Below are 56,104 nucleotides of genomic sequence, written 5' to 3'. Positions count from 1 at the left end.
GCTGAAGCGCCTTCAGAAACCGGTCCGGTTGTATTCCCAGCAATCCAGCCACCACCTCTGGCCCCAGATCGGTTTCATCCAATTTGTCGCGCAAGACAGATCGCAAAGCAGCCACCACTGTGACTTCTTCATCTTGTCGAGGCGAAGCCGTGGGTTTGGCAGAACCCTTAGAGACATGGCGCAAAAACAACCATTCCACAGGAAAACTAATTTGCATTCCGGGATCAGTCCCAAGGCCAACCTCGATCCCTTTGTAGTCGACGGGCAGACCATTGATGTATCTGCTTTCCCATCGCACACGCGAAGAGTCCCAGGAATCCCCGACGACGGTCTGCAACAGGCGTACATAGATTGCGGCACCAAAACCGGTCACCTGAATGGGTGGGACAGTTGGTTCCTGTTGCCTCTCGATACGGTAAGTCGCTTTATCCGCTTCAATGACAAGGCAGTGCCGTACAGAATTGGACTCTTGCGGTACAAGCCCGACAAATCGGGTAAAAAACTCGAACAGCGTTTTTGTAGATTGCAAGGCCTGAGCGAACGGCGGCCACCCGTGCAGGTCAAACGTCTCGCCTACATTCAGTCCAAGGTATCGATCCCCCGACAAGTCTGAGAAAGCATTCAACAGGCCGTAGACCAGCTCTGAATGGACGTAGACAGATGGGTCAGACAATAGTTCAACTTTTAAACCAACCTGATCCAATGCTGGTTGCGGATTGATCTTTCGCTCGGTGAGATATTGTAGAAACGGAGCAGCTAAGGAGAGGCGAACAAAGCCCTCGCTGTGCTCTCGAGAGGTGGAGTTGAACGGCAATCTCGTCACCTTTTTAGGATCAAACGCTGTCGTCAGTGGCCATTTTAACAACCACATTCGAACATCCTAATTCAAAAGTGGCAACCAGGGCAAAGTTTTCCAGACTACAGTTGTCAAAACTTGAATATGAAGGGAGCGCTTATGTCCGGTCTACGAATGTCTCTTTGCTCGACGGCAATTGTCACTGCAGGTCTTTGTTTTTCAGCGTCCGCGCAGGCTCAGGATCAAGACGAGCCCCAAACGCTGTTTACCAACGTGCATGTATTCGATGGCGTTAATGAGCAACGTATCGAGAATGCCAGCGTATTGGTAGAAGGCAACCTGATTAAGGCCGTATCAACCGATGCGATTGATGCCCCCAATGCGATAGTCATTGACGGAGAGGGACGGACACTGACCCCCGGGTTTATTGAACTGCACGCGCACCTCATGCTGATGGGGCCGACCTTGCCCGCGATGGAGGCCAATACAACTTGGGAGGATTTTGCCATACACGGTGCGCGGATGGCCGAGATGTATCTGATGCAAGGCTTCACCACAGTCAGGGATGCGGGTGGGGCCAATGGCGGGTTGCGTCGGGCAATTGACTCAGGCCAAATTGAAGGCCCGCGCTACTTTCCATCTGGTGCATTTATCGGAACGCGAGGTGGTCACGCTGATTTCGCGAATTTCACTGCTCCGCCGGGCTCAGAGACCAACATGAGCCGGCTGAACATGGCGCAGGAAGTCAGTGGTGTGGACGACGTTTACAGGTTTGCACGCAACAATTTTCGCATGGGCGCGACACAGTTGAAATTCATGCAATCCGGGGGTGTGGTGTCGGCCTTTGACCCATGGCAATTGCTGGCTGGATCGCCCGAGGAAATCAGGGCAGCGGTGCAAGTGGCTAATGAATATGGCAGCTATGTCATGGCGCATTCCTATCGCAAGGAAGCCATCCTGAGTGCTCTCGACGCAGGTGTGATGTCGATCGAACATGGCTTTTCGTTTGACTGTGAGATTGCTCAGGTCATGAACGAAAAAGGGGCATACATTACCACGAACTTGACGGCCTTCGATCCCGGATTGCTCGATATTCCGGCAGTGGCGAACGTCCCATCGAGTCTTGCTAAAGCAAAGTCCGCCTCGGCCACATTTGCAGGCTACATCGACAATATGAAAGAATGCCCGGTGAAGCGAGGGTTCCAGACCGACTGCGTTGGTTCGGTCGAGGCTTGCAATATCCAGATTGCCTACGAGAAACACCTGAATAATGAATTTTTCGGACCCTATACGTCGATGGTCACCCTGACATCGACGGGTGGCGAAGTCGTCGCTTTGTCAGGTGATTTTATGAACCCGTACACCGCCGGAAAACTAGGCGTTATCGAGGAAGGGGCCTATGCGGATATCCTACTAATCGACGGTAACCCACTTGAAGACTTCTCGGTTGTCGGCACAGGTGATCAGTGGTTCGGTGCCGACCCGAGGCCCGAGAGCCCAGATACGATCCGCCTAATCATGAAGGACGGCGTCATCTACAAAAACACGCTGGATTGACCCATTAAAATAGCCGGAGAGCATTTATGCACTATTTGTTTCGCTCCGTAGTCTTTGCAGGGTTGGTTTGGTGTGGACATCCTGCGCTAGCGACGCCTGAAACCGCGTTGGACTGGACAGACCTTCCAGACCCATCCGCGCAAGTCTTCGAAGACCCCTACCGTGATCTCAGCCCCGAACAATTCGACGATATCCTGTACGTCGTACGACTACGCAGCAGGCTGCGGCAGGACAGTGGCAGCGAAGAAGAGAGACAAAAATGGCAAGCGCTTTTGATCGAAACTGAGGATGCGTTGGCGGCTGATGGAATTGATGTCGACTGGCTACTCGATCAGCGAGAGGTCGTAACGGAACGTCGAAGAAAGGCTGGAACGAACGGAAACCCGCAATTCGACGGTCAAACAATCACACTCGCGGGCTTTGCCATTCCTGCTCCGAGTGATCCGGACGGTCGACCTGTGGCTTACTTGGTGCCAGAACGAGGGATGTGCAGTCACATGCCTCCACCTCCGCCCAACCAAATGATCCGTGTGCGGTTGAATGGGGACTGGACGCCCAGCTATTTCCACGAACCCGTTCGGCTGACCGGTATGCTGACTATCGATACTTCTGTTCAGAATATGATGGTTGTGGATGGCCTCATGCCCATGAATGCGACATTCCAGTTAGAGACGGAACGTGTAGAAACTCTGGAAACTGAAGCAGACAGGCTGGAATGGAAGCAGCGTGCCGTTGATCGTATCCGAGCGGCGGGCAATCGCAAGACCGGCGGGGTAAAGGCGTCTGAATGATAAGACTTCTCGTTGTCGCACTGAGTATTGCATCCGCTTGCGCTGCCTCGGCGCAAGGGCTGTCCGGGCCTTCCTCGGTCGAAGCTGATCTGGAGCCCGGAGATGGACTCACTGATCCGCAATATCGTTCCGATTTTCCGCGCAATATCGCACCGGGCTGGTTTCAGTGGAAAGACCGGCTGGCCGAAGGCGGGTTTCGATTTAACGTGGACTACCTAGCGTTGGGCCAATCCACGAATGCTGATGTGGGAACTGGTGAAGCCGCAAGTGGAATCGCGCGCTTCTACGGCAGTTGGCAGGCAACTGAACGAGGGTCTCTGACATTCAAGATCGAGGATCGGCACAGTTACACCGATGTTGCTCCGCAATTCCTCGGGCTGGATGGTGGTGCCCTTTCAATTACAGGGACAGCCTTCAACGATAACGGGTTTCTATTAACTAACCTGTTCTGGACCCAAAGGGCAGAGAACGGCTCGTGGACGCTACAAATCGGCCAGATTGATGTAACGGACTTTGTGGATATCTACGGGTTGGTAAGTCCCTACAGTGGTTTCCAAAACCTGTCTTTCAATACCAACCCGACAATTAACACGCCCAACCAAGGTCTTGGCATTGCCGGTGGTATAAAGCTGAGCGAAAACTTCTACGCTGTTGCGAGCGTCTCAGACGCAAACGCCGACCCGTCTGATCCAAATTTTGATGTGTTTAGCGATGGCAATCTCTTTAAATCGCTCGAACTTGGTTACACTTCCGGCTTTGATCGCATCTATTTCGACAATATCCATTTAACCCTCTGGCATGCGGATGCGGCTGATGATGGCAGCCGTCCAGAAGACTATGGCGCAGCGTTTTCAGCCGCATGGTTTGTTAACAATAAATGGATGCCATTCTTTCGGGCTGGGGCTTCTAAAGGAACAGCAGCACTCTATGATCGGTCCGTTTCTGCCGGTCTTGGCTACTACGGTCGCAATACCGATCTAGCCGGGCTGGGCCTGAACTGGGCCGAGGCAAGAGGCATAGACGGTGACCAGTTCACGCTCGAAGCATTCTACCGTTTTTCAATCTCACCCGGATTGCAGATCACACCATCGGTACAGTTCATTTCCGACCCTCTTTTGAACCCCAATCAGGACCAGATTACTCTGTTCGGTCTTAGAACCCGGATCGTTTTCTAATGCGGGGTGAACGCTGTCAGTATGTGGTTGCATCAAAGGGCGATTGACGGAGATCAACAGGACTTTGCAAAGCCCGCTTTCTGCGCATCGCAGACCTTCGCGAGATTTTCAACAAAGTGACCACTTAGAACTCAAGGTTCCTTAAGGTAACCCATTGCAGATTTGGCGCTGCAAGAGTCCATAACCGCGACGACTACGCCAAAAACTGATTGACCCCATCGGTACCAGCGATTGGCTGTAGCTTGATGACGCTGCGGTCGAGAGCTGCCCGGGAAGATGATGTCACGCTCACGGAAGGCACCCTGTCGCCGCCCTAAGGTTCACAGAAGGCCCGCAACAATGTAGATTTCTTGTGAAGACGTAGCGGCAATAGGCGTGGATCAGAATGGCGCGAAAGCTCCCACTCGAAAGTGGCAAGACGTTTTTGGTCTATGCCGGTACTGGCACTGACCTGATATTCAATCATGGAGTTGAATTACCCGGTTTCGCATCGTTTCCGCTGCTGGAAGAACCTGGCACCAGGGTAATACTGGCCGGTCAAATGCAGGCACTTGTCGATCTCGCCCATGAAATGAGTGTCGGATGCATCCTTGATGCCCCCACATGGATGGCTAACGCCGACCGGGCAGCACCCTTGGGGTACGATGCAGAACGGCTTGTTGAAGTGAACAAAGATGCGGTCAGTCTAATGGAGGAAGTGCGCCAAGCTTCCGCTCGCAATGATGTACTGGTCTCGGCCTGCATCGGCCCGCGCTATGATCCTTACGCCGATATCCCGGCAGTACCCGTCGAAGATGCACGTCAATACCACGCCGCTCAAATGCAAAGCCTGAAAGATACAAGCGTAGATTTGGTCACCGCTTATACATTCAACCGTCCAAGCGAGGCAGCGGGATGCATCCTCGCCGCCCGAGACGCTGATCTGCCGATCATCATGTCTCTGGTTGTCGAGACAGAAGGTTGCCTGGCAGACGGGACCAAACTAGCGGACGGAATAGACCAAATCGACGCGGCCACGGACTCGGCGGCGCTGTTTTTTATGGTCAACTGCGCCCATCCATCCCATTTCGCCGGAGCGATTGGCAATCACCCCCGACTTAAAGGCATGGTAGCGAACGCTTCGAGTTGCTCACATACGGAACTTGACGAAGCCGATGAACTGGACGAAGGCGATCCAATTGAACTCGGAAAGCAGATCGCCGCGATTGCGCGGCAGAATCCGTCGATTCAAGTGTTTGGAGGGTGCTGCGGTACCGACATGCGCCACCTGAAATCGATAATCGGCGAATTGTCGTAGCCAACTTAGTTCAATCTGACCGTTAGCGCGGAGATCTAAGGTAATACACTGATTTCTTTCCACAACTTGTTCTCAGCGACCCTTTGCAGGTATTCGCCGCAATGAGCGCCGTCGCATTGCAGCGTCTTCTAAGCAGACATTAATTCTGTTGCACGTCATCAGCCGTGCTCAGAAAACCGATCACATGTGAAGCGCAAAACTCACCTCAACCCGAAGGTCGAAGACTGCAAGGCGCGCAAAGGGTTTTTTTACGAGCAACATTACCGCAAAATATCGGTAGGGAAGTTTTGAGGTTCAGCTCCCGCCTGTTCCTTTGGACAGCTCAACACTGCGACTATGAGCAGCCTTCGCAGTCCTGTGGAGGAGCGGAAACACCCCTTTCTCACGGGACATCAACTCCTGCAGCCCGGCTTCCGTAGTCCCATATGGGGACGTAACCTCCTTTCGAAGGTCGGCGGGAGAAAGGACGCTGGATCGCAGAAGATCGCCACTCCCCGAGATCATTGCACTTGCCAGTTTTGCTGCAACTTCTGGGGCCAAACCCAACTCTCTTCCCGCTTCTGTCAACGCCTCCGTCATCGCGAACACATAGGCCGGACCGCTACCGGAAATCGCGGTTACTGCATGAAGCATGTCCTCATCATCGAGGACCACGGTCTCTCCAACTGCCTGCATCAGTTGAATTGCAAGATCCAAATGCCTGCCGGTGGTACGTGCGTTACCGACAAGTGCAGTAATGCCGGAACCAACCGATGCTGGTGTATTTGGCATTGTGCGCACAATTGGTGCCTGCGAGCCCAACAATTCCTCATATGTCGAAATCAAGGTGCCTGCGGCAACCGTTACGAATAGAGTGCGCCCGCCTCCAAGGGAATTCAGGTCCGACAAGGCTGAGGTCATGACCTGAGGCTTCGTTGCAATCACCGCGACACTAGGCGGCTCTTCTGGCTGTTGGTTCAGGCGAAGGCCGCGTAGTGGAAGGCGCTGCAGCCAGTCAGATGGGCGCGGATCCAGGACGATGATCTGTTCGGGGTCCAGCCCTGCATTGAGCCAGCCGTTCAACAATGCGGAACCCATCTTGCCGCACCCCAATAGCAACAAGCCACGATCACCGACCTCTAATCGGCTCTGACCTTCTGGGCCCTCGACCTGTTCCATACAATCAGCTCGCAACCTTTAGGGTGCTTCGTTGCACAAGTTCTTTGTAGAGCTCGCGCAATCGGCGGGTCATCGGACCAGCACCTTCATGCTCTCCGATTTGTTTTCCATCTATGGACGCAACGGGGGTTTGCGCTCCGAAAGTGCCGGTCAGAAAGGCCTCGTCAGCTCCGTAGGCTTCATAGAGCGAATAGTTCTTCTCGAATACCGGGATGTCGTTTGCCCGGCAAAGGTCTATGACCTTCTGACGGGTCACCCCGTTCATGCAGTAGTCACCAGTAGAGGTCCAAACTTCACCACGGCGAACGATGAAGAAATTGCACGCATTCGTCGTGTTCACAAATCCATGTGGGTCCAGCATCAGGGCTTCGTCAGCGCCAGCCTGTTCCGCCTGCAAACATGCGATGACGCAGTTCAGCTTCGAGTGACTGTTGTACTTGGCGTCCTGACTCATCGGCAGACCGCGCACCTGAGGCACTGTGGCAAGGCGAATACCTTGGCTCATCAGGCTGTCCACTGGCTTCGAGTGTTCCACAATCGCAACCACCGTGGGTCCGGATCGAGACAATCCCGGGTGCTGAAACGGCTTATCCTTTGGTCCGCGAGTCACCATGAATCGGCAATGCGCGTCTGTCGTCATACCATTGGCTTTGGCCGTGTCATTCAGTGCTTGCAGGACTTCTTCCTTCGTCATGCCGACGTCAATGGAGACGGCTTTGCAGCTGTTGAAGAACCGCTCCATGTGTTCGTCAAAAAACGCCCAAGTACCGTTGTAGAGGCGCAGCCCCTCCCACATTCCATCGCCCAGCATGAAACCGGAATCGTAGACAGACACCATCGCTTCGCTGCGCGGGACGATCTTGCCATTAAGAAAGATCTTGATGTCTCGATTGCGCGCGTCTTCCTGCGCGTCATGTGTGGAATGGCTTAGAGTTTGCTCGCTCATGTCATGACTCTTGCGTGGGCGTTGCGTTGAAGAGGCGCAGAGGCGGCGACCACCGCCTCTGCTGTGCATTTAATTGATCAATCCGGCTTCGCGGAAATAACGCTCGGCGCCCGGATGCATTGGTGCGGACAATCCGTTAACCACCATTTCCTCTTTCTTGAGGTTGGCAAAGGCCGGGTGGAACGATTTGAAGGCATCAAAGTTGTCAAAGACTGCCTTCACCATCACATAGACGGTTTCTTCCGGTACGTTCGAGGATGTCACGAATGTGGACGGAAGGCCAAAGGATGGAACGTCACCATCCACACCGCGATACAGACCGCCCGGGATGGTCACATTGCCGTAGTAGGGCTTGCTTTCGACCAACGCCTGAACTGCATCACCTTCGACAGGAATGATGTTGATGTCGCACGTTGTGGCAGCTTCCAGCACGTTGGCAACTGGATTGCCAGCAACCATCAGAAAGGCCTCGATGGTGTTGTCGCATAGCGCTGCTGATTGTTCGGCCGACTTAAGCTCGGTCACCAAACCAAAGTGATCCATGTCCCAGCCCATCGCGTCTACGAGGACTTCAGCTGTGCCACGCGTTCCGGAACCAGGATTACCCAAATTGATGGTCCGACCACCCAGGTCGTCCAGAGACTCAATGCCGGTGTCTTTGCGTGCGGCGATGATGACCGTATCGGGGTGGAGCGAGAAAAGACTGCGGAGTTCACCATCCGGGCCATCCTCTTCAAACAGGCTTGTCCCGTTCAGAGCGTGGAACTGCCAGTCGGACTGAACAATTCCCATTTCCAGCTCGCCCTCTCGCATGGTGCGTAGGTTGTAAACTGAACCGCCCGTACTTTCGACCGAACATCGAATGCCATGTTCCTTGCGTTTCTGGTTGACCAGCCGACAGATGCCACCGCCGACGGCGTAGTAGATACCGGTTACACCGCCAGTGCCGATAGTCAGAAACTCTTCCGCTTTCGCCGGTGCACCAGCCAACAGCGCGGCTGCACTGAATGCTGCGAACCCGGTTTGGATTCTCTTTTTCAGGATGTCGTTCGACAACATGAATAACTCCCTTTTCACCTGTTGCGTCACCGCGGTTGCAAACCGGGTGATCATCTTTTGCCGATGGAGTGGGCAATCGCTGCCAAGGTTCGGAGCTTTTCGAATCCCCACTTGCCACAACGGTACAGCATGATTTCAAAATTGTCGACAATTTATAATATTGTCGACAATAACGATGTAACCGACTACCTTGAGACTGGTCTGCAGCAATCAATCACTGAACCGAAATTGGAAGTTTAGCTGCAATCATTTTTCTGGCTATCTTGGCCTAACGACGTAATCTCGCCTTCCATCAATTGGGAGTCCCATCAACAGGATCGAAATGACACAGCAAGCATCCTCATCAGAGAAATCCGGCGACACATTGAAAGACAGAACGCTGGAGCGACTCCAGAAGCTTATCTTGACCGGAGATCTGGAGCCTGGGGCAAAACTGCTTGAAACTCAGGTTGCTGCTCAGCTGGATGTCAGCCGCGCCACATTGCGCGAAGCGATGGTTCAATTGAGCGAGATCGGCCTTCTTGTTTACATCCCGTTCCGCGGAACCTTCCTTCGCACACTGGATCCAATTGATCTGGATGAAATCTATTCGTTCCGAACGGGGCTCGAAAAAATGGCGTTTCAGTTCTGCTGGGACAAACGCGACCTGATTAGCCTCGCCGACCTGCAAATGCGAAACAACAGGTTATGCGATTGCATCTCGGATAATGATCCCTACGGCGCGATCATGGCAGAAATGCACCTCCACTCATGGTGCTATGAACTTTCGGGACACACACTTCTGCTGCAAAGCTGGGAGCGCCTGAAACCCAACCTCCAGTTTTACTTTGCGATGCATCAGAAGGCGCATGGGCGGGGCGGGCCACTTCGGGAATCCCATGACAAATACATTGAGCTCGCCAACGGTGAGAGTTTGGATGACATGCTGGCTCACCTTGAAGATCACATGCGGCAAGGGTTGAAAAACACAATGAAGTTTCTGAATGAGCGAAATGCTGGATAGGTCGCATCTTTCACTCGCGGATAGAGAATGAAAAATCCTCACTCTTCGCATCTGCGCTTGCGCTTCTCAAATTGGTTCCAGTCGCGAACAGGTTAGGCAAATAGGAACGCTTGGATCGAGTCCTTTTCACTTGATGGGCAACATGTTGCAGTTGAACCGCTTGAAAGAAAGCACAGTGATGACCTCACCCGGGCCGCCGCCGATGGGGATCTGCATCGTCTCTGGTATACAATGGTCCCAACACCAGAGGGTGTACCGGAAGAGATCGAGCGCCGACTGACCTTGCGCGAAGCGGGTACAATGTTCCCATTCGCGGTCATCCAGAAATCGACGGGTCATGCTGTTGGCATGACCACCTATATGAACATCAGCGCACCAAATCGCCGCCTTGAAATCGGATCGACTTGGTATCGACAATCGGTTCAAAGGACGCCATTGAACACAGAGTGCAAGCTGTTGCTTCTACAGCACGCTATTGAAGAGCTCGAAAGCATCTGCGTCGAGTTCAGAACCCATTTCATAAACACACAAAGTCGCCGCGCGATTGAACGTCTAGGGGCGAAACTCGATGGTGTATTGAGGTCCAATATGATCATGGCAAACGGAACCGTTCGAGATACGGCGGTTTATTCGATCATCCAATCGGAGTGGCCAACCGTCAAAGCGAACCTAACCTGGCGACTGGAACAGCCAGCCTCCTGAAAACCGTAGAGCGTCAACGCGGAAGCGGAGCTCCTTTATGGATTTTTGATCGCTGCTCAGTGCTCCACGGAGAGAAGGCAGTTTGTTTTTAGAACAGCTATGAGGTTTTCAAGGTCCGACCTGTCCCGGGCGCCATGTTTAAGCCCCATCACCACCGTGACAAAGAAATGTGCTTGCTCAGGGACGGATAGTCCATGCTGTTCCATTGCGTCAGCATAGGGCTCCAGGATTTCTGCGATCAGCGCTTCGTGACGGTCATGTGACCGAGCGATTTCGTCTTTGCCGGCTGCGTTATGACCAGTGATCAGGTCTTCTGCATCGCCTGCGTTCTGCAGCATCTCAAAACTCTTGATCACCGTCTCTTCGAAGTAGGCGTCGAGCTTTTCCGACAAAGTGGCACATTCCGCCAACCGCTGCCTGACAAGCGCCAGGTTTTGATCGGTGATGCTTCGGATCGACGCCCGGATCACCTCATCCTTTCCACCAAAGAGATCATACAGCGTTTGGCGCGACACTCCGGCTTCGGCCGCAATGTCATTCATGGACGCCTTACGTGCACCGAAGCGGACAAAGCAGCGGATCGCCGCTGCGATCGTTTTTTCTTCGGTATCTGACAACGGTTTGGTCGTGATCTCGTTCATGTGGATCAAATAAATCCAACCTTACCACTTGACAAGAGGTGTCGTGATGTAAAATACAACTCGACAAGAACGATACACTTGTAAAGCAAGGTTTGCCAATGAACCAGACGAGAAGGCAATTCCTGACAACCAGCGCGACGGCCGTGGTCGCAAGCATTCTGCCTTGGACGACCTCGGCGGCGACATTGAAAGGGAAAACTATGGACAAGGCTCAAGAAGACACGCTGATCGACCAGATCGCGAAAGGGGTCAGCTATTCGTTCCGCACGCCAATTTTGAAGCGGCCTTCGGACCACGGTATGGCCTACGAAGATGTTTTCTTCCCAGCAATGGACGGTGTCATGCTGGACGGGTGGTTTATTCCATCCGAGGGCAGCAACAAACTGGTGATCGTGAACCACTTCATCGGGGCCAACCGATATGGATACCCCGGTCATCTGGAGCCGTGGACCTCGCAGGGCGGTTTCGAAGTGAACTTCCTTGACGCCTACAAGGCGCTGCACGATGCCGGCTACAACGTCCTGGCTTATGACCTGCGCGGGCACGGGCATTCGGCCGACGGAGCCGGTAATATCACCGGCGTCGGAGCGATCGAGTGGCGCGATGTAATCGGATCCGTCCGCTTCGCTCGGGAGAAGGTACCTGGCGCAAAGATTGCTCTGCATAGCCAGTGCATGGGCTGCAATTCCACCTTCCTGGCGATGGAAAAACACCCGGAAGAATTTGAAGACATCGTTTGCATGATCGCATTACAGCCGCTGTCTGCCGCACCGTTCATCGAACGAGCACTGATCGACAATGGGGTTGAAAACGCAGTCGAGCGGTTCAACGAGCGCTACAGCTTTTACTCAAGCTTCCGCCACACAGATTCCAATGCCATTGCCCGCGCCGACAAAGTGAAATGTCCGACGATGCTGGTGCAGGTGAAAGACGACGCGACAACCAAGCCGTCAGACGCCGAGGTCATTCATGCCAAGTTACCGAACCGCGACAAGAAGCTGTTTTGGATCGAAGGCACGCCGGTTCGCTACGAGGGCTATCGCTACTTCAGCCAAAACCCGGCGGAAATGATCGCCTGGTACGACGCACACATGTAAAGGGTGAATAAGTCATGAAACAGGTTGTTTTTGGCCTCGCCGCGCTGGCACTGACAAGCGCATCCGGTGCTGCATCTCAGGCGGACATGGTCGCTGCATGCACGCAGACTGCTCATGATTATGCGTGGTATCTCGACCATCCGGATCAGGATCTGAACGTTACCGCCGCTAAGTTCGCGGAATTGTTCACCGAGGACGCCACTCTGAAGCTGGCCAACATGCAAATGCAGCTAGTCGAACACAAGGGTCATGAAGAAATCGCGGCCCGTTACAAGCAAGGACGCGACACGTTCCGGTTTTTGCACATGCTGTCCAATCAAAGGATCATCCCAACTTCGGACACAACTGCAAAGGGTACCAGCTATGTGCAGTTCATCATCCATCCGATCAGCAAAGATATAACCCACGAGTTTGGCGTCAGAGGCGTTGCTGAGTACCGCTCCACCTTCGAGTTCACCGATGGAACATGCCGGTTTTCCCACCGTGAGGGGCTGGCACGCTTCATCAGCTTGAACCCCAAAATAGTCGACCCAATTCCAGAATAAGGACCGAAAAAATGTTTGGAACCATGATCTCTAACATGATGGTCAAGCCAGGCCAGTCACCTTTGTTCGATAGCCCTGAGGCACACGGGTTGGACTATGAAAACGTCGAGTTCAAAGCCGAGGATAGCGTCATTCTGCGCGGTTGGTTGATCAAGGGCGGCAGCGACAAAGTCATTGTGCAAACCCATTTCGGGGTGCAGTGCAACCGAGGTGGCTGGACGCCCAAAGGGCACGGTCCAATCACGCCCTGGAAGCAAGACATTCAATTCCTACGGCAAGCCAAGTACCTGGCGGATAAGGGGTACTCCGTGCTGATGTATGATATGCGGGGGCATGGCGAAAGCGATCTTGGATCCGTCCCCTGGGTAAGTTGGGGACCCGAGGAAGCGAAGGATGTGATCGCCGCAGTGGACTTTGCAACTGAGCATTTCCCGGATGCTTCCATCGGACTTTTGAGTATCTGCATGGGCGCCGCTTCAACCACCTATGCCTACGGTCGCGACAACGGGTTAAGCAAACGGGCAAACATCAAGGCAATCGTTGCCGTTCAACCCCTGCTTTACGCTTGCTTTGTTGAGGCGCTTGGGATGCCCGGCTTCATGACGCGAGCGGGCGAAAAAGTCAGCGAACAGCGCTTGGGGTTCGACATGAGCGCCCCCAACTTTGTCAATGAGGCTTACAGGATTAACGTACCGACGCTGGTGGTACAGAACAGCAACGACCCTTGGACGAAGATGGGGATGGTCGAAGACTATTGCGACGCCCTCACTGTCGAGAAAGAGCTGAAACTGCTTGATCTCGAGAAAAGCCGGTTTGCGGCCTACGACTATGTCGGCACCCATCCCGAAGACCTGATGGGATGGTTTGATCGGTTTATGTGATGCTGTGGGCCATCCTGAAATGGGGATTGCCTGTGCTTGCTATTGTGGCGATCGCAGGCGTCCTGACACGCAAGACTTTCCATGTTGAAACGTTCATCGCGGCCTCGCCGGAACAGGTCTGGAACGTGTTGATGGCGACGGAAGAGTATCCGGACTGGAACCCGGTGTTCGTCGAAGTCGACGGTGCCTATGTCGAAGGCGCAAAACTATCGAACAACGTGTTGGATCCTTCTGGCAAAACACTTGAGATGACCTCTACGGTCGTCGCGATGACACCTGAAAGAGAGCTCCGACAGAAGGGCGGTTTTCCAGGCATCCTAACCTTTGACCACAGCTGGTTCTTGGAGCCAGTGCCTGACGGCACCAAGGTCACTCAGTATGAAATCGACCGCGGGATTGGGCTTTGGTTCTGGAACTCTGATTGGATTGAGCCCGCATACGCGACCGTTGGTGAGGCACTGAAGGCGCGCGTCAAAGCACTTGATGGAGCGAACTGAAGCCACAGGCGATACGCGAACGGTAAATGGTCAGGTATCTCTGGTTCACACCGGAGCCTCATCGACCGTGTTTTTCTTTGCCTCGACAATTGTTTCTACAGACTGCGGACCCATAATGATCTAAGCAAACGGTTTTCGTCGAGGCGTGCTTTTCGATATCGCCCATGCGACGGCCCATTCCCATTGAGACGACGTTCACCAAACCGGACATTTGTTTGATCTGCCAAATCAAGCAGCGGGCTCATGCGTGCAAGAGAGCGTTTGAGTTGTTTCCCAGCGGCACTTTCGGAAGTCCAGGCAGCCATAAACGGCTACGCCAAACAAAACACGTCAACTATTCAGCGCTGTACCAAATCGGTGACGTGTAAGCACGGTCTTGGATTTCTGCTGGGACAGCCTCAGGCAACGGGATGTCATAGAAAGCTGCATCGATAGTCGTCCAACGTGGCTTGGGAATTTCGATCACTCTCACGTAGTAAAATGCGTTGTTATCTGAATTGAAATCCGGGTCTTGCCAAAAGCCGGCGAGTTCCACGGAACCGATTGAGTTGCTGTATGTCGCATTCTCAATGTCTACCGTCGAGCCCACTGGTTCGCGGGCGCGACCATCCTCTCCAATTTCTCGTCCATCGGAGACGGCCACGTCAAAAATCCGCTCATGAGTTTCGCCACTCTCATCAATCCAGCCTTTGATGACTTGGACACGGTCGAGGTTCGCGCCATCCGGATCGCGCAGAGCACGGATCAAGAAGCTGGGGGACACGCCATCAGGCGCGTTCTTCAGGTCTCCGCCCATTGGCACGCCGTTTTGATACCCGTTAGAAACAAAATCCGAGGCGTAAAGATCATCAGCATCGAAATCCCAGCCGCCAAAGACGCGGACTCGCATTCTCGGCCCTGTCGTAGCGTAGGCTTCCTTGCGTTGGATAGCGCCGTGGACTTCTTCACGCGTGTTTTCGCGGGCCCATACAGCGGTGAGGCCCGCTGCAGACTCCTGAGCCGTAATGATGCGCAGTGCCGGGTCTTCGGCCGGTATAACATCAAAGTTGTGGCGGTTCTCCGAGGGCTCTGTGTGCTGGTACTTCCCGAAATAGTTGTCTTCCCGCGTGGTCGGGAGCGCGGTATGCGTGTCCGTTGTACCGTAGAAACCGAACTTGAACGGGTTAACGCCTGTCTCCCGCTGTACTTCAAGCCCGACCTTCAAAGCAGAGCGTCCATACTCGTAGCGCAGCATTTCAGGGGTCTTTGCAACGGTGCCCGAAATGTTTGCAACGTCCCAAGTTTCAAAATCTGCGAACTCATCATCAGGTGACAGGTAGGGATGCGTTTCCTCATCCCCCTTGATCTGGGTGACTTCATGCATCGGCTCCCAACGAATGCGTTTGGCAGCGTATTCCGCGTCCATAGGTGAACCATCAAACTTGGTGGGTGCGAACATTATTCCGTTGGATATATTTCCATTATGCGGAACGGAAACGGCGCTTCCGCCGGTTTCTTCTTCATAGGCGGCCAAATAATCCCACAATGGCTCGGGGTCTTCGCTTTCAAAGAAGGTAAATGGGCGTGTGCGACTGGTCTTATCGGCGCCATCCCCAAAGATCACGACTCGGTGGAGGTTGTCGCCTCGCGGTGTCGACGTCCATTCGTACCCTGCCAGAGAGGTGAAAACACCGGGTTCGTAGTAATCGTCTACGGTTTCTACGATCTGTTGCCAGAGGTCGCCGCCTAAACCCAAGCCAGCCGTGGGGTCCCTACCCTCGATTGATGCGATTTCGATAATATCGGCAAACGCCTCCATCCGACCTTCCTGCCCGGAATTGAACCTTTCATGGGTCAAGCGGCCCCAGTCGTCGGCCAAAAGCCTAGGGTCTGATGCACGAATGGCGGTGGCAAGCCCCAACATTTCTGCGTGTTCGGTGATGGCTAGGAAATCGAGGGGCCTAATGAGCTGAACAGGCTGCCCGGTGTTTGAGGTTACTCTCTCCCCTCGCGCCACGCGGAAGGCGTCATGGATGTTCAAAGAGGTCCCAACAAGCCCGGCGTCGAACGAGATTTCCGTGTGGAAATGAAGATCACCGAAGAGAACCTGATCGGGATAAGATCGGTCAACAAACGGAGAATAGGTTTGCGGCGGCACCACAGTATCCGGAGGTACTTCTCCTTCGAAGCCAACTGCTTGCGTTCCCAATGAAAGCGCGAAGGCGGTTGTAGCATGCAACAAAATCGTGGGTTCAAAATGAGTTCTCATAACTGCTCCCCCAAACAGTAAAACCAAGGACGCAGTGTATGAAAAAATATGCAAAAAATCAAATATACAGGTAGGTAAGACGAGCGATCCGGGATCCGAACTTGACGGTTGGAGTGGTGAACTTGCGCAGCAGTTGGCACGTCTGCGCGAGGCCAGAACTGGGGATCAGTGACCGTCCCTATATTCACAAATATCAATTCAAAGCCGTTGATTTTTCGTGAATTTACGAGCTCAAAACTCATTACAACTGCTCGCCGGAAACGCATCTTTTTATGCGAATGGAATTGAGTGTTACAGTGCGTTCATAACACCTGCATCGTTCAGCAAAGGTGCCGCAAGAAAGTTGGGGGAACGTGAAGTGATTGAATTTTATAGATCAATTTGGAGAACAACGGGACAGCGACAGATGGTTAACATCTTGCTGTCGCTGGCCATTGCCGCCCTGGCGGCGTTTCCTCTGAATTACCAAAAGGAAATCGTGAACGGGCTGACCGAAAAGAACATAAGCCCCGCAGGATTGCTGTGGCTCGGCGTTGCAATGGGTGGAGTGATCATCCTGAGCCTCGCGCTGAAATGGGTGCTGGGTTACCTATCGAGCGTTCTGGGCGAAGACATGATCCGAAAACTGCGCAAGCGCATTTGCAATCTGTCGCGCGAAACCCCCGCAGGGGCCGAGAAAGTTGCCTATGGTGCCAAGGCCACCATGGTGTCGGCCGAAGCCGAACAAGTGGGAAAGTTCTCGGGAAGCGCTTTGTCTGAACCCATCGTACAGGCCGGAACCCTTGTTGTGATCGTCGGGTACATTGCAGCCAATCAACCCTCTCTGGGACTGATTGCAATCGGTATGATTATCCCTCAGGTTTTTATTGTTCTTCTCGTCCAGACGCGCGTGAACTCCCTTGTGTCAGACAGGGTTCACACATTGCGCAAAGCCACCAACTGGCTTGTTGATCCTGATCGCTCGGCCGCGGAGATCACACCTAAATTTGACGAGATCTACGATACCCGTTCTCGGATATTCGTCTGGAAGCTGTCTTCGAAATTTGTACTCAGCGCCATAAACGGCGCCGGGACGGTGGGGGTTCTTGTTGTGGGTGGTTGGCAGGTCTTGGAAGGTAACACGGATGTTGGCACAGTCGTCGCCGCCACCGTAGGTTTGACACGTCTCCAGGGCCCGACGCGGCAGCTGATTGCCTTTTATCGACAGGTCAGCGCAACAGCTGTGAAATTTGAACTGCTGCGAGAAGCGGGCGTAGATATGGCTGACGCAACCAACTGAACCTTGCCCGGCTGAATAGCCAGCCTTTTGTTTCAAAGGGATAAAGCAATGACCAATGAGGCCGGTTTTGTCTTTGTATTGATCGCCGTCGCTGGCGCACTGATGGCAAGCAATCGGGTTCGCTACGATTTTGTCGCCTTGATAGTGGTCATTGCGCTTGCCCTGAGCGGCACGCTGACGATTGGGGAAAGCCTATCGGGCTTTGGGAACAGCGTAGTGATCCTCGTGGCTTGCCTTCTGGTGCTGGGGGAAATGCTGGACAGAACCGGAGTGGCGCGCGCAGTTGGTGACGCAATCATGCGCTACGGTGGCAGCCGGGAGACCAATCTTCTGATCCTGATAATGATCAGCACCGCCCTTTTGGGAAGCGTCATGAGTTCGACGGCGGTTGTCGCAATATTCATTCCGATCATTTTGCGTATCTCCCAGCAAACCGGCAACGACAAGGCGCGGCTTCTGATGCCGATGTCCTATGCCGCGTTGATCAGCGGCATGCTGACCCTTATCGCCACACCTCCAAATCTGGTTGTAAGCGATGAGCTGGTTGCTCAGGGCTATCAGCCTTTGGGTCTGTTTTCCTTTTTCCTCATCGGTGCGCTGGTTCTTTTGGTTGCGGTTGTTTTCATCTTGTTTTGGGGACGATATCGATTGCAGGCTGCCACGGATGCGCAAGAAGAGGATTTAGCGACAACTGGGACAACACTTGCAGGGATGTGGAGATCTTTTGATCTCCATGTTCAGTCTGAAATTCTCGTGGTCGCCAAGAAAGTTCCTGCGGAAGACGTCTCTGAGATGATCGGAGACGATGCCAATATTGTGATCCGACTAAGGTCAGGTGCAAAAGGCAAGCTCATACCGGCGATGTTCCGCACTGGGATGGAGTTGCTACGCGGAGATCGCATCTTGGTGCGCGGGCCGGAAGGGTCACTGAAAACGCTCGCGCAAAGACCTAATTTCTCTGAACGCATCGACCCAGAAAACATGATCGACGCATGGATTGATGAGATCGGGTTTTCCGATGTTTTAGTTCATCCAGAGTCCCCGCTGATTGGCAAACCATTGAGCAACGGGCTTGGCGCGGAAGCGAAAGACGTCGAGGTCGTCGCGTTAGTCAGAGACGGCGAACCCTTTGGGGATACAACAGCAGCAACGATGCAATCCGGGGACCGACTGTTAATCGCCGGGCGTTGGGACGCGTTAGATCGGGCCGTCAAACGGCACGACTCGCTCGTGCTGCTGTCCTTTCCTCAGGAACGGCAATCCATACCACCTGCTGCCTCGGGATTCTGGGCCGCAATAATAATTATGGCCGGAATGATAGCCGCGACGCTGCTTGAACTCGTTTCGATTTCGGCCGCGGTCCTGATAGCCGCAGTCGCCGCAGTTGTGTTTCGCACACTATCTGCCGAAGACGCCTATCGCGCCGTCAAGCTTCCAAGTCTTGTACTGATTGCGGGAATGCTGCCCTTGGCGGATGCTCTGCAAGTCACCGGAGGCTCCGATCTGATCGTCGAGAAATTGCTGTACCTTGTCGGAGATGCAAGCCCGCGAGCGGTAATGTCAGCCATCTTCGTTTTGACGGCTTTGTTAGGTTTGGTCCTTTCCAATACGGCCTCTGCTGTGCTCGTGGCACCCATTGCAATCTCTGCGGCTGAGGCGCTTGGAATTTCCCCCTACCCGGTGGCGCTTTGCGTTCTGATTGCAGCTTCGGCGTCCTTTTCCACACCCATTTCAACACCCGTGGTCACATTGGTTGTTGCGCCAGGAGGTTACAGTTTTTCTGATTTTCTAAAACTTGGTGTTCCGCTGACCATTCTGACCGGAATAGCAGCCGTGACTATCGCGCCGATCCTGTTCCCGTATTAAAAACGACAAAGCTATTTGTCGTCGTCTTCTTAGCGATTGTGGCCCGGAGCCCGCCACCACGACATGGCCCCCCAGACCACAAGGAAGACGGTAACTATGGCTCCAATTATAAATTCCATACCAAGAATGTAACGACACGAAAGCTGATAAACAATGCCATTTACGACGGATAAGCTGCCATACATCCCAAAGGTGAGTAGAGGGCTCATTTGACGGTCAATTTGTTTGAAACCACTTAAAATGGTAGTGTTGGGGATCATATTGGAGGTCAGAATTACAATGTCTGCCAATAACACTGATCCCGACAACAAAGGTTCGCGCCATCGTGCTCCTGTTTTAGGAATGTCTGGAGTGGTCGTTTTCGCTGCTTTGGTGTTCGTTGCGTTGTTGTTCTACTTGTTTACGCGCTCTGACGGACCCACGCGTGTCGCACCTGCGGCGCCCGAAACAACGCAGAGCGAATAAGATCGTAGTTCGGCGTTTCGCGAATTTCTGTTTGGTTGAACGTAGGTGTTCTTTTGAACCAAGCGCCACCAGAAATGTGTCTGGGGGCAAACCAAGTTGTGCCTGCTACAGGTAGGGAGAGAGCAACCGCGCCAGCCCGTTGCGCAGTTTGGCCCAAAGCGGGAGACTATTGATCTCTTCAAGGCTAATTTCCCGAGCGCCAAGTGCTTTTGAGTCCAGGATCGCATGGAGCTCTTCCGACAGCTCTCGGTGATAGCATTCAACATTGAACTCAAAATTCAATCGCAGACTTCTGGGATCCCAATTTGTGCTCCCAACAAGAGCCCAAACATCGTCCACGAGCATGAGTTTCGTGTGATCGAACGGTGGCTTGGTAAAGAAAAGACGGCAACCATGTTCCATAATTTGCCCGATCTGACCCATGGCCGCCCACTCGACAATCTTCACGTTGTTGTCGGAAGGGAGGTAGATTTCAACCTTGATGCCACGGAGGGCCGCCACTGAAAGGGCTTCTATAAGACGAGAATCCGGCAAGAAGTAAGGGCTAACAATGCGTACGCGTTCCCGCGCGGCCGACAGTGCCGCGAAAATGAGTTTACTGAGCGTCTCGAAATCCTCGTCTGGTCCGTGCGAAATCCCGCGTGACCAGACTGTGCCATGGCGGGTAAGCTCAGGAAACCATGCCGGGCCGCTCAACTGCTCACCGGTGGTAAAGGCCCAATCCGTAACGAATACTTGCTTAAAGTGGCTTACCACTGGCCCCTCAAACTTGAAGTGCAGGCATTGTGTTGGTCCCTCGGGATTGAGGTTCAGGCAATGAGCTTCGCGAATATTGGTTCCGCCTGTGAAGCCTATGCAGCCATCTACAACAAGGATTTTTCTGTGGTTTCTCAAGTTTGAGAAGCGGCGCGAGGAGAACCCGCTTGTGGGAAGGAAGCTCGCTGCCTCAATCCCCACATCTTTCAATCGAGTGACCATGTTCTCCTTGCTGTAGCGCGCGCCAACGCAGTCGATAAGAACACGCACCTCCACGCCGCGGACCTTGGCCCGAACAAGAGCATTCAAGAACTCTTCTCCCGCTCGGTCGCTATCAAAAATATAGCTCAGCAAGCCAACGGAAAACTTGGCGGCATCAATGGCCGCAATCATTTCAGGAAAGGCCTCATCACCGTCCCGCAGACAATGGACCGTGTTTCCTGGCAGGAGCGGCTTTGCGCTCAGAGCTTCCCCAGCGCGGGCCAATCCGGCAATGTGAGGAAGTTGGACATTAGCTTCCTCAAACAAAACACTCTCGCTTTCCGAGAGCGAGAAACTGGGAATTTGACGGATAGTATCTGATAGACCCATCCGCGTTCCGGCCCGGTTGATGCGATTAACACCCAGGACGATATAGGCCAACGAGCCCACTAACGGCGCAAGCCAAGCAAGCGCTGACCAGCCGATTGCGGCACGAGTATCTCGCTTTCTCAGAACGGCGTGCACCGTGACGCCGAGAGCCAATGAAATCTGAGCAAGTGTGGCGAGAAATGCCCATAGGTAGACGAGGCTCAAAACACGTTTCCCCAAATGCAACTAAACCGCTTGAAGCTTCACCTTATCTCTTTTGACTAACAAACGTGCAGAAAGATTGGGTTAGAAACGCATTGAGCAAGACCTTCTGTCAAAGGCATCGCGCTAGCGTACCCCTTACGCCCACTTCGAGCAAATTCAAACGTCTGCTTAACTCCATTTGCGGACCTCGAGCAACGGTGCAGCGAAGATCTGCTTCTGTACACATCGGACAAAACCGTCCGTCCCAACGACGAATTTTAAGGAAAAGCGGATACCGTTTCTCTTGCACGATTTGCCCAAAAGTTTACCCCATTTCGGTGTCCGCCTAAATCCCTCCGAAAGTTTCGTTGAGTTCTGCGACTTGTGCTGTATCCAGCATTCGGGCTGGCATACCCCGTAAAGCCACGAGCAACTTGGCCGTTTCTTCCAACTCTTCTGCTGCGCAGACCGCCCCGAAAAGGTCTTTTCCCGAGACGACGGGACCGTGATTGGCCAACAGAACGGCACTATGTTTGCCCCCCAGTTCGCGGATTAAGTCACCGGATTTCGGGTCGCCGGGCTTAACGTATGGAAGCAGTTTGACCGTGCCAACGCGCATGACCACGTACGGCGTCAGCGGTGGAATACAGTCATCGGGATCGATGTCTTCCAGACACGACAGAGCAGTGGCCCAGGTCGAGTGCAGGTGCACCACCGCCCCTGCTTCAGGCCTCGTCTCATAGAACGCTTGATGCAGAAAGACTTCCTTTGTCGGCTTGTCCCCGGAGATGTGTTTCCCATGCAAATCAATCTTAGCGATGCGCTCAGGGTCGATGTCACCCAAAGTCGAATTGGTTGGCGTCATGAGGATCCCGTCGTGTAGTCGTGCAGAGACATTGCCCGCCGTACCGACAGAAAATCCCCGCGCGAACAAAGACGCGCAGAGATCTGACATCTGCTGTCGTAATACCAATTCTTCAGAACTCATTTGCCGGTCTCCATCATTTTCAGCGCCTTCGCAAAAAAGTCCTGGGCGCCAAAGTTTCCAGACTTTAGAGCCAGCGCGATGGGTTCAGTTTTTCCAATGCTCAGGACTGGCACGCCCGGGTCAATCTCTGGCCCTATCGACATGGCAGGAGACCCCATTTTTTCGGAGACGGCCTTGGCGACAGCGCCGGATGTCTCCCCTCCAGCTACAACCAAACGCCTGTAACCCTTTTGGACAAGTTCTTGCGCTGTATCTGCAAAGAGCTTGTCTAACTTTTCCGCTACGGCTTCCTGACCGAATTGATTTTGGATCGCGCGCACATCGTCCGGGCTTCCCGATGAATACGCAAGAGGCGCCTGACCCGAATGGGTTTCAAAGAAATCGAGAAGCGTTTGCGTGGTCACATCCCCGGACATCACACCCGGAACATCAATGGCGAAGGTCGGATGGGATTTCGCATGAACATCGATCTGCCCACGGGTCGCACCTGAGCAAGATCCTGCAAGCATCGCGGCAGGTCCAGAGATACCGGTGAACACACTGCCAGCACTTTTGGATGAAGCCTCTTTCAAGAAGTTTCGTGGTAGCCCAAGCGCTATCCCGGATCCCCCTGTAATGAGCTTAGCGCCCTTCAGAGCCTCGCCCCAGGCCAACAAGTCTTCATCCGAAATCGCGTCTCCAATCACAAAGCGCTCGTCTGCGTTCTGCATTGCAGCAGAAATTGCCTCTGATCCTTGCTTCACGGCGCCAATAGACACCAACCCGACCGCTTCTTCGGTCTGATGCTGCAACCATCGCCTGATGTTGGCATCCGTCATCGGAGTAAGAGGGTGTTGTTCCATCCCAGACTCGTGCAACAGCTTACCGAGCACAAATAAATGACCGAAGTAGACAGTACGTCCCGTTGTCGGAAATGCCGGGCAGAAAACCACCTTTTGTGCGCCCAGTTCTTGGGCCAGTGCTTCCGCAACGGGGCCGATGTTTCCCTCTTTAGTGGAATCGAATGTCGAACAATATTTGAAGATGAACTGCTCGCATCCTTGGTCCGCGAGCCACCGCAAGGCACTCAGGCTGTCTGCAACAGCTTCTTCGACCGTTGCAGTGCGGCTCTTGAGCGAGACGACGCCCGCTTCGATCTCCTCGTCGGCTGGGGTATCCGGAATACCTGGAAACTGCGCGGTTCTTAATCCACCTTCCGGCTCAATGCCCTTTGCCAAGGTGTTCGCAATATCGCTCGCACCGGTAAAGTCGTCCGCGATGACTCCGATCTTCATAGTTTGATGTCCCTGGTTGGCCCGGGATCCAGCCTATGGATATGCGGTGCCGCTCCGACGGGAAAAATCTCACGCACAAGTGGATCATGGCCAGGCACAATGAGTCTAGGGTGCGAGGCCAACCTCTCTAACGTCTTAAATCCATCCATCATGTCTTGCAGGTCGACGACGATGGGAAAGGCTTTGCGCGCCATGAAATTCTCATAGTAATGCGATGCATCAGAGGCGAGCACCATCCACCCGGCTGCCGTCCTTGCTCGAACGCATTGCAACCCACGAGAATGCCCACCGATACAGTGCACGGTAACCCCATCTGCTATCTCGGCTTCTCCGTCGTAGAACACGACCTTGCCTGAATAGAGGCGCTTTACGACCTCGCAAATATGGCCCGCCGTGAAAGGCGCACGCAGATGGTCGTGGCACATACAGGGGCCGGTGGCGAAGGCCATTTCCGCCGATTGCATATGCAACTTCGCGTTTGGGAACATATGCAGCCCCCCCGCATGGTCATAGTGAAGATGGGTCACGATGATGTCTGTTACCGCTTCCGGCGTGATTTCCAAGGGGCGCAGAGCCTCGCGCGGGTCCATCTCAATGGGACGACCACGGGCAGCTGCCTCATCGGAGTCGTAGCCGGTATCGACAAGAATGACTTTGTCGCCGCGTTTGAGCACCCAAACAAAATAGTCCATTGCATGCGGCGCGTCGTGATTGTCATCCAAGATGAAGCTATCGCGTCGAGTGCGGGCATTGCGATCCGCGTATTTGACAGCATGGATTTCCCAATCGTTCATCGTATGACCTCGGAGTATTGGTGAACTGTCTTGGTGGCGATCATATCAGCCACAGCCGTATCGAAGGACTGGAAATGCGCGCTTTCAAGGTGGGCAGCAAACGCCGCGCCGTCATCATAAATCTCGTAAAGGAACACCGTTGCGGGATCGTCACCGAGGCAGACGTCGAATTGCCGGCAACCGGGCTCATCCCGCAAAGAGGTTGAAGCGTTTTCGACCATTAGCGGCAAGAAGGTGTCTCTCGTACCGGGCTTGAGAGTGAAGGTGACAGTGACTGCAAACATCAGACAGAAAGTCCTTTCAGACGTGAGAAAGCGCGCTTCGCAACCGGCAGTTGGCTCAGGATCAGACCAATGTTGAGCACCAGCAGAATGGCCGCGCCGGGTCGTGAAAAGAAGACCGAAAGATCCCCATCCGATAAGAACAGCGACCTGCGGAAGGTTTCGTCAAACAGGCTGCCCAGAATAACGCCTATCACCAACGGCGCGATTGGGTATTTCATCAAGTTCATAAAATAGGCAACGGCGCCTACTCCGAGCATCAGGTAGAGATCATTGATGCCACCACCAACACTGAAAGACCCAATTGTTGTCAGAACCATAACAACGGGCAAGAAGATGGTCTGCGGGATGGCGAGTATTTTGATAAAGACCCGAGCGGTGAAAAGCCCCATCAAGAACATTGTCAGGGAGGCCAGCACCAAGATTGCAACCACACGCAGAATAATCTCGGGGTCTATCGTCGGGCCTGGGATCACGTTGTTGATCTTGAAAGCCCCCATCAAAGCCGCGGCGGGTGGTGAACCGGGAATGCCCAAAACCAAAAGCGGGATTAACGCGCCCCCAATGCAGGCGTTGTTTGCTGTTTCAGAGCACAGCAGACCTTCCAATGACCCTTTTCCAAACTTGTCGCCCTCGGCAGATACAGTCTTGCCGACACCGTAGCTGACCCAACCGGCGACATCTTCGCCGACGCCGGGAAGTGCTCCTACCCCGGTCCCAATCACTCCTGACCGGCCAATGGTGGGTAGGTAGCGTCGGATAGAGCGTAGATTCGGAAGGATACGACCTTTCAGGGCCAGAACTTTCCCGGCCTCAACGTGCCGCAGGCCATCGATGATTTGCGGAATGGCAAAGGCTCCCATCAAGACCGGAACAACCTGAAACCCGCTCATCAGGTAAGACCATCCGAAGGTGTATCGCGGCTCGGACAACAAAGGGTCGAGTCCCACCATGGACATCGCAAGCCCGATCAGACCGGCGATCCATCCCTTAATCACCAGATCTTCGCTCATCAATGTGCCCGAGAGCAGAATGCCGAACAGGGCCAGCAGGGCTTTCTCCGGGCTTGCGATGTTCTTTGAAACCAAAAGCAGCGCCCAGACGAAAATCAAAAGCGTAAGCGTGCCAATAACTGTACCGATAAAGCTTGCCGTTGTAGTAAGCCCCAATGCTTCGCCCCCTCGACCTGCTTTTGCCAAGGGGTAGCCATCCATGGCCGTCGCGGCGCTGGCCGCTGTACCCGGAATATTCAGAAGTATTGACGGGTAAGAACCACCGTAAATCGCGCCTACATAGGCCCCGAGCAAGGCGATGAGCGAATAGTCCAAAGGGATTTTGTTGCCGAAGAAGCCAGTCAGAATCGTCACGGCCAGCGTCGCCGTTAGGCCAGGCAACGCTCCAAAAGTGATGCCCAGGAAAACGGAAACGATCAAATACAGATAGGTCAGCGGATCCACTGCCAGGCCTACAAAGGCAGTCCCAAATCCAGCCAGTTGCGAAAGAATAAAGTCCATCCGGTCAGTCTTTCCATAACGGACGAAGCGTCACGTAGTAATGGTATTCGATTTGTTTGAAGATCAGCCCCCCGCGCGCAGGGACATTTTGGCGAAAGACAAAAGCCATCGCACAAACAAGGATGAACGGGGCAAGTATTGCGACCAATGGAACGAACCGCAAAACGCGTTCGGAATCCGCTTTGGTCAGCACCAAAAGGGTTAGAGCGACCCATAGGGCCAGTGTAAACCAATCATCACCGTGTGCATTCCACTCCGCCTGCGCGGGAAATACAGCAAACGCAAATAGCCCGGCAGAAACAACTGCGACACAGGCCACCAAAGCACGTCGCGCATGCCCCCCGTAGTAGCCGTAAGTCAAAGCTGTAATCAGCAACCCAGAACACAGAATGAAATCCACTCTGGGAACCAGACCGACGACATATGCAAGAAGAATCAGGCCGATTGTTGAAGCTCGATAGGCTTCCGACTTGTCCCATCCGATACCCAAGGCGCCAAGCGCGTTTTGGGCGCCACCTGAGCGTATCGAAATGGACAGCAAAATGAAGGATAAGACGAGTAATCCACCGAAGATGAACAACGGTACAATTGCAGCCGAGTTGTACCAATCCGATCCACTTACTCCTGCGCGGTTTTCGCCCCAAAGAGGGATGTCCGAGGTCTTCCAAAGGAAAAAGACGGACACTGCGATAAGAACAATCGAGGCCCAGAAATCGCGCGCGCGCATGATCAGTGTTTCGTCAGGTTTATCCATTGCCTGCCTCCTGTGGAAAGGGCACGATCAAACGCGCCCTTTCAAAATTGATCGGATCAGGGCTTTTCAATACCCAGCGAAGCAGGATCGACTGTGGCAGCACCCAGATCCTGCAGGGTATAGGCGAACGTGGCCTCAAGGTTCGCAAACAACTCTTGAGCTTCTTCGCCGTGTTGACCACCGACATCGTAGTTGTTTGCCGCGGCCCATTCCGCAACGGTGTCGGACGCAATCGCTTGTTCGAATGCATCGCCAAGGGCGGCCTTAACCTCATCCCCAGCCGAGCTGTGAACAGCAAATCCGATTGCTTGTTTGAGCGGCAGATACTGATCAAGACCGTCATAGATACCAAAGGCAGATGGCACCGTTGTCCCTGCGATCTGCGCATCTTCGGGGGTGAGCATAGCGAGCGGTTTCAGTTGGCCACCCTTGATCAAGGGTGCCTGCTCAGCAAGGGAAGTCACAACCAACGCGACCTCACCCGCTATTGCTGCTTCCTGACCTGGCGCAGAGCCTTTGTATGGAACAAATTTGAATTCTGAACCGGATCCTTTTTCGATGGCCAGAAGGTTCAAGTGGTGGATCGAACCCGCGCCGGAAGCCGCAGCTGGAATAGTGCCAGGAGCAGCTTTTGCGGCGTCGACCAGCTCTTCCAGAGTATTGTAAGGACTGTCCGCTGGAACCGAGATCAGATCAGGCGATCCGCCAACAATAAACGGATACCAAAAATCGAATTTCTTATCCCAACCACCCTGAACAGCAGCGGTGACGTTCGACTCTGACAAACCAACCAGTGTATAGCCATCGTCTGGTTGGTTCATGACGTAGACCATGCCGTTGGAGCCCGCGATCCCACCTGTTTGGTTGATTACATTTATCGAAACCGGAAGGTGCTTTTCCATCTCGGCCATGATCATCCGGTTGATCGTGTCCGTACCGCCACCGGCCCCCCAGACCACAGCTGTGGTGATGTCACGATAGGGGTAATCCTGCGCAGCAGCTGCCCCTGCAATCCCGGTCGCCATCACGGCTGCGGCCGCCAACCGCCCTAGCTTTATTTTCATTTCCAAGTCCTCCCAAAACAACTTCGCGTTTATTGTTGCATTTATTTGCGTATACATTACAGAATGCATTGTCAACGGACTGTAGTGGAAGCTGCTATCGCGCTATGAATGCGAAACGGGAAGGAAGCGGGCCAAAATGAAAAAGACTTACGATGTTGCAGTGTTCCACGGGGACGGGATCGGCCCGGAAATTATGGCCCCTACGCTTGAAATTCTGCGCCAGCTCTCTGGCAGCAATCACAGCTACGAGCTGGCGTTTACAGACGCGCCGGCAGGCGCAGGCCACTATGCCAAAACTGGAGAATCGTTTCCGGCTGGGTCACTCGAAACCGCACGCAACGCTGACGCGATTCTGCTGTCTGCAATGGGTTTGCCCGATGTTCGCTACCCTGACGGAACTGAGATTTCACCGCAGATCGATCTGCGAAAGCAGCTGGGACTTTTTGCTGGTGTGCGCCCAGTAAAGGTAAGCAATGGGCAAGCGACGCCTTTGTCGCTCCCCAACGGAAAAGAGATCGACTTTGTGTTGATCCGTGAAAGCACCGAAGGGTTATTCTTCACGCAAGGAACGGGCGAAGTCTTAGAAGATGAGGCGCGCGAAACTCTTCTGATCACCCGTGATGTATCCGAAAAACTATTCCGGTTTGCGTTTGACCTGGCCAAAAACCGGAAAGCATCAGGACGCGGGCCAGGACGGGTTACGTGTGTCGACAAAGCCAATGTATTCCGCGCATTTGCGTTCTTCAGATCGATGTTTGACGCTGAGGCGGCCAACCATCCGGATTTGCAGGCAGACCATGCCTATGTCGATGCTACTGCCCTCTGGATGGTCCAGAAGCCTTGGGAATTTGATGTCTTGGTCACTGAGAACATGTTCGGAGACATCCTCTCCGACCTTGGTGCGGGTCTGATGGGTGGTCTTGGACTGGCTCCTTCAGCGGATATCGGGTTGAATCACGCTGTGTTCCAACCTTGCCACGGCTCGGCTCCGGACATTGCCGGGCAAGGCATTGCCAACCCCTTTGCGATGATCCTGTCCGCGGCAATGATGCTGGAATGGTTAGGGTTGACCCATGATCATCCAGACCTGTCCAGCGACGGCGTACGATTGCGCGAAACCGTGGAAAAGGTGACTGCGAACGGTCGGAACCTGACGCGAGACTTGGGTGGCACCGCCGGAACGCAGGACGCAGCCTCATCGGTATTGGAAGCATTGCGGGCATGAATACCCAACCAGCCATCAGAGTCGCGTGTGTGGGTGCGGGGTATTTCAGCAAGTTCCACTACGAAAGCTGGTCCCGAATGCCCGGAGCGGTTCCGGTTGCATCCTGCAACCGTGATATCAGCAAGGCGAAAGAAACAGGACTGGCCGCTTACGATGATCTGTCAAAAATGCTGGGGGCGGAAAATCCAGATCTCGTGGACATCATCCTTCCACCTGTGGCGCAAGCCGACGCTATTCGAACTGCGCTGCATTCGGGCATAAAATGGCTGATCTGCCAAAAACCTTTCTGCATGTCTCTGAATGAAGCGGAGAAGATCGTTTCAGAGGCTGAAGCGGTAGGTGCAACTATTGTCGTGCACGAAAATTTCCGCTTTCAACCCTGGTATCGCGCAATCAAAGAGGCGATGACAGAGGGTCGAATTGGAACACCTCTCCAAGCGACTTTCCGGCTTCGGCCCGGCGACGGACAGGGACCACGAGCCTACCTTGACCGGCAGCCGTACTTTCAGGAAATGCCGCGTTTTCTGGTTCATGAAACAGCGGTTCACTGGGTAGACACATTCCGGTTTCTATTCGATGCGCCCAGCGCGGTTTATGCGGACTTGCGCCAAGTTAACCCTGTTATCGCGGGCGAGGACGCAGGTTACATCTTGTTTGACCACCCCAACGGTTTGAAAGCTCTGTTCGATGGCAACAGATGCCTTGACCACAGTGCCGAAAACTTGCGTCAAACCATGGGCGAGGCGCTTATCGAAGGCACCGACGGCTCACTTGTTCTTAACGGCGACGGTTCAGTAGAACTCCGTGCATTTGGAGAACAGGAGCGACAGCAGATTCTTCCTCCGAGCAGTCATGATGGATTTGGAGGGGACTGCGTCCACGCCTTGCAAAGTCACGTTGTTTCAGGCCTTCTACGGGGCACACCACTGGAAAACACGGCCCGGGAGTACCTGGACGTGATCCGAATCGAAGAGAAGATCTATCTTTCGGCTGCGGAGGGACGAAAGATCAACCTGGAGACATCGTGAAAGATCAGGACACTAAAACTCTTTCCAATACACAACGCGCCGTAAGGGACTTGCGACGGATGATCCTGTCCGGCGAACTTGCAGCTGGCACTGACCATCTGGAATCGGAACTCGCCGAGACCCTTGGTATGTCTCGCACTCCGATACGGGAAGCCGCGCTGATGTTGGAAAGTAAGGGGTTACTGGAAATGCGGCCCCGCAAAGGCGTGCGGATACTGCCTGTTTCATCAGACGATATGCGCGAAATCTACGACATCCTGACGGAACTCGAGAGTCTCGCAGCACAGCGCGCTGCCGAAGCGGATTATTCAGAACATGAACTGGCAGTACTTGCCGGATCAATTGCAAAGATGGACCAAGCCATCGAAGCCGAAGACCTTGAAGCCTGGGCCGAGGCCGACGAGTTGTTTCATCAGGAGCTCGTTCGGTTGGGCGGCAACAAACGGGTCGAAGCGATTGTTTCCATGATGAGCGACCAGGTGCGCCGCGCGCGCGCAACGACGTTGTTCATCAGGCCCCTGCCCGTCAAATCAAATGAAGATCACCGAGTCGTTTTCCAAGCTATTAGTGAAGGTCGGCCGGATGTCGCCCGTGAACGTCATCGAGAACACAGGCTGCAAGCCAAGGCTATGCTTTGCGGGATCCTCGAAAAGCATCGACTTAACAGCCTCTGATCTTCTCGTGCCCGGTCTTCATCTCTTAAATTAACGGCTTGGTTTCGACCTCCAGGGCATCCGAAGTAATTGTCGAAAAATGTTTCTATCGGACCCGTGCCTGAAGCGCTTCACAATACGCTGCCGAGTATAGAGCTCATAAGCGAATCCTTGGACAAGGAGCGAGGCTAAGCAAAACCTGCGTCAGTTCAAGCAAACAGCCAAATTCTCAGAACATCATGCAATCCGCGCCCGGAGGAAGCGGCGGTGCCCCTTCGGGCAAGGTAGGCGTGTAGTCAAATGTCACAATCTTCGCGCCACCGTCGAATGCCACGAACAGTTGGTTGGATCCCGGCCTAATGGCGATGCCCTCCGGGTCGGTTCCGAACTCCAACAAGCTTTGCTGGGCGAGTAGTTGGCCATTTGCCGTGAACTCATAAAGGCTGTTTGACCCTTCCCAGTCATCGACGATCAGCATGTGGCCGGTACGCGGATCAATCGCGATACCTTGCGCCTCACTCAAGGGAGGAGAGAGCTTCATTGTATCCAACCTCGCCGTCAAAGCGCCCTCTGAAGTGAACCACGACAACCGTTCGGGATCATCCTCTACGGTCACGATCTGTCCTTTGGCGTTGATCGCAATCCCTTCCGTATCCGCGAACCCACCTTCCAGTTCAAAAGGCGCCCCAAGGCTTGATCCGTCCTTGGTGACACGTTGAAGACTGCCGAGACCATCGCCCAACAACAAGTGATCCCCTTCGACAGCAATTGCTTTGATCCGGAAGAGATCGCTGGATATGCGGCGCAGCTCATCACCTTGTAATGTAACAAGAATTGCCTCAGGCCCCTCGTTTGCGATCCACAACCCACAAAACGTTGGATCGTAGTCAAGACTTGCGGGTTGATTGAGTTCATAGCGCCCGGTTTCACGGAGCTCTAACGCTGTAGCCGGAGTAGATACGGCGCAGATCAGTAAGGTTATGGTCCTCGCAAACACTCAGGATGCTCCTAAAATCTGCATCAAAACTGTGGGGCGGAATCGTAACACGTCAATGCAAAGAGCTCCTAAGCTTTCAAAACCAGAGAGCATCACTTTACCTGATCAGAGACTTAGAACACGGAAACTGGTTACGAACGGTGTGGTTCGACGCATCTGGGTTCTGCGAAAGTACGTTTGAACTGGGGTGTGTCGAAATCGCGAACCAACAACAGGGTGTTTGCAGGATTTGCGAAATCAACACTAGCAAACGAAACAACCTCAAGCTTCATAGAACAAACTTGCAATCGCGTGCTCGGGCGTAGTCACCTAGGGCATAGGGTTGGAGGAAGCCAATGGCGCAATGGAAGTTCGTGGTCTGTGTTTGTTGCGCGTTGTTTCTTGTTGCTTGCTCCCCCAAAACCCGCACGTATGAAAAGACTGTATCCGCTGCGCTACCGGCAAACTCCAGCACAGCTCTGGGTCAGGCAGCCAATCGCCTTGGCGACCCCAAAGACGGTCGGTCGGGCGTCAAACTGATCAGTGATGGCGAAGAAGCGCTTGTCTCACGGCTGTTGTTGGCGTCGGCGGCCGAGCGAACGATAGACGCGCAATACTACCTTCTGCACGACGACCCAACGGGCCACCTTTTTGCAGCCAGTCTTTTGCAAGCAGCAGATCGGGGTGTTCGTGTCCGATTGTTGCTGGATGACATGGATACGTCCAGTTATGACGCGATGACAGCCGCGTTAGACAATCACAAAAACATTGAGATCAGGCTATTCAATCCATTTTGGCGAGATCAGAGCCTTCTGATCGCGGGTCTGACAGATTTCAAACGCGTCAATCGCAGAATGCACAACAAGTCCATGACGGCAGACAACGTGTTCACGATTGTAGGTGGGAGAAACATCGGTGCCGAGTACTTTCTTGCGCGGGAAGAAATGAACTACGCTGATCTGGATGTGCTTGCCGCAGGCCCCGTTGTCCGCGAGGTGTCTGGTAGCTTTGACTCTTACTGGAACAGCGAGTTCGCCGTTCCGGCGCGTGTGGTCGTTGGGGAACCTCAGGAATTTGACCTTAGCGAGGCGCGAAGCAGGCTGAATGAACTTGTCGAGGAAGCGAAGCAAACCCAGTACGGCTCGGCCCTCAGAAGGTCAGCACAAGAGAACTTCGCAGATGGGGCTCTGTCACTGGATTGGCTGCCTGCGAAACTTTACGCTGATCCGCCTTCAAAAGCTGCGGGGCTTGAAAACTCAGATCCCATATTGGCATCTCAACTGCTTCCGTATTTTGAGAATGCCAGCAGTGAGGTGAACATCGTGTCCGCCTATTTCGTGCCGCGCAACAACGGTGTGAAATGGTTGATCGAACTAGAGAACCGTGGGGTCGACGTTAAGGTCGTAACCAATTCACTTGCATCTAACGACGTCGCACCCGTTTACGCACACTACGCCAAGAAACGTCGAGCACTTCTGCGCGGTGGAGTAGAACTCTATGAGCTGCGACCCGACGCCTATCAGGTCCAACGCCGCGGTATTAACTGGGCTCAGTCCAGGTCAGGCCTGCACTCCAAGGCATTTGCAGTTGATGACCGTTATTTGTTCGTAGGCTCGTTCAACTGGGACCCGCGGTCTGTCAACATCAACACTGAGATGGGAATTCTGATAGACTCGCCAGCACTGACTGCACAGACTATGGGCGCCTTGGACGACGCGCTGCCTGCATACACATACAACGTGACGCTCGAGAAAGCTGGTCAGCTTAAATGGACGACAAGAGACGATAGTGGCGACGTACTTGAGTACCTATCCGAACCGACAGGATCGGCTTGGGACCACATAGTTGCCGGTTTTCTAAGCATTATACCAATTGGGTCACAGCTTTAGGTTTATTGAGAAATAATCTGAAGGCTTGTCGCTCTTCTTGGGGATGCGGCCACACCAAAAAGTAGACCCCCTGACGTATTTTGGACCATCGCTTAGGCGACCTTCAGTAGAATCCAATCTCGCTGACATCTACGCGGGCCTCATGATCGCGCCCATAGGCAACAACTCCAACTGAGGTGATTTCGTCGGCAACAGGAATAGCGCGCAACATGGCACCCGAAGCCTTAAAGCCAGACAGAGGTAAAGAGACTTCGGTCCATTCATCAGTAGTTGCGAACTCAGCCTGATAATATTGCCACGGAAGTACCGTGCCACGTGTCCTGAGGTGAACGAAATATTGCTCGCCATTCCCCCGCACCAATAGCCTGACGCCGGATACACTCGCATCTGGCCGATCAGGCAACTTGCGTCGGAACTGGATGAATCCTCCGTTGTTTTCTGTACTGACGGATCCGGTCAACCGCGCGAATGCAACATCACCATCCGAACGAAACTGCACCTGCCCTGATGAGACCCCTCCCATGACAGTGTCCGCAACGTAGTCCCAACGCGTTTCCGGAGACTTGGAGAAGTCCTCAGGAAGATTTTCATCAGCCCGTGCCATGGAAGATCCGATGATAACAAGACCTGAAACAAGCCCAACAAGGTTGGCGCGCATATTGTTCCTTCTCAGTTCAGTATTGCAATGGAAAGGTTCAGAGCCGTGGCAAATGCGACCCAAGCAAGGTACGGCAGGAAAGCCAGTGAGGAGACCCGATCCGAGTTCCTGGCCCTAGCGATGAACACGACGATGACAATCAGCAACGCGACAATGACCACCAATGCAAACCACGGCAGTTGCAGAACGAAAAAGGTGGGGGACCACAAAAAGTTCAGCCCCATCTGTGCCCACCACAGCTTCATGACATCCGAGTTTCGATCTGCTTCGAACTGGCGCCACCCCGTCACGGCGATCAACACATAAAGCACCGTCCAAACCGGGCCAAAAATCCAGTTTGGTGGGTTGAAAGCTGGTTTAGAAAGCTGCGCGTACCAATCGCCGGGTGCGGTCAGCGTACCGATCAGGATGCCGCCCCCCAACGTGAGCGCAAGAAATGCTACGCGGATCAGCCAAGTCGACATTGTGGTAAAGCTTTCAGCAGTCCTTGGTCTTCAAGTTCACAAGCGCTTCAGAAGAGAAGGTCGCGGTAGTGGCCTCATTCGCGTCGGTATATGATACCGTGGCGCCTTCGATCTCCGACCCAGTGACGGTGATTTCGCGCTGCCCGATAGTGTCATCAACATCAATGGTAAAGGCTAGTTTGCCCCCGGCTGCGAGGGAGGCGATCTCAAGTTCAATTGTATTTTGCCCGTCCACGACCGAAGGAAGTTGACGCAATGCATCAACACCCTCAACGAATTCGAGAGGTTGGAATACCTCCACGCCCGCACCTTTTTCGGTAACGTCGAAAATCAAACGTCCGGCAGATTGCGACAAATCAATTTTGAGGGTCGAGGCTTCAACTTCGCACGTTCCGACATTGGTCAGTACAAAACTGTCCTTGGGCGCGCCTTCTATGAATCGAATCTGAACTCCGGCTTGAAGCGAGGTGGCTGCGAACAATCCGATGGTCGCCGCAAGAATGCTGGTCGGGAGCATATTTTTCTCCTTGTTAAGCGGTACGGGATATATACGCTTCGGCGGGTTTCTTGGATCAGACTTGTGCTTTTTGACCAACGTGGTTCAGCAGACAGGTACTTAAGATACTCCATCCCTATCAGAGGGATTCAGTTTATGGGCAACTACGAGGGGTTAGTTCACCGATCTTCTTGCCGAAGTTTATCCTCTCCGCATCAATCGAATAAAATAACCCGTGAACAACAGACAACTTCTAACATGGTATCGATTGGGTGCTGTCGCGTACGGCAAGTGATGCTTACCACCACTCAAAACGAGGCATTCAGATTTTTAGAGATATTGACCTGTCTCGCCTGAAGGCCTATGAGCGCCAAGCGTATGAGGCGGAGCGCCTCACACAACGGAGATTTTATGAAAGAGACCCGGGCCTAACGCCCGTTCCTGGCGAACCAAATTCAGGAACACCAACATTGATGGGCACACTCACGCGCGATGCTGAGTGTCCTTTTTGTTGTGCTTTCGTAAAATCGAGACATCCCAATGAATATCTCAAAGCACGAGCAACGTGTTTTGCACGAACTCGCCCTTGGTGGGGCGATCCACTTTGAGCGCTTGGAAAACGGAAAAGTCCATGACGTCACTTGTTATACGCGTGACGGCTATGTGCTGTCCGACTGCACCCTGAGTGTTTTCCAACGCTTGCTGAAAAAGCGCTTTATCCACTCAAAAAACGGCAACCCCTATCGCGCCTCCGCGTTGGGGATCAAATCCGTGCGCGCCCAAATGAACCAAAGATAGGAAAGAACCATGACCCAAGCAGACACCGACGCCATTATTGAAGTCCACCGGCTGGCCTTTGGAAATGAAGAAGGAGAGGACATCGCTCGGCTTGCCAAAGATTTCCTCGGCCACCCGGAAACAATTTCTATCAGTTCCGAACGCGACGGGAAGATCGTAGGCAACGTGCTGTTTACTCCGTTTAACTTCATAGATCACCCAGATGCGAACTGTTACCTGCTGGCGCCTTGCGGGGTGCTACCAGCGTATCAAGGCCATGGCGTTGGGAAAGAGATCATGGAGGCGAGCATTGAACATCTCAGTTCCGTTAGGACGGATGCGGTGTTCGTGTTGGGCGTCCCGACGTTTTACCCCAGATACGGGTTTGTCCCAACGGACAAGCAGACGCCATACCCGAATCTGATGACGGCACCAGAGGCGTGGATGGCGCTTGAGTTGACAGAAGGCTCCGTACAGCAACTGAGTGGCAAGACAAGGGCGATCCCACAGTTCATGCAATCTCATTGGTGGGACACTTCCCAACACGGGTGAAGCCCTTCCGGGACCGTCGCCGAAGACCGAAGCCCGCCCTTCAACATCGGCAGTTGAAGGGCGGGCTCGTTTCGCGTGGTATGAGTCAACGAAGCTCAAGATAGGCAACACGTCCTTAAGTCTTTCTGAATGCCGACGCCCTAGTTGCAGCTTTTGGCAACACCACTGGCTTTAGTCCGCGATCCTCAGCTCAAAAAGGTGGATCCGATGACAAGAACTGAGACTGAACACTGTGGGCACGTCCAGTTCCGGATTCCGACGGCGAAACGGGATGTGCTTAATGCGATGGTATACGAGCGCTTTGGCATGAAGCATGGGCGGTTAAGACCAAGAATTTCCTGCATCTGATTGCCGAACATCAGACATCGCAGAGGTTCGCACTGTTGAATGCCGAGATCGAACGACTGGAACAGCAAAGGCAGAGGAAGCACACGCTTTAGCAGAAGACCCAACGGCCGAGCCAATAATGCCTGCGGCCATGGACAACGAGAAGCAGTTGCAAACCGTTCGCCTTCTTCGCTTTCAAGACCGTTCGCAACCCAAATCGGACATTCATCGCCGAATTTTGCGAACTGCGACATGCGCAACCCTGCCAACTCTCTAGAAGCCAACACGAAGGTCGGCCAACAATATCTGGCGCGGCTGGCCTTCCCAATGGAAAAACCAGAACTGCTATCAGGACAAGAGCACCGCTCATGAGCGCGCAACATCGTTAAAGCCGGTATACACCCGATTTTTCAGCAGGTTGCTTAGTAGCGACTTCAATTGAGAATCATGCCAGAAACCATAGCGCTCAACCATAGCCCTAGTCCAAAAGTCAGGTGAGTAACCAAGCCACGAAGGCGCATTTTCCAAGGCTCCGGGGCTTTTGAAACGGCCACGCCCCAACCGAAGAGGGGTTGAAACACAAGCCAAGGTACAAGAACTGTTGCCAAGCCGAAGCTCAGACCTTGCCAGGCTTTCGGCTCGTGCAGAGCAGTTGGCCCAAACAGAACAGCAAACGCTATCCCAAACAGCAGACCCAGAAGCAAATGCGCAGTCCAACCCAACGCCGCCTCAGTTTTTAGGCGTGGCGTATTGCGAATGTCGGTGTGAACCAATTCACCGCGTGAAACTGATCCGACCCAACGACCGACTAAACAATAAAACCCATTTGTTGCGGTCCATCCCTGCCGGAGAATCCCGGCTAAATCGGTGAATACTGTCGCGCCCAGACCTAAGGCCGCGCCCCAAATTAACAATTCCGCGAAATTCATGTGCTTTCCTTCATCTGACGAATCCCGCAGTTTGTGTGCAACTTGAAGTCAGGATTAGGTCAACATGTTTCTTCTTGATATTGCGGAAGTCGCACAGCGCAGCGGGTGCCCACCGTCCACCCTGCGTTACTATGAAAAACGGGGCCTTATCGCTTCGGATGGCAGGCAAGGATTGCGCCGACAATATGATGATGGAGTACTAACCAGACTTGCCTTGATCGCATTGGGTCAGCGGGCTGGCTATTCCTTGGACGAAATCGCAGACTTGTTACGTCCTCAGGGCGGGAAGCTGGATCTCAGTCGCAAAAAGTTGCGCAGTCAAGCGACCAACCTGCGTAAACAAGCGCAAGAATTGGAGGCTTCTGCCGACCTTCTGGATCACATCGCCGCCTGCACCGCACCTTCTCATCTGGAATGCCCCAGATTTCAATCGCTGCTTAAGGACACACGCATCTCACGTGTTCGCTGACTCAGCCACTTGCATCTTGTTATCTTTGCTCTGCTTCCAAGCTTCCAGATTTTGCTGAACGAATTGATCAATGGAAGTTGGCAAGGAGCCGGTCAATTTGAGGACGTCGTCGGTGACACGATCCTCGGATCCGCCAGCGATTGCACCATCCATAGCAGCCAGTGTCTTTGCATATTCTTCCGGCAATCCGAGGCTCTGATGACGCTCCGCTAGCTCCTCTACAGTTAGAGGATGATGGATGATCTGCCGCCCCAATTGACTGCTTAGCGCCGCAGCAACCACATCATAAGAAATCGCTTCCGGGCCAGTGAGTATGTAGTCAGTGTTTTTGACTGATGGAGTGACCAGTAGCGCCGTTGCACAGGCTGCTATATCGCCAGCATCGATAAAGCCAACTCGGCCGTCATCTGTCGCTGTGTAGATGGCGGACTCATCGCGAATGGGATCACGGTGATGAAGCTCTGAGAAGTTCTGCATGAACCAGGTTGGACGCAGGACGGCCCATTCTGGAGCATTGGAGCGCAGCCAGGCGTGGACTGCACCCATCATAGGCCCGCCTTCTTCCAAAGAAGACGCACTGAGCAGGACGAAGCGTTGGACGCCCGCGGCAAGTGCCGCCTTAAGACCGGGCTGCATTGCTCCCAGTGAATCGACGGTGTCTGTGGGTGCTACGAGGTAGACAGCCCTGACGCCATCGAACGCATCCGTGAAAGTAGACGGATCGCTCCAATCGAACCGCAATTCATTTTTGTTGAGAGGCCTGCGTGTTCCCACGCGAGGAGCCAGACCTTTTGCACGTAGCTGTTTAACGACGCGGCTGCCAGTCTTGCCGGTGCCGCCGGTGACGAGAATGTACTTAGGCATCGATAAAGCTCCCGAGTTCGAATTTTAGTGCTTCAATTCCGCCTACGGCATTCAGCAGAACCAGTGGATTCCAGTAATCCCGGTAGTGAACGATGCGGCCATTTTTCACTTTGATCACGGAAATATAGTTTTGATCGTAGCGTCCGGCTTTGCCTTCACCTTTGCAGGAGAACTCCAACACAAAGGTTTCACCGTCTTTTACAACATGGGTGACCGCCGGGCTCATGGATTCAAAGCTGATGAGGCCTCCGGCTTTAGGCAGATAGGCTGCCATAGCGTCTCGGCCGCGAAGTTCCCGCACTGAGCCTTTCGGCGAAAACGGGAACTCGAACACGATGCCTTCGTCACACATGTCCAGGAAGTTCTCGCCTGCTTCTGCGTTGATTGCGTCTCCGAGGGCACCGCGCAGCATCGCACCAAAACTGGGTATGTTATTTGTTTCAGACATGATCTCATTACCTCTTGTTGTCCCCTTAACGGGAGGGTTGTTCTGTGAGTGGTGGCTTGGTTTAAGTCGCTTTTCCGAACTGCATGATAAGGACACCCGAGATCGACAGCACCGCACCAGTGACACGATAGAAGTCCGCTGGTCGAGGAGCGTTCCCCAAAAGACCGTTCTGGTCCAGGATGAGTGCCATCGTCATTTGTCCGGCAACAATAGCGGCAATAAAGGCGGCGGCCCCAAGGCGTGGGATCAGAACCATGGTCGCCATCACGTAAGTGACACCGATCACACCTCCTACCCACGCCCAAGGAGGAGCCGCATAAAGTGATGATAAGCTTGGCATTGTCGGACGGAGCCAAGCGACCCCGACCATCAGGCAGACGAATGAAATTCCAAATGACAACAGGGTTGCCCAGAGCGGATGACCAGCCGCACGGCTGAGCTCAGCGTTCATTCCGGCATGGACCGGTATCAAGGCCCCGCAAAGCAGAGGCGCAAACCACAGAAGTGCGATTTTCGGGTCCATCTTTTCGTCCTTTCCACAAGTGCCAAAATTGGGTTGCAGTATTTTGGAGTTTGCCTCAAAATACGTTGGAACGGTACCGTTTCGTTCTACATAAGGGAGAATCACGATGGAACGCAATAGTTCCGACGTAAAAAATTTTGATCGGCCGCGTCGGAAGCCGGCCGGGGCTGCCGTTTTGCAAGACACGGTGACGGAAGCAATCCAACGCGCCTTGTTCGAGGAATGGGCGGAAACGGGTTACTCGGCTCTACGAATGGAGCGCATTGCGGCTCGCGCAGGTGTTGGAAAGGCGGCGCTCTATCGGCGGAGCAAATCCAAGTTTGAAATGGTGACCCAAGCGGTCAAATCAGCGGCCACGAATATTACTCCAATTCCGGACACAGGTTCCTTTGAAAAGGACGTTGCCAAGCTTATGCGCAGGATGGCTGCAACTCTGCGTCATCCGCTTGTGAGACGGATTCTACCGGATCTGCATGCTGAGCACGCTCGTTCTGATGAATTGGCGGACTTGCTGGAGAGTGTGACGCGGGATCGCCGGGCCCAGGCAATGATCATGCTGGACAGAGCTATCGAGCGTGGTGAGCTGACAATAGACACAGATCGGCAAATGATCCTGGATATGTTTATCGCACCGCTTTACTGGCACGTCATTGTTCAGCATCGGCCTGTCAGATCAGTTGACATTAAACGGTTCACCAATCTGGTGCTAAGCGTATCGGAATAAACAGTAACCACATAGAAATTTGACGAATTGAGACGAAGGTCATTTCGCTGTTTTTTGGCACCGCCTAACAGCCTAGGGAACCCAATTTTGGTGGGTGATCGCATAGTTTAATGCTTCAAGATCTTCAGTCAGTTGACTGAATGAAATTGGCCCCCCCAGACATACCCTGACTGCTTCATCGGGCGATCCTGTCACCGTAAAGGCGTTGCTCGGCATGATCCCGATTTGGCGATTGGCCATGTGACTCATCACATCAGCTCGGCTGGACCCTTCCGGCAGCGTCAGCCATATATTGAATGCCTCCCGGCTACCCACAAAGTCTTGGTTGTGCATAATTTTGGCCGCCAAGCTCTGTCTGCGGTCCGCCTCCTTTCGCACGAACTTTTGCACTGCCGCGGCTGTACCATCCTCGATCCATCGCGCCATCAAAGCTGTTGTAATCGGTGATGCCATGACATTCGATGCCTGCAAGGCCCGAGTGAAGTGTGTTCTCGACAGGCCTGACGGAACCACCGTGAGTGCCAGCCTCAAACCAGCGCCAAGGCACTTCGAGAGACCCGCGATGTACCACCCCAATTCGGGAATCTGCTGTGAGATAATTGGCGGCGCATCCGAAGACACAAAGCGACATGCGTCGTCTTCAATCAAAGGCACGCCATGCTTTCGCAAAACGGACGCGATCTGCTCACGCCTCTCCATTGGAATTGTAAGCGTCAGGGGGTTTTGCAGCGTTGGATTCAGATACAAAGCAGTGGGCGCATATTCTCGAATGGCCGCATCCAGCTCATCAGGGAGAATACCGCTGCCGTCTGACCTTACGCCAACAAGCCGAATGCCAAGTTGAGCGCCTATGGCACGAATACCGGGATAGGTCACACGCTCACATATCACGGTATCCCCAGGCTTGGTGAGCAGCGTCAGGATCGACAGTAGGCTGGCATGTGCGCCAGGAGTGATTGCCAAATGATCTGCGGTAACGTCGATACCATTGATGTTCATCCAACGCGCCGCAGTTTCCCGGTCCTGCCGGCTGCCGATTATGGACTGATAGCGAAGCAGAGGAACAAGGTTTGCGGCAACATGCGTGAGGCCCTGCTCCATGCGGGCCACAAGAGCCGGATCGTCTGGCTCCGGGGGCATGTTCATGTTCGGATCTTCTTCCAAAGCACGGCGTGGATCTGCTTTTTCTGAGGTTTCTTCTGGTTTCCGGATGAACGAGCCCCGCCCGACAAAGGTGTCGATATACCCTCGTTTCGCAGCCTCAGAGTATCCGCGTGACACGGTTGTGAAATCCAAACCAACTAGCTTGGCGACGCTACGTTGAGGCGGAAGCCTGTCACCTGCATCAAGAACACCTGTTTCTACATCATGCCTGATCGCTTCCGCGATCTGGATGTAGAGTGGCTTTCCGTCGTCGCGCAGATTCGGTGCCCATAACTTCAAGACTTTGCTCCACTCAATAAAGGAGATTGTGCCTGTCTCTTTTACTTTTTTTATAAGTAATAATCAACAATTTATCTCACACTCTGCCAAATTGATTGGCTATTGATTGCATTTTGTTTGGAATTGAACTATCTGAGGCGCAACAGAAGGAGATCAAAGATGTCCGAACTTGCGATTGACGCCCACGACGACAGTGAAGAGCGCCCCATCAAGCCCGCGATCATGAATGGGATGCGCCTCAAGTGCCCAAAATGCGGGGAAGGCAAACTGCTGCATAGCTACATCAAAGTGAACGATGAGTGCGCGAATTGCGGTTTGGATTTAAACCATCAGCGCGCCGATGATGGTCCGGCCTATCTTACGATCCTGATCATTGGCCACCTTATGGGGTTCGCGTTGCACATCGCCTGGGTTACCTGGAGACCAGAACCCTGGGTCTTGGCTTTGAGCATGTCTGTGATCGCAGTTGCAGGTGCCTTGGCACTGCTGCCAGTCATGAAGGGCCTGATTGTCGGATACCAATGGGCCAAACGAATGCACGGGTTTTAGCCAGCCTACGATTGCAGGCTGGCCACACGCCTGTGGCTTGTTTCTACTGCCAAGCTTCGAGGTCATGTTGAACGAATTCAGCAATTGAAGCTGGAGTGTTACCGGTCAGACTCTGAACGTAATCGATCAGGCGAGCCAGCCCTCCCAATGAATTCTCAGCCCTTTCAAAGAAAGGATTCCTTGATGGATTTGGACTATTTTTCACTTGAAGCGACAGGAAAGACGATTGCAGATCTCACATCTGCCGCGTCACTTATTCCTGCGAGGACCGCTGTGAATGTGGCCTGGCTGAACGATGAGGATGATTACGACAGGCTGCGAACGGTGCGCCGGATCGACGATGCCGGACTATTGCCGGTGCCGATATTTGCAGCTCGACGCCTTCAATCAAAAAAGCACTTGTTTGACCTGACCGAAAAACTCCGGTTTGCCGGCACTCAAGAACAAGTCATGGTCGTTGGCGGCGACCCATCAGATGCGTCGGGTCCATTCAACAACACGATGGATCTCCTCCGAACGGAGTGGTTAGAAAAATACGCGATCAAGAGGGTCACATTGCCGGGTTTTCCAGAGGGAAACGCAGCCACGGGTTATCGTTCAGACGTAGCCCCACTGGAGCAAAAGGTAAAACTTTTGGAGTCCTATGGATGCAGTGTGAGCATAACCACTCAACTTGCCTTTGATCCAAGCAGAATTCTCAACTGGATAAGCCAGCTTCGAAACGCTGGTGTTAGCCAGACCATCCAAATTGGATTACCTGGACCGGCTAAAAAAGATCGCCTGCTCAGATTTGCACGCTCATTTGGGGTATCGGCTGGCGGACTTAACAACGTGAGTGACACCGTGGACGGGATCGTTGATTTTTCCCGTCTGGTCCGTTTGATCGAACAAGGATTACAACGACGAAATCTAAAAGATGTCGCGATTCACCTTTATCCCTTTGGTGGCACGAAGGCTGCCGTTGAGTGGCTTACTGAAATTAAGGCGCGACAACCGCAGGACACTTCGAGCAAACTACTGGCATGAGGCAATACCAGATGTAAGAAAGGCCGACCCATTGAGGTCGGCCATGATAGTTTTCGAGAGAGCTTCTTCTAATTGTTGAGGGCATCACGCCGCCAGAGCGACCGAATCCTTTCCGGCAGGGATCCGAAGTGGGCACCTACTGTTGGTGACGGCTTTCCAGATTGCCTGAACGACATCCTCGGAGAAGGTGAATTCTTTCCCTTCGGCATTCATGAAGGCCGCCATGGTCTGATCAACGAACGGCTTGTAGTCTTGAGGCGTTTCATTGGCTTCTGACATCAGTGCCATTGCGTTCTTACCAAAGTTCGTTGTTGGGGCCTGACCCGGCAACACGATATGGGCGCGAATGCCAAGAGGTGCCAGTTCAAGGGCAAGACATTCGGTGAAGGCGTTCACCGCTGCTTTGCTGGCCGTGTAGACCGAAGCCAACGGCAGTGGTTTGAGTGTGACGCTGGAAGAGACGTTCACGAACACCCCTGATCCCTTGGCGCGCATTTGCGGCAGCACGGCACGGACCATTTCCATGGTACCAAACGTGTTGGTCTCAAATATCCGACGCAGGTTATCTTCTGATGTGCCTTCAAAAGGGGAAAGCCAGCCCACGCCTGCATTGTTCACCAAAGCGTCGATGGGGCCAGCAGCTTTCACAGCCTTTGCGATACTTTCGCTGTCCGAGATATCCAACGGCAGGATCGTCAAACGATCAGAGGCCGGGAATAGTGCTTCATCTGGCTTGCGCATGGTCGCGACTACCGACCATCCCTGCTTAAGGAAGAAGCGCGCTGTCTCCAGTCCAAACCCCGAAGAACATCCTGTGATCAACACGGTATTCATGACGTTGTCTCCTATTCATTGATGTCTTGAACGTAGACGACGCAAGTCGTATTACATATAATCAATAATCCACCTTTTGTTACCAAAAGTCCAAAATGGCTGATCCATTCTCTGAACTCATCTCACTCCTTCAGCCGAAGGCCTCTTATTCGAAACTGGTTCATGCGTCGGGGCCGTTTCGGGTGCATCGTGAGGATGTAAATGAGGCCTTCTACTGTTTTCTACTTGCGGGACGTGCGTGCCTAGAGGTCGAAGGGAAAGAACCTTTGGCTTTATATGCAGGTGACTTTGTGCTGATCCCTGCGGTCAAATCCTTCACCTTCTCAAGCGTGGATCCTCCGCCGCTTGATGATTTGGCCAACCACCCGGTGGAGAGTGAAGACGGAGTATTCAGGCTTGGGTCAATTGAAGGGGAACCAGAGGTCCAGCAATTGGTAGGCCATTGCACCTTTACCAGCCCGGACACCGATCTTCTGATCTCGCTGCTCCCTGACGTTGTTTTTGTCCGCGGTGAAGGACGGTTGGCTGCCCTCACGGGGCTTGTTCGCGACGAGGCGCGTGCAAACAGACCAGCGCGGGATGTGATCGTCGAGAACCTATTACAGGTATTACTGATTGAAGCCTTCCGATCCAGCGCGGATACAGCTCCAGCTACGGGCCTTTTGCGTGGATTAGCAGATAAGAGAATTGGCTCCAGCCTACGAGCCATGCACTCTGCCCCGGCGCATGGTTGGACTGTTCAAGCTCTTGCAACAGAAGCCGGGCTATCTCGATCTTCTTTCTTCACACGGTTTGAAGGGGTCATGGGAATGCCCCCAATGAGTTATTTGCAGAACTGGCGGATGACACTGGCAAAGCATATGCTTCGAGCCGGCGATCTAAGCATTGCCGAAATCTCTGCCGAGATCGGGTATGGGTCGTCCAGTGCCTTCAGTACGGCATTTTCCCGCTATGTCGGATGCCCTCCCGCGCGTTACTCAAAGACAAATCTGCTGGAAGCTTCGGGCTAAGAGCTTCAAACGACGCCGCCATTGGCGCGAAGTGTTTGCCCATTAATCCAACGGCCATCGGGCCCGGCCAGAAGCGAAACAGCTGCAGCGATGTCTTCGGGTGTTCCGAGCCGCCCAAACGGGTTCATCATTTTGATGTTCTCAATCACCGCCTCAGGCTTGCCAGTTATGAATAGGTCCGTCCCGACCGGCCCAGGCGCAACAGCATTCACGGTGATGCCACGTGAGCCCAATTCTTTGGCCAGCACATGAGTCATTGCTTCCACTGCGGCTTTTGTCGCCGCGTAGATTCCGTATGTCGGCTGATAGAGACCCACCACGCTTGAGGACAGGCTAATGATCGCGCCACCTTTGTTCATGCGGTTGGCGGCCTCGCGCATGCCGCGAAAGACACCTCCAATGTTGACGACGCAGTGCGCCTCGAAATCGGTATCCGATGTAGAAGCAACCTTGCTCAGGCGCATAATTCCCGCGTTGTTAACCAGAACATCGACAGAACCGAATTCTTGTTCAGCCGCATCGAACAATCGCGGCATGCAGAATGCTTCGGAGATATCACCCTGGACCGCGACTGCTTGGCCGCCTGCTTTTTTGATAGCGTCTACAACCTCGTTCGCTCCGGCTTCATCACTCGAATAATTGGCAATAATTGCATGACCATCCCGAGCGAGGCGGAGTGCGATGGCTGCACCAATTCCCTTGCTTGCGCCGGTTACAATTGCAGTTCGTTGACCGTGTACCATGTCAATCTCCTTTCTATATGCAGCGAAGATAGACAAGGAGGCGTTCCAGATAATCATCCTTGTTTTGGACTTTTAATTCGATAAAAGCGAACAATGATCGATAGACTTGAAACCATGCGGTTATTTATTCGCGTCCTGGAACGTGGGAGCTTCACAAAGGCAGCTGCTGACCTGAACATTCCACGGTCTACCGCAAGTGAAGCCATCCAAAGGCTGGAGCGTGATTTGGGAAGTCGACTGCTGGATCGCACAACCCGCCACGTGGCCCCAACGCCAGATGGGCAGGCCTTTTACCAAAGATGCGCGTCAATTCTGGCTGATCTGGAAGAAGCTGAGGGAGCACTGCGCGGGCACGAACCGTCAGGTCTGCTGCGCGTCGATGCTCCCGGCACTCTGACGCGGGTTTTTCTGCTGCCGCACCTGGCTGAATTTTTCGCGACTTACCCCAAGATCTCACTTCAACTCGGTCAGACAGAGCGGCTGGTGGACCTGGTGCGCGAAGGGGTCGATTGCGTCATCCGCGCAGGTATTCCTGATGACAGTGGTATGATCACACGGCACCTGACCGATCTCCCCGAAATCACCTGTGCCAGTCCAGAGTATCTGGCCGAGTTTGGCACCCCCACGTCGGTAGAAGATCTCAAAGGTCATCAGATGGTCGGCTTTCTGTCTTCGCGAACAGGCACAGTAATGCCGCTGGAGTTTAAGCTCGGAGACAAGCTTAAGGAAGTTTCGTTACCGGCGTTGGTCACCGCAAACGACGCTGACACGGTGCATCATTTGATCCGAAGCGGGTTCGGAATGGCTCAAGCGCCGAAGTATCGTTTTCTGGAAGACTTGGAAGATGGACGCCTTGTGGAAGTCTTGCCGGATATGCCGCCACCCCCAACCCCGCTGGCTGCGTATTACCCACAAAACCGACAACTCTCACCGCGCGTTCGGGTTTTCCTCGATTGGATCGTTCGCATTTTCGACAAGGCCGCGCTTTGACCAAATGTCTAAGGCCGTCCGCTCGACTTTGCAAAGTCAGCTTTCTGCGCATCACTAACCTTACAGGCACGCACTCGCTTTGAAAGATCGCAAGGTGCTGCGGTCTGACCAAGAAAGACTCGCTTGGGCCATGCGGAGCTTTGCATGATCCGAGCAGGTCCAGCTTGCACCAATGTGTCACCGCCCGAGCCTTCCAAACCGTTAACTTCGCACCATCATTTGCAGTTCAGTCCAACGAGTGCCATTCTAACCTGAGAAGTTCTTCACCAACATATTTCTGGAACCTGAAATCACCGAGCTGGACATCCTGATTTTCCGATGCAGCAGCGACAGAACCTGCATAAATCAGATGAATGAGTTTCTTCAGAGCCGTCTTGTCTGTTGTTCGTTTAGCCACTCTCTTGATGAAGTAGACGCCAAATGACCCGGATGGAAGCCATTGAATTCTCTCTCAATCACGTGAGCCACTGTATCCTTAAATACATCGTATTCGGGTTAGGGAGGCCCTTTGCGGGATTGAGCACCGCAAAGAGCCATAACAGCAACACCAACGCCAAAAACTGATTGAATTCATCGCTAAGGCAGACAATCGCACAGCGCCAAACTATGGGCAAACTACGCAAACTTATGAGGTGTGCGAAGTGTTATACGCACACCTACACCGGATCAGAAATCCAGATTCTCGACGCTCAGGGCGTTTTGCTGAATGAACTCGCGGCGCGGCTCGACCACGTCACCCATCAACTTGGTGAACAGGTCATCCGCTTCGACCATATCGTCCACCCGGACCTGCAACAGCGTGCGGGCATCCGGGTCCAACGTGGTTTCCCATAGCTGATCCGGGTTCATCTCGCCCAGACCTTTGTAGCGCTGCAGGGACAGGCCCTTTTCACCCTCTTCCAGAATGGCGCGCAGCAGGTCCAACGGGCCGTGTATCGCTTGCATACGGTCACGACGAACCAATGTGGCCGGAGTGTTGTAGACCTCTTGCAGACTCTGCGTGAAGCTGCCGGTTTTGCGTGCCTCGCCCGAGCGCAGCATCGGGCCGTCCAGCGTGCGGACCTCTTCAACGCCGCGCAGGATGCGGGCCAGGCGGATGCCATGATCCTGGGTGATGCGACCTTGCCAGCCGCGCTCGTATTCCAACGCGATCAGGTCCAAACGGGCGGCGACCTTATCGGCAACCCCTTGCAGGTCAGCGTCCACCGCGCCCGGCACAAAAGCACCTGCAACAGCAGCCTGTTCCAGAATGTGCCGGGGGTAATGGGTCGGGAAAGCGTCCAGCACACGTTTCAGCTGGCGTGCTTCGTCGACCACGCGGGTCAGGTCCTGACCAATGATTTCCTCGCCCGAGCCGAGTTTCAGCACAGCCCCTTCGACGCCCTGATTGATCAGGTAGTCATCCAGAGCAGCTTGATCCTTCAGGTAAACCTCTGATTTACCACGAGAAACTTTATACAACGGCGGCTGCGCGATATAGAGGTACCCGCCCTCGATCAGCTCTGGCATCTGCCGATAGAAGAAGGTCAGCAGCAGGGTACGGATGTGTGCGCCATCCACGTCCGCATCGGTCATAATGACGATCTTATGGTAGCGCAGCTTTTCGATGTTGAACTCATCGCGACCAATGCCGGTGCCCAGCGCCATTACAAGATTTCCGATCTCCTGCGACGACAGCATTCTGTCAAACCGCGCGCGTTCGACGTTCAGGATTTTCCCGCGCAGAGGCAGTACGGCTTGCGTCAGCCGGTCCCGACCGGTTTGCGCCGAGCCGCCCGCAGAGTCACCCTCGACAAGGAAGACTTCGGTTTTGGACGGGTCTTTTTCGGAACAGTCTTTCAGCTTACCGGCAAGATAATTCACATCCATCGCCGTCTTGCGGCGGGTCAGTTCACGCGCCTTACGGGCGGCTTCACGGGCCAAAGCGGCCTCGATGATCTTGCCAACGATCCCCTTGGCCTCGTTCGGGTTTTCCTCGAACCATTCGGCCAACTTTTCGTTCATCAGACCTTCTACCGCCGGGCGGACTTCGGACGAAACCAGCTTGTCTTTGGTCTGCGACGAGAATTTCGGGTCCGGCACTTTGACCGACAACACACAGGTCAGACCCTCGCGCGCGTCATCGCCAGTGAAACTGACCTTTTCCTTCTTCGCGATCCCGCTGGACTGCGCGTAGTTGTTGATCGTCCGGGTTAGCGCGCCGCGGAAACCGGCCACGTGCGTCCCACCATCCCGCTGCGGGATGTTGTTGGTGAAGGGCAAAACCGTCTCGTGGTAGCTGTCATTCCACCACATGGCGATTTCAACGCCGATATCGTCGCGCTCACCCTTGATATAGATCGGCTCCGGCATCGCAGGAGTCTTGGAGCGGTCGAGGTACTTGACGAACTCTTTGACACCACCTTCATAGAACAGCTCGGTCTCAAGACGCTCCGCCGGGCGTTCGTCAATCAGGATGATCCGTACGCCCGAGTTCAGGAAGGCCAGCTCACGCAGGCGCTTTTCAAGCGTCTCAAACGAATATTCGAGGTTAGAAAACGTATCGGTCGAGGCCAGAAAGCGCACTTCGGTTCCGGTACGGTCGCCGCATTCTTGGACCACCTTCAGGTGTTCCGCCGTCTCACCGCCCTCAAAGCGCGCCACGTGTTCTTTGCCGTTACGCCAGACGCGTAGTTCCAGCCAATCCGACAACGCGTTCACAACCGAGACGCCCACGCCATGTAGGCCGCCGGACACCTTGTACGAATTACTGTCGAACTTACCGCCCGCGTGCAGCTGTGTCATGATGACTTCGGCGGCCGAGACACCTTCTTCGGGGTGAATATCCACCGGAATCCCACGCCCGTTATCGCTTACCGACACGCTGGAATCGGCGTGGATTTTGACGGTCACATGGTCGGCATGACCGGCCAGAGCTTCGTCAATTCCGTTGTCCACAACCTCGTACACCATATGGTGCAGACCCGAGCCATCGTCCGTGTCCCCGATATACATACCCGGACGTTTGCGGACTGCTTCTAAGCCTTTGAGAACTTTGATGGAATCAGCGCCGTATTCTTGTGGTGCCTGTGCGTCTTCGGACATGCCGTTAGTACCTATATTATTTTGGTAACTTATACGTTTTCTGGTGGGGAATGTCACGCGCTCCCCCAATATTTTGTGGTTCTGATCTGGTTTATTTGCGGATCAAAGCCGATCAAGATCAGCCGCGATATCCTCGGCGATTTCCGTTGCGTTCACATCGTCGCGTTCGGCGGATAATCGCAGCCCCAGAAGGTCGGATTGATAGCGCGCGGCAAGGCGATCAGTGTCGTGAGCCGGCCCAATCTCTTTGGCCTGTTGCGCGCGGCGAAACAGATCCGCAAAGCAGGTTTTCATTGCAGCCATATGGGCGCGGGCCTGACCTGCCAGTTCATGATCCCTGGCCTGCAGCTCGGCATATGTCTTGGCCAACATACAGGCTTTGCTCGGCAGGCCGGACGACTCGATTACACGGCGCGGCTGAGCCTTGAGCGCACCGAGCGGGCCTAATTCCTCTGCCAGCGCCATCATGTTGGCGACCCCGTCCTGCGCATACCGCTCCAGCGCCAGAGCATAGAGCGCATCTTTGGACCCGAACGCCGCGTAAAAGCTGCCAGGCTTCAATTTCAACTCACGCTCCAGATCCTTCAGCGACGTCCCGGCCCAGCCGTGATGCCAGAAAATGTCACGGGCCTGCGCAATCAGCGCATCGCGGTCATAGGAAGGTTTGCGGGGCATCAACTTCACCAATTCTTGAACGTTCACTCAAATATATACTTGAGCGATCACTCAATAAACCCTAAATACGACTCATCGCGCCAGAAGCAGGAGTTTTGACATGGCTAATTTCCCATCACATGACCTCGAAACCGCGCCCGAAGGGTCCAAACCGCTGTTGGAAAAATCTCAGGCCGCCTTTGGCCGCCTGCCCGGCCTGCACAAAGTGATGGCCGAAAGCCCGCAACACCTTGAGGGCTATCAGGTTCTGCACGGCCTGTTCATGCAGACCGACTTTGACAATGATGAGAAAACCGTCGTCTGGCAGACCATCAACGTGGAAAACGAATGCCACTATTGCGTGCCCGCCCATACCGGCATCGCCAAGATGATGAAGGTGTCGGATGAGATCACCGAGGCCCTGCGCAACGAAACCCCGCTGCCGTCGCCCAAGCTTGAGGCGTTGCGCACGTTCACCCTGCAAGTGATGGAAACCCGCGGCAACCCGACCGAGGAACAGCTGCAGGCGTTCTTTGACGCAGGCTATTCGCACCGCGCGGTGCTGGACGTGGTTCTGGGCCTGGCGCAGAAAACCATGTCGAACTACGTCAACCACATGGCGAAAACCCCGGTCGACGAGGTTATGCGCGGATTCCTATGGGAGCGCAAAGTCAGCGAACCCGCCTAAGCGGATACGACCGAGCCCTCAAAGCCATCACTCACGATCAACGTTTGGGCTCGGTCAGTTAATTCCGCAAACAACTCAGGCCCGGTGCCCGTCATCCAGGCCTGAGCCCCAAGCGCGCATATCTCGTCATACAGTGCTGCGCGCCGCCCGGCATCCAGATGCGCGGCCACCTCATCCAACAACACGATAGGCGGTGCGCCTACTATCCCCGCCAGCGCCCGTGCGTTGGACAGGATCAGAGACACCAGCAGGGCCTTTTGCTCTCCGGTCGAACAGTCCTTGGCCGGAACCCCTTTGGCGGCGAACACCCCGTACAAGTCTGACCGATGCGGCCCGACCAACGTACGCCCCGCAGCCAGATCGCGGAATCGGCTTTCGTTTAACGCCTCGCGCAGATCTTCAGCAGTTTCAGGCATCGTCCCTTCGGTCTGTATCAGTTCAAGATCAGCTGACGGGAAAGCGGTCTCTGCCTGTTCCTGCGCCGTGCGCAGATGATCCAGCGCCGCCAAGCGTGCGGCGTGAATGCGGTGACCGGTCTCAGACATCTGCCCCTCAAGCGCGGCATACCAATGCGCGTCTCGCACCTGCTCTTTCAACAGGCGGTTCCGTTCGCGCATCGATTTTTCATAGGTCAGAGACGCCTCGGCATGGGTCGGATCAAAGCTCAGCGCAATGCGGTCCAAAAAACGCCGCCGCCCCTCGGCCCCCTCGATCCACAGACGATCCATCGAGGGGATCAGCCAGACCACCCGCGCCAGCTTGCCCAGATCGATCTGACTGGCCGCCTTGCCGTCAATCCGAACCTGGCGAGCCGCGCCGCCCTCGGACCATGTTTCGATCTCGTACTTTTGCCCCTGTGCGTTCAGCAGGCCGGACAGCTTCCAGCCCAGCGCCTCGGGCCGTCTTGTCATCTCGGCCGCGCTGGCCCGGCGCATTCCGCGACCGGGTGAGAACAGCGACACTGCTTCAAGGATATTGGTCTTCCCGGCCCCGTTCGGCCCATGGATCGCCACTGGTCGCCCATCCAGAGACAGCCGCGCCAGTTTGTGGGACCGGAAATGCGAAACCGTAAGCTCGGTCAGGGCCAAAGTCATGACCCCTCCCTTCCGTTAAGGATCACCCCGCAGGGTCGATCAGACGCGCATCGGCATGACAACATAGACCGCGCTTTGGTCATTGCCTTCGCGCATCAATGTCGGGTCACCGGCCGAATTGAACAGGAACACCGCATTTTCACGGTCCACCTGTGAGGCAATCTCCAGCAGGTATTTGGCGTTGAAGCCGATCTCCAGCCGCTCATCACCGTAAGCCACGGCCAGTTCTTCCTCGGCGGCGCCGCTGTCCGGCGCATTGACCGAAAGAACCAGCTTATCCGCGTCCAGTTGCAACTTGACCGCGCGCGAGCGCTCCGACGAAACGGTGGCGACCCGGTCCACGGCTTGCGCAAATTCGGCCGCGTCCACTTCCAACTGACGGGTGTTGCCTTGCGGAATGACGCGCGTGTAGTCGGGGAAGGTGCCGTCGATCACTTTCGAGGTCAGTGTGATATCGGGTGTTGCGAAACGGATTTTGGTTTCGCTCACCGAAACAGCAATGTCCATCTCATCATCGTCCAGTAGCTTGCGCAGTTCGCCCACAGTCTTACGCGGCACGATCACGCCCGGCATGTCGGCGGCACCGTCCGGCAGGTCCGCATCGATGCGGGCCAGACGGTGGCCATCGGTGGCCACGCAACGCAGCACCTTGCCGCCTTCGGATCCGTCGGCCACATGCATGTAGACACCGTTCAGGTAATACCGGGTCTCTTCGGTCGAGATGGCAAACTTCGATTTGTCGAATAGCCGCCGCAGCAACGCCGCGGATGCGGTGAAATTCGACTGATACTCCGAGGATGCCATAACCGGGAAATCTTCTTTCGGCAGCGTCGCCAGCGAGAAGTTCGACCGGCCCGCCTCAACCGTTAGACGACCTGCGGCGCTGTCGGCGGTCAGAGTCACCAATGCACCGTCCGGCAATTTACGCACAATCTCATGCAGGGTAGTTGCTGCAACCGTCGTAGCGCCTGCCTTTTCAACCTGCGCCGGAGCCTTGTCGACCACTTCGATATCCAGGTCAGTGGCGCGGAACATGGCTTCGTTGCCTTCGGCCTCGATCAGCACGTTGGCAAGTATGGGAATGGTGTTGCGGCGTTCGACAACAGATTGGGCCTGGGAAACGGCCTTGAGAAGGGTGCCGCGTTCGATGCTGATCTTCATACCCTCAATTCCTCTGACTTGCGTGCCGACATGGGCGGGACTGGCACGTTAGCGGTTCCACCCTGAGGCACAAGGATTTTTTACGGTTTTCTGGGTCGGAACGCCCAATGCGTCAAGGGCCGCGTGGCCGCGTGGGCACAGTTCCTGAGCAACCGTGGATAATTGCGCACAAAAAAGCCCCGGGCACGATGGTCCGGGGCAATTCCTGAGAGGCTTGAGGTAAGTCTCAGGCTTCCAGCGCGCGGCGCAGCATTTCCACGTCTTCGGCGATCTGGCCGTCAGTGGTTTTCAGCTCTTCAATGCGCTTGACACCATGCATGACAGTGGTGTGGTCACGCCCGCCAAAGCGGCGGCCGATCTCAGGAAGCGAGCGGCTGGTCAGTTGCTTGCACAGATACATCGCCACCTGACGCGGGCGGGCATAGGACCGCAGGCGCTTGGGGCCGATGATGTCCGAAAGGCGGATGTTGTAGTAGTCCGAAACTTTGCGCTGAATCTCTTCGACGGTGATCTTGCGTTCGGACGCGCGCAGCACGTCGGCCAAACAATCCTGCGTCAACTCCATGTCGATTTCACGACCTACCAGAGAGGCAAAGGCGAACAGACGGGTCAGGGCACCTTCAAGAACGCGGACGTTGGTTGAAATGCGATGAGCCAGAAACTCCAGCACGCCATCAGCAATGGTCAGGTCGGGGTATGTATTGCTGTATTGCTGCACCTTGTTCTGCAGGATACCCAGGCGCAGTTCGTAGTCGGTGGGGTGCAGGTCGACGACCAAGCCGCACTGCAGGCGCGATTTCACGCGGTCTTCCAAATCTTTGATCTCGCCAGGGGCGCGGTCAGCCGAGATGATGATCTGTTTGTTCTGGTCTACCAGCGCATTGAAGGTGTGAAAGAACTCTTCCTGGGTGGAGTCCTTGCCGGCAATGAACTGCACGTCATCCACCATCAGCACATCGACCGAACGGAACAGGTGTTTGAAATCCATCATCCGGCGTTCCCGCAGGGCGCGCACAAAGCGGTACATGAACTGCTCTGCGGACAGGTACAGCACGTTCAGTTCGGGGCGCTTAGTTTTCAACTCCCATGCGATGGCGTGCATCAGGTGGGTTTTACCCAAACCTACGCCGCCATACAGCACCAACGGGTTGAAGGTGACGGGACCACCTTCCGAAACACGGCGCGCAGCTGCATGGGCCAGTTCGTTGGGCTTGCCGACCACAAAGCTGTCAAAGGTGAAACGGGCGTCCAAAGGCGCAGCCTGCAGTGATTCCAGCGCGTCATTTGCAGACTCGGACTGCTGCGAGAAAGATTGGGGCTGCGGCGTGTCCTGCACAACTGAGACCGCAGGCTCGGAGTCCGTGGACGGGCGCACTGGTGAATTGGCGGCGACGCGGAAGGCCAGTCGCTGAACCGATTCCCCAGCGGTGTTCATCTCATACAGAATGAGATCCGCAAAATTTTGGCTCACATAGTTGCCCATGAAATTCGTCGGAACCGAGAACACCGCCACACCGTCCTGCAACTCTTGGAATTCTAGAGGTTCAATCCAGGTGGTATAGTTGTTCTTGCCGACCGCCTTGAGCAATTTGTTACGCAGTTGTCCCCATTTTTCTTGTGTCAT

55 protein-coding genes (1 of these 55 cut by a window edge) are annotated in these 56,104 nt (G+C 54.2%); 25 read left to right on the top strand and 30 right to left on the bottom strand.

Annotated features, from left to right (window positions below; translation table 11 throughout):
- Nucleotides 1-871 carry the 5' portion of an AraC family transcriptional regulator gene (locus ACXAGD_RS00275; RefSeq protein ID WP_475207823.1) on the bottom strand. 188 nt of this gene lie to the left of the window's left edge, so only the first 871 of its 1,059 coding nucleotides appear in the window; the start codon lies at nucleotides 869-871; its stop codon lies beyond the left edge, outside the window.
- Between the two features lie 84 nt (nucleotides 872-955).
- On the opposite strand from ACXAGD_RS00275, the gene ACXAGD_RS00270 reads away from it, so the two are divergent.
- From ACXAGD_RS00270 to ACXAGD_RS00255, 4 genes are all read left to right on the top strand, one after another.
- The gene (locus tag ACXAGD_RS00270; protein WP_475207822.1) at nucleotides 956-2,353 is read left to right on the top strand and encodes an amidohydrolase family protein; all 1,398 of its coding nucleotides are present in this window, start codon (nucleotides 956-958) and stop codon (nucleotides 2,351-2,353) included.
- A gap of 26 nt (nucleotides 2,354-2,379) precedes the next feature.
- The gene (locus ACXAGD_RS00265; RefSeq protein WP_475207821.1) at nucleotides 2,380-3,144 is read left to right on the top strand and encodes a DUF3299 domain-containing protein; all 765 of its coding nucleotides are present in this window, start codon (nucleotides 2,380-2,382) and stop codon (nucleotides 3,142-3,144) included.
- A complete protein-coding gene (locus ACXAGD_RS00260; RefSeq protein WP_475207820.1) occupies nucleotides 3,141-4,319 on the top strand; it encodes a carbohydrate porin in 1,179 nt (392 codons plus the stop codon). The genes ACXAGD_RS00265 and ACXAGD_RS00260 overlap by 4 nt, the downstream gene beginning before the upstream one ends.
- 385 nt (nucleotides 4,320-4,704) lie before the next feature.
- Nucleotides 4,705-5,616 (top strand): homocysteine S-methyltransferase family protein, encoded by a 912-nt coding sequence (locus tag ACXAGD_RS00255; protein WP_475207819.1) that lies wholly within the window; start codon nucleotides 4,705-4,707, stop codon nucleotides 5,614-5,616.
- A 294-nt stretch (nucleotides 5,617-5,910) separates the two neighbouring features.
- Here ACXAGD_RS00255 and proC read toward each other — a convergent pair whose 3' ends face one another.
- The 3 genes from proC to ACXAGD_RS00240 form a co-directional block, all read right to left on the bottom strand.
- Complete coding sequence (gene proC, locus ACXAGD_RS00250) at nucleotides 5,911-6,774, bottom strand: pyrroline-5-carboxylate reductase (protein ID WP_475207818.1); 864 nt, start codon at nucleotides 6,772-6,774, stop codon at nucleotides 5,911-5,913.
- A gap of 4 nt (nucleotides 6,775-6,778) precedes the next feature.
- The gene (locus ACXAGD_RS00245; RefSeq protein ID WP_475207817.1) at nucleotides 6,779-7,720 is read right to left on the bottom strand and encodes a D-amino acid aminotransferase; all 942 of its coding nucleotides are present in this window, start codon (nucleotides 7,718-7,720) and stop codon (nucleotides 6,779-6,781) included.
- Nucleotides 7,721-7,789: 69 nt separating this feature from the next.
- Nucleotides 7,790-8,779: a TAXI family TRAP transporter solute-binding subunit gene (locus ACXAGD_RS00240; protein WP_475207816.1), complete on the bottom strand. Its 990-nt coding sequence runs from the start codon at nucleotides 8,777-8,779 to the stop codon at nucleotides 7,790-7,792.
- Nucleotides 8,780-9,101: 322 nt separating this feature from the next.
- Between ACXAGD_RS00240 and ACXAGD_RS00235 the strand changes: the two genes are divergently transcribed.
- Both ACXAGD_RS00235 and ACXAGD_RS00230 read left to right on the top strand, forming a co-directional pair.
- On the top strand, nucleotides 9,102-9,782 hold the full coding sequence (locus ACXAGD_RS00235; protein ID WP_475207815.1) for a GntR family transcriptional regulator: 681 nt from the start codon (nucleotides 9,102-9,104) through the stop codon (nucleotides 9,780-9,782).
- Between the two features lie 114 nt (nucleotides 9,783-9,896).
- Complete coding sequence (locus ACXAGD_RS00230; protein WP_475212451.1) at nucleotides 9,897-10,484, top strand: GNAT family N-acetyltransferase; 588 nt, start codon at nucleotides 9,897-9,899, stop codon at nucleotides 10,482-10,484.
- 56 nt (nucleotides 10,485-10,540) lie between these two features.
- Here ACXAGD_RS00230 and ACXAGD_RS00225 read toward each other — a convergent pair whose 3' ends face one another.
- A complete protein-coding gene (locus ACXAGD_RS00225) occupies nucleotides 10,541-11,125 on the bottom strand; it encodes a TetR/AcrR family transcriptional regulator (protein ID WP_475207814.1) in 585 nt (194 codons plus the stop codon).
- 98 nt (nucleotides 11,126-11,223) lie between these two features.
- Between ACXAGD_RS00225 and ACXAGD_RS00220 the strand changes: the two genes are divergently transcribed.
- Genes ACXAGD_RS00220 through ACXAGD_RS00205 form a run of 4 tightly spaced genes read left to right on the top strand, consistent with a single transcriptional unit; the run spans nucleotide 11,224 to nucleotide 14,145 of the window.
- The gene (locus ACXAGD_RS00220) at nucleotides 11,224-12,222 is read left to right on the top strand and encodes an alpha/beta hydrolase family protein (RefSeq protein WP_475212449.1); all 999 of its coding nucleotides are present in this window, start codon (nucleotides 11,224-11,226) and stop codon (nucleotides 12,220-12,222) included.
- Nucleotides 12,223-12,236: 14 nt separating this feature from the next.
- Nucleotides 12,237-12,767 carry a nuclear transport factor 2 family protein gene (locus ACXAGD_RS00215; RefSeq protein ID WP_475207813.1) on the top strand — a complete coding sequence of 177 codons (531 nt, stop codon included), beginning with the start codon at nucleotides 12,237-12,239 and terminating at the stop codon, nucleotides 12,765-12,767.
- A gap of 11 nt (nucleotides 12,768-12,778) precedes the next feature.
- Nucleotides 12,779-13,648 carry an alpha/beta hydrolase family protein gene (locus ACXAGD_RS00210; RefSeq protein WP_475207812.1) on the top strand — a complete coding sequence of 290 codons (870 nt, stop codon included), beginning with the start codon at nucleotides 12,779-12,781 and terminating at the stop codon, nucleotides 13,646-13,648.
- Nucleotides 13,648-14,145 (top strand): SRPBCC family protein, encoded by a 498-nt coding sequence (locus ACXAGD_RS00205; protein WP_475207811.1) that lies wholly within the window; start codon nucleotides 13,648-13,650, stop codon nucleotides 14,143-14,145. Before ACXAGD_RS00210 ends, ACXAGD_RS00205 begins: the two co-directional genes overlap by 1 nt.
- A 334-nt stretch (nucleotides 14,146-14,479) precedes the next feature.
- Here the strand turns inward: ACXAGD_RS00205 and ACXAGD_RS00200 are convergent, their stop codons facing one another.
- Nucleotides 14,480-16,393, bottom strand: a complete 1,914-nt coding sequence (locus tag ACXAGD_RS00200; RefSeq protein ID WP_475207809.1) for a DUF3604 domain-containing protein — start codon at nucleotides 16,391-16,393, stop codon at nucleotides 14,480-14,482.
- 217 nt (nucleotides 16,394-16,610) lie between these two features.
- On the opposite strand from ACXAGD_RS00200, the gene ACXAGD_RS00195 reads away from it, so the two are divergent.
- Nucleotides 16,611-17,672, top strand: a complete 1,062-nt coding sequence (locus ACXAGD_RS00195; protein WP_475207808.1) for an ABC transporter transmembrane domain-containing protein — start codon at nucleotides 16,611-16,613, stop codon at nucleotides 17,670-17,672.
- Nucleotides 17,673-17,720: 48 nt separating this feature from the next.
- Nucleotides 17,721-19,538, top strand: a complete 1,818-nt coding sequence (locus tag ACXAGD_RS00190) for an SLC13 family permease (RefSeq protein ID WP_475207807.1) — start codon at nucleotides 17,721-17,723, stop codon at nucleotides 19,536-19,538.
- A 570-nt stretch (nucleotides 19,539-20,108) separates the two neighbouring features.
- On the opposite strand, the gene ACXAGD_RS00185 is transcribed toward ACXAGD_RS00190, so the two are convergent.
- The 8 genes from ACXAGD_RS00185 to ACXAGD_RS00150 form a co-directional block, all read right to left on the bottom strand.
- Nucleotides 20,109-21,554 (bottom strand): phospholipase D-like domain-containing protein, encoded by a 1,446-nt coding sequence (locus ACXAGD_RS00185; protein ID WP_475207806.1) that lies wholly within the window; start codon nucleotides 21,552-21,554, stop codon nucleotides 20,109-20,111.
- Between the two features lie 325 nt (nucleotides 21,555-21,879).
- Nucleotides 21,880-22,521, bottom strand: coding sequence for a 3-oxo-tetronate 4-phosphate decarboxylase (gene otnC, locus ACXAGD_RS00180; protein WP_475207805.1), 642 nt, complete (start codon nucleotides 22,519-22,521; stop codon nucleotides 21,880-21,882).
- The gene (gene otnK / locus ACXAGD_RS00175; RefSeq protein WP_475207804.1) at nucleotides 22,518-23,795 is read right to left on the bottom strand and encodes a 3-oxo-tetronate kinase; all 1,278 of its coding nucleotides are present in this window, start codon (nucleotides 23,793-23,795) and stop codon (nucleotides 22,518-22,520) included. The genes otnC and otnK overlap by 4 nt, the downstream gene beginning before the upstream one ends.
- Complete coding sequence (locus ACXAGD_RS00170) at nucleotides 23,792-24,589, bottom strand: N-acyl homoserine lactonase family protein (protein WP_475207803.1); 798 nt, start codon at nucleotides 24,587-24,589, stop codon at nucleotides 23,792-23,794. The genes otnK and ACXAGD_RS00170 overlap by 4 nt, the downstream gene beginning before the upstream one ends.
- Complete coding sequence (locus tag ACXAGD_RS00165; RefSeq protein ID WP_475207802.1) at nucleotides 24,586-24,873, bottom strand: putative quinol monooxygenase; 288 nt, start codon at nucleotides 24,871-24,873, stop codon at nucleotides 24,586-24,588. The genes ACXAGD_RS00170 and ACXAGD_RS00165 overlap by 4 nt, the downstream gene beginning before the upstream one ends.
- Complete coding sequence (locus ACXAGD_RS00160; RefSeq protein ID WP_475207801.1) at nucleotides 24,873-26,384, bottom strand: tripartite tricarboxylate transporter permease; 1,512 nt, start codon at nucleotides 26,382-26,384, stop codon at nucleotides 24,873-24,875. The genes ACXAGD_RS00165 and ACXAGD_RS00160 overlap by 1 nt, the downstream gene beginning before the upstream one ends.
- A gap of 4 nt (nucleotides 26,385-26,388) precedes the next feature.
- Nucleotides 26,389-27,138, bottom strand: coding sequence for a hypothetical protein (locus ACXAGD_RS00155; RefSeq protein ID WP_475207800.1), 750 nt, complete (start codon nucleotides 27,136-27,138; stop codon nucleotides 26,389-26,391).
- Between the two features lie 56 nt (nucleotides 27,139-27,194).
- On the bottom strand, nucleotides 27,195-28,202 hold the full coding sequence (locus ACXAGD_RS00150) for a Bug family tripartite tricarboxylate transporter substrate binding protein (protein ID WP_475207799.1): 1,008 nt from the start codon (nucleotides 28,200-28,202) through the stop codon (nucleotides 27,195-27,197).
- Nucleotides 28,203-28,338: 136 nt separating this feature from the next.
- Here ACXAGD_RS00150 and ACXAGD_RS00145 point away from each other — a divergent pair, with 136 nt between their 5' ends.
- Genes ACXAGD_RS00145 through ACXAGD_RS00135 form a run of 3 tightly spaced genes read left to right on the top strand, consistent with a single transcriptional unit; the run spans nucleotide 28,339 to nucleotide 31,129 of the window.
- Complete coding sequence (locus tag ACXAGD_RS00145) at nucleotides 28,339-29,427, top strand: isocitrate/isopropylmalate dehydrogenase family protein (protein ID WP_475207798.1); 1,089 nt, start codon at nucleotides 28,339-28,341, stop codon at nucleotides 29,425-29,427.
- A complete protein-coding gene (locus tag ACXAGD_RS00140) occupies nucleotides 29,424-30,455 on the top strand; it encodes a Gfo/Idh/MocA family protein (RefSeq protein ID WP_475207797.1) in 1,032 nt (343 codons plus the stop codon). Before ACXAGD_RS00145 ends, ACXAGD_RS00140 begins: the two co-directional genes overlap by 4 nt.
- Entirely contained in the window at nucleotides 30,452-31,129 is a 678-nt protein-coding gene (locus tag ACXAGD_RS00135) for a GntR family transcriptional regulator (RefSeq protein ID WP_475207796.1), read from the top strand. Before ACXAGD_RS00140 ends, ACXAGD_RS00135 begins: the two co-directional genes overlap by 4 nt.
- 208 nt (nucleotides 31,130-31,337) lie before the next feature.
- On the opposite strand, the gene ACXAGD_RS00130 is transcribed toward ACXAGD_RS00135, so the two are convergent.
- Complete coding sequence (locus ACXAGD_RS00130; RefSeq protein ID WP_475207795.1) at nucleotides 31,338-32,105, bottom strand: hypothetical protein; 768 nt, start codon at nucleotides 32,103-32,105, stop codon at nucleotides 31,338-31,340.
- 335 nt (nucleotides 32,106-32,440) lie between these two features.
- On the opposite strand from ACXAGD_RS00130, the gene ACXAGD_RS00125 reads away from it, so the two are divergent.
- Nucleotides 32,441-33,973, top strand: a complete 1,533-nt coding sequence (locus ACXAGD_RS00125) for a phospholipase D family protein (RefSeq protein WP_475207794.1) — start codon at nucleotides 32,441-32,443, stop codon at nucleotides 33,971-33,973.
- Nucleotides 33,974-34,076: 103 nt separating this feature from the next.
- On the opposite strand, the gene ACXAGD_RS00120 is transcribed toward ACXAGD_RS00125, so the two are convergent.
- The 3 genes from ACXAGD_RS00120 to ACXAGD_RS00110 are packed head-to-tail and all read right to left on the bottom strand — an operon-like array spanning nucleotide 34,077 to nucleotide 35,612.
- The gene (locus tag ACXAGD_RS00120; RefSeq protein WP_475207793.1) at nucleotides 34,077-34,631 is read right to left on the bottom strand and encodes a CIA30 family protein; all 555 of its coding nucleotides are present in this window, start codon (nucleotides 34,629-34,631) and stop codon (nucleotides 34,077-34,079) included.
- 11 nt (nucleotides 34,632-34,642) lie between these two features.
- Entirely contained in the window at nucleotides 34,643-35,095 is a 453-nt protein-coding gene (locus ACXAGD_RS00115) for a TspO/MBR family protein (protein ID WP_475207791.1), read from the bottom strand.
- Between the two features lie 13 nt (nucleotides 35,096-35,108).
- Nucleotides 35,109-35,612, bottom strand: a complete 504-nt coding sequence (locus ACXAGD_RS00110) for an aggregation factor core (RefSeq protein WP_475207789.1) — start codon at nucleotides 35,610-35,612, stop codon at nucleotides 35,109-35,111.
- Nucleotides 35,613-36,131: 519 nt separating this feature from the next.
- Between ACXAGD_RS00110 and ACXAGD_RS00105 the strand changes: the two genes are divergently transcribed.
- Nucleotides 36,132-36,389 carry a YjhX family toxin gene (locus ACXAGD_RS00105; protein WP_475207788.1) on the top strand — a complete coding sequence of 86 codons (258 nt, stop codon included), beginning with the start codon at nucleotides 36,132-36,134 and terminating at the stop codon, nucleotides 36,387-36,389.
- A gap of 9 nt (nucleotides 36,390-36,398) precedes the next feature.
- Nucleotides 36,399-36,920 (top strand): GNAT family N-acetyltransferase, encoded by a 522-nt coding sequence (locus ACXAGD_RS00100; RefSeq protein ID WP_475207787.1) that lies wholly within the window; start codon nucleotides 36,399-36,401, stop codon nucleotides 36,918-36,920.
- Nucleotides 36,921-37,681: 761 nt separating this feature from the next.
- Here ACXAGD_RS00100 and ACXAGD_RS00095 read toward each other — a convergent pair.
- Nucleotides 37,682-38,176, bottom strand: a complete 495-nt coding sequence (locus tag ACXAGD_RS00095) for a DUF2938 family protein (protein ID WP_475207786.1) — start codon at nucleotides 38,174-38,176, stop codon at nucleotides 37,682-37,684.
- Between the two features lie 64 nt (nucleotides 38,177-38,240).
- Between ACXAGD_RS00095 and ACXAGD_RS00090 the strand changes: the two genes are divergently transcribed.
- Nucleotides 38,241-38,645 (top strand): helix-turn-helix domain-containing protein, encoded by a 405-nt coding sequence (locus tag ACXAGD_RS00090; RefSeq protein ID WP_475207785.1) that lies wholly within the window; start codon nucleotides 38,241-38,243, stop codon nucleotides 38,643-38,645.
- On the opposite strand, the gene ACXAGD_RS00085 is transcribed toward ACXAGD_RS00090, so the two are convergent.
- The 3 genes from ACXAGD_RS00085 to ACXAGD_RS00075 all read right to left on the bottom strand — a co-directional run bounded on the left by ACXAGD_RS00085 (nucleotide 38,631) and on the right by ACXAGD_RS00075 (nucleotide 40,480).
- Entirely contained in the window at nucleotides 38,631-39,509 is an 879-nt protein-coding gene (locus ACXAGD_RS00085) for an ergot alkaloid biosynthesis protein (protein ID WP_475207784.1), read from the bottom strand. The two genes, ACXAGD_RS00090 and ACXAGD_RS00085, sit on opposite strands and share 15 nt — an antisense overlap.
- A complete protein-coding gene (locus tag ACXAGD_RS00080) occupies nucleotides 39,502-39,957 on the bottom strand; it encodes a nuclear transport factor 2 family protein (protein ID WP_475207783.1) in 456 nt (151 codons plus the stop codon). Before ACXAGD_RS00080 ends, ACXAGD_RS00085 begins: the two co-directional genes overlap by 8 nt.
- A gap of 61 nt (nucleotides 39,958-40,018) precedes the next feature.
- Nucleotides 40,019-40,480 (bottom strand): DMT family transporter, encoded by a 462-nt coding sequence (locus ACXAGD_RS00075; RefSeq protein WP_475207782.1) that lies wholly within the window; start codon nucleotides 40,478-40,480, stop codon nucleotides 40,019-40,021.
- Nucleotides 40,481-40,586: 106 nt separating this feature from the next.
- Here ACXAGD_RS00075 and ACXAGD_RS00070 point away from each other — a divergent pair, with 106 nt between their 5' ends.
- A complete protein-coding gene (locus tag ACXAGD_RS00070; RefSeq protein WP_475207780.1) occupies nucleotides 40,587-41,204 on the top strand; it encodes a TetR/AcrR family transcriptional regulator in 618 nt (205 codons plus the stop codon).
- Between the two features lie 72 nt (nucleotides 41,205-41,276).
- On the opposite strand, the gene ACXAGD_RS00065 is transcribed toward ACXAGD_RS00070, so the two are convergent.
- Nucleotides 41,277-42,647 (bottom strand): aminotransferase-like domain-containing protein, encoded by a 1,371-nt coding sequence (locus tag ACXAGD_RS00065; protein ID WP_475207779.1) that lies wholly within the window; start codon nucleotides 42,645-42,647, stop codon nucleotides 41,277-41,279.
- A gap of 159 nt (nucleotides 42,648-42,806) precedes the next feature.
- Between ACXAGD_RS00065 and ACXAGD_RS00060 the strand changes: the two genes are divergently transcribed.
- Nucleotides 42,807-43,196: a DUF983 domain-containing protein gene (locus ACXAGD_RS00060; protein WP_475207778.1), complete on the top strand. Its 390-nt coding sequence runs from the start codon at nucleotides 42,807-42,809 to the stop codon at nucleotides 43,194-43,196.
- A 183-nt stretch (nucleotides 43,197-43,379) separates the two neighbouring features.
- Nucleotides 43,380-44,222, top strand: a complete 843-nt coding sequence (locus ACXAGD_RS00055) for a methylenetetrahydrofolate reductase (protein WP_475207777.1) — start codon at nucleotides 43,380-43,382, stop codon at nucleotides 44,220-44,222.
- Nucleotides 44,223-44,306: 84 nt separating this feature from the next.
- On the opposite strand, the gene ACXAGD_RS00050 is transcribed toward ACXAGD_RS00055, so the two are convergent.
- Nucleotides 44,307-45,056 carry an SDR family oxidoreductase gene (locus ACXAGD_RS00050; protein ID WP_475207776.1) on the bottom strand — a complete coding sequence of 250 codons (750 nt, stop codon included), beginning with the start codon at nucleotides 45,054-45,056 and terminating at the stop codon, nucleotides 44,307-44,309.
- A gap of 95 nt (nucleotides 45,057-45,151) precedes the next feature.
- Between ACXAGD_RS00050 and ACXAGD_RS00045 the strand changes: the two genes are divergently transcribed.
- Nucleotides 45,152-46,066, top strand: coding sequence for an AraC family transcriptional regulator (locus tag ACXAGD_RS00045; protein WP_475207774.1), 915 nt, complete (start codon nucleotides 45,152-45,154; stop codon nucleotides 46,064-46,066).
- 5 nt (nucleotides 46,067-46,071) lie between these two features.
- On the opposite strand, the gene ACXAGD_RS00040 is transcribed toward ACXAGD_RS00045, so the two are convergent.
- Complete coding sequence (locus tag ACXAGD_RS00040) at nucleotides 46,072-46,809, bottom strand: SDR family oxidoreductase (RefSeq protein ID WP_475207773.1); 738 nt, start codon at nucleotides 46,807-46,809, stop codon at nucleotides 46,072-46,074.
- A 93-nt stretch (nucleotides 46,810-46,902) separates the two neighbouring features.
- Between ACXAGD_RS00040 and ACXAGD_RS00035 the strand changes: the two genes are divergently transcribed.
- Nucleotides 46,903-47,799, top strand: coding sequence for a LysR family transcriptional regulator (locus tag ACXAGD_RS00035; RefSeq protein WP_475207772.1), 897 nt, complete (start codon nucleotides 46,903-46,905; stop codon nucleotides 47,797-47,799).
- 666 nt (nucleotides 47,800-48,465) lie between these two features.
- On the opposite strand, the gene gyrB is transcribed toward ACXAGD_RS00035, so the two are convergent.
- On the bottom strand, nucleotides 48,466-50,883 hold the full coding sequence (gene gyrB / locus ACXAGD_RS00030; protein ID WP_475207771.1) for a DNA topoisomerase (ATP-hydrolyzing) subunit B: 2,418 nt from the start codon (nucleotides 50,881-50,883) through the stop codon (nucleotides 48,466-48,468).
- 102 nt (nucleotides 50,884-50,985) lie between these two features.
- Nucleotides 50,986-51,558, bottom strand: coding sequence for a TetR/AcrR family transcriptional regulator (locus tag ACXAGD_RS00025; RefSeq protein WP_475207770.1), 573 nt, complete (start codon nucleotides 51,556-51,558; stop codon nucleotides 50,986-50,988).
- Between the two features lie 100 nt (nucleotides 51,559-51,658).
- On the opposite strand from ACXAGD_RS00025, the gene ACXAGD_RS00020 reads away from it, so the two are divergent.
- On the top strand, nucleotides 51,659-52,225 hold the full coding sequence (locus ACXAGD_RS00020) for a carboxymuconolactone decarboxylase family protein (RefSeq protein ID WP_475207769.1): 567 nt from the start codon (nucleotides 51,659-51,661) through the stop codon (nucleotides 52,223-52,225).
- Here ACXAGD_RS00020 and recF read toward each other — a convergent pair.
- From recF to dnaA, 3 genes are all read right to left on the bottom strand, one after another.
- Complete coding sequence (gene recF / locus ACXAGD_RS00015; RefSeq protein ID WP_475207767.1) at nucleotides 52,222-53,319, bottom strand: DNA replication/repair protein RecF; 1,098 nt, start codon at nucleotides 53,317-53,319, stop codon at nucleotides 52,222-52,224. The two genes, ACXAGD_RS00020 and recF, sit on opposite strands and share 4 nt — an antisense overlap.
- 39 nt (nucleotides 53,320-53,358) lie before the next feature.
- On the bottom strand, nucleotides 53,359-54,480 hold the full coding sequence (gene dnaN / locus ACXAGD_RS00010) for a DNA polymerase III subunit beta (protein WP_170334727.1): 1,122 nt from the start codon (nucleotides 54,478-54,480) through the stop codon (nucleotides 53,359-53,361).
- A gap of 226 nt (nucleotides 54,481-54,706) precedes the next feature.
- A partial coding sequence (dnaA, locus tag ACXAGD_RS00005; RefSeq protein WP_475207766.1) for a chromosomal replication initiator protein DnaA occupies nucleotides 54,707-56,104 on the bottom strand: 1,398 nt, incomplete at its 5' end.

The organism is Ruegeria sp. ABF4_144 (assembly GCF_056160045.1).
The sequence above is the reverse complement of the archived record's forward strand: the minus strand, read 5'-3'. Positions and strand labels throughout refer to the sequence as shown.

Bases quoted from the DNA above. Each gene is read 5' to 3' on its own strand.
- ACXAGD_RS00220 (WP_475212449.1), top strand. From the start codon at position 11,224: ATGAACCAGACGAGAAGGCAATTCCTGACAACCAGCGCGACGGCCGTG.
- ACXAGD_RS00040 (WP_475207773.1), bottom strand. From the start codon at position 46,809: ATGGTACACGGTCAACGAACTGCAATTGTAACCGGCGCAAGCAAGGGA.
- ACXAGD_RS00190 (WP_475207807.1), top strand. From the start codon at position 17,721: ATGACCAATGAGGCCGGTTTTGTCTTTGTATTGATCGCCGTCGCTGGC.
- ACXAGD_RS00100 (WP_475207787.1), top strand. From the start codon at position 36,399: ATGACCCAAGCAGACACCGACGCCATTATTGAAGTCCACCGGCTGGCC.
- ACXAGD_RS00260 (WP_475207820.1), top strand. From the start codon at position 3,141: ATGATAAGACTTCTCGTTGTCGCACTGAGTATTGCATCCGCTTGCGCT.
- otnK (WP_475207804.1), bottom strand. From the start codon at position 23,795: ATGAAGATCGGAGTCATCGCGGACGACTTTACCGGTGCGAGCGATATT.
- ACXAGD_RS00050 (WP_475207776.1), bottom strand. From the start codon at position 45,056: ATGAATACCGTGTTGATCACAGGATGTTCTTCGGGGTTTGGACTGGAG.
- ACXAGD_RS00035 (WP_475207772.1), top strand. From the start codon at position 46,903: ATGATCGATAGACTTGAAACCATGCGGTTATTTATTCGCGTCCTGGAA.
- ACXAGD_RS00245 (WP_475207817.1), bottom strand. From the start codon at position 7,720: ATGAGCGAGCAAACTCTAAGCCATTCCACACATGACGCGCAGGAAGAC.
- ACXAGD_RS00075 (WP_475207782.1), bottom strand. From the start codon at position 40,480: ATGGACCCGAAAATCGCACTTCTGTGGTTTGCGCCTCTGCTTTGCGGG.
- ACXAGD_RS00255 (WP_475207819.1), top strand. From the start codon at position 4,705: ATGGCGCGAAAGCTCCCACTCGAAAGTGGCAAGACGTTTTTGGTCTAT.
- recF (WP_475207767.1), bottom strand. From the start codon at position 53,319: ATGACTTTGGCCCTGACCGAGCTTACGGTTTCGCATTTCCGGTCCCAC.
- ACXAGD_RS00045 (WP_475207774.1), top strand. From the start codon at position 45,152: ATGGCTGATCCATTCTCTGAACTCATCTCACTCCTTCAGCCGAAGGCC.
- ACXAGD_RS00265 (WP_475207821.1), top strand. From the start codon at position 2,380: ATGCACTATTTGTTTCGCTCCGTAGTCTTTGCAGGGTTGGTTTGGTGT.
- ACXAGD_RS00095 (WP_475207786.1), bottom strand. From the start codon at position 38,176: ATGAATTTCGCGGAATTGTTAATTTGGGGCGCGGCCTTAGGTCTGGGC.
- ACXAGD_RS00070 (WP_475207780.1), top strand. From the start codon at position 40,587: ATGGAACGCAATAGTTCCGACGTAAAAAATTTTGATCGGCCGCGTCGG.
- ACXAGD_RS00235 (WP_475207815.1), top strand. From the start codon at position 9,102: ATGACACAGCAAGCATCCTCATCAGAGAAATCCGGCGACACATTGAAA.
- proC (WP_475207818.1), bottom strand. From the start codon at position 6,774: ATGGAACAGGTCGAGGGCCCAGAAGGTCAGAGCCGATTAGAGGTCGGT.
- ACXAGD_RS00120 (WP_475207793.1), bottom strand. From the start codon at position 34,631: ATGCGCGCCAACCTTGTTGGGCTTGTTTCAGGTCTTGTTATCATCGGA.
- ACXAGD_RS00200 (WP_475207809.1), bottom strand. From the start codon at position 16,393: ATGAGAACTCATTTTGAACCCACGATTTTGTTGCATGCTACAACCGCC.
- ACXAGD_RS00155 (WP_475207800.1), bottom strand. From the start codon at position 27,138: ATGGATAAACCTGACGAAACACTGATCATGCGCGCGCGCGATTTCTGG.
- ACXAGD_RS00205 (WP_475207811.1), top strand. From the start codon at position 13,648: ATGCTGTGGGCCATCCTGAAATGGGGATTGCCTGTGCTTGCTATTGTG.
- ACXAGD_RS00105 (WP_475207788.1), top strand. From the start codon at position 36,132: ATGAATATCTCAAAGCACGAGCAACGTGTTTTGCACGAACTCGCCCTT.
- ACXAGD_RS00160 (WP_475207801.1), bottom strand. From the start codon at position 26,384: ATGGACTTTATTCTTTCGCAACTGGCTGGATTTGGGACTGCCTTTGTA.
- ACXAGD_RS00090 (WP_475207785.1), top strand. From the start codon at position 38,241: ATGTTTCTTCTTGATATTGCGGAAGTCGCACAGCGCAGCGGGTGCCCA.
- ACXAGD_RS00115 (WP_475207791.1), bottom strand. From the start codon at position 35,095: ATGTCGACTTGGCTGATCCGCGTAGCATTTCTTGCGCTCACGTTGGGG.
- ACXAGD_RS00270 (WP_475207822.1), top strand. From the start codon at position 956: ATGTCCGGTCTACGAATGTCTCTTTGCTCGACGGCAATTGTCACTGCA.
- ACXAGD_RS00210 (WP_475207812.1), top strand. From the start codon at position 12,779: ATGTTTGGAACCATGATCTCTAACATGATGGTCAAGCCAGGCCAGTCA.
- ACXAGD_RS00240 (WP_475207816.1), bottom strand. From the start codon at position 8,779: ATGTTGTCGAACGACATCCTGAAAAAGAGAATCCAAACCGGGTTCGCA.
- ACXAGD_RS00060 (WP_475207778.1), top strand. From the start codon at position 42,807: ATGTCCGAACTTGCGATTGACGCCCACGACGACAGTGAAGAGCGCCCC.
- ACXAGD_RS00140 (WP_475207797.1), top strand. From the start codon at position 29,424: ATGAATACCCAACCAGCCATCAGAGTCGCGTGTGTGGGTGCGGGGTAT.
- ACXAGD_RS00055 (WP_475207777.1), top strand. From the start codon at position 43,380: ATGGATTTGGACTATTTTTCACTTGAAGCGACAGGAAAGACGATTGCA.
- ACXAGD_RS00025 (WP_475207770.1), bottom strand. From the start codon at position 51,558: ATGCCCCGCAAACCTTCCTATGACCGCGATGCGCTGATTGCGCAGGCC.
- dnaN (WP_170334727.1), bottom strand. From the start codon at position 54,480: ATGAAGATCAGCATCGAACGCGGCACCCTTCTCAAGGCCGTTTCCCAG.
- ACXAGD_RS00150 (WP_475207799.1), bottom strand. From the start codon at position 28,202: ATGAAAATAAAGCTAGGGCGGTTGGCGGCCGCAGCCGTGATGGCGACC.
- ACXAGD_RS00145 (WP_475207798.1), top strand. From the start codon at position 28,339: ATGAAAAAGACTTACGATGTTGCAGTGTTCCACGGGGACGGGATCGGC.
- gyrB (WP_475207771.1), bottom strand. From the start codon at position 50,883: ATGTCCGAAGACGCACAGGCACCACAAGAATACGGCGCTGATTCCATC.
- ACXAGD_RS00020 (WP_475207769.1), top strand. From the start codon at position 51,659: ATGGCTAATTTCCCATCACATGACCTCGAAACCGCGCCCGAAGGGTCC.
- ACXAGD_RS00125 (WP_475207794.1), top strand. From the start codon at position 32,441: ATGGCGCAATGGAAGTTCGTGGTCTGTGTTTGTTGCGCGTTGTTTCTT.
- ACXAGD_RS00170 (WP_475207803.1), bottom strand. From the start codon at position 24,589: ATGAACGATTGGGAAATCCATGCTGTCAAATACGCGGATCGCAATGCC.
- ACXAGD_RS00215 (WP_475207813.1), top strand. From the start codon at position 12,237: ATGAAACAGGTTGTTTTTGGCCTCGCCGCGCTGGCACTGACAAGCGCA.
- ACXAGD_RS00225 (WP_475207814.1), bottom strand. From the start codon at position 11,125: ATGAACGAGATCACGACCAAACCGTTGTCAGATACCGAAGAAAAAACG.
- ACXAGD_RS00080 (WP_475207783.1), bottom strand. From the start codon at position 39,957: ATGTCTGAAACAAATAACATACCCAGTTTTGGTGCGATGCTGCGCGGT.
- ACXAGD_RS00085 (WP_475207784.1), bottom strand. From the start codon at position 39,509: ATGCCTAAGTACATTCTCGTCACCGGCGGCACCGGCAAGACTGGCAGC.
- ACXAGD_RS00165 (WP_475207802.1), bottom strand. From the start codon at position 24,873: ATGTTTGCAGTCACTGTCACCTTCACTCTCAAGCCCGGTACGAGAGAC.
- ACXAGD_RS00110 (WP_475207789.1), bottom strand. From the start codon at position 35,612: ATGCTCCCGACCAGCATTCTTGCGGCGACCATCGGATTGTTCGCAGCC.
- otnC (WP_475207805.1), bottom strand. From the start codon at position 22,521: ATGAGTTCTGAAGAATTGGTATTACGACAGCAGATGTCAGATCTCTGC.